General features: G+C 55.8%; 54 protein-coding genes (2 of these 54 running past the window's edge). 23 read left to right on the top strand and 31 right to left on the bottom strand.

Going from position 1 to position 56,964, the window contains the following annotated elements:
- Positions 1 to 205, top strand: the 3' portion of a protein-coding gene (locus QRN24_RS17715) for a FlxA-like family protein (RefSeq protein WP_020883093.1). 137 nt of this gene lie to the left of the window's left edge; the window shows 205 of its 342 coding nt (coding positions 138–342); the start codon falls outside the window, past its left edge; its stop codon occupies positions 203 to 205.
- On the opposite strand, the gene QRN24_RS17710 is transcribed toward QRN24_RS17715, so the two are convergent.
- Positions 202 to 1,137 (bottom strand): LysR family transcriptional regulator, encoded by a 936-nt coding sequence (locus QRN24_RS17710; RefSeq protein ID WP_284942931.1) that lies wholly within the window; start codon positions 1,135 to 1,137, stop codon positions 202 to 204. The genes QRN24_RS17715 and QRN24_RS17710 overlap by 4 nt on opposite strands.
- An 89-nt stretch (positions 1,138 to 1,226) precedes the next feature.
- Between QRN24_RS17710 and QRN24_RS17705 the strand changes: the two genes are divergently transcribed.
- Positions 1,227 to 2,222 carry a bile acid:sodium symporter family protein gene (locus QRN24_RS17705; protein WP_025203501.1) on the top strand — a complete coding sequence of 332 codons (996 nt, stop codon included), beginning with the start codon at positions 1,227 to 1,229 and terminating at the stop codon, positions 2,220 to 2,222.
- On the opposite strand, the gene QRN24_RS17700 is transcribed toward QRN24_RS17705, so the two are convergent.
- The 3 genes from QRN24_RS17700 to zipA all read right to left on the bottom strand — a co-directional run bounded on the left by QRN24_RS17700 (position 2,219) and on the right by zipA (position 5,462).
- Positions 2,219 to 2,434: a DUF3820 family protein gene (locus QRN24_RS17700; RefSeq protein ID WP_014171082.1), complete on the bottom strand. Its 216-nt coding sequence runs from the start codon at positions 2,432 to 2,434 to the stop codon at positions 2,219 to 2,221. The two genes, QRN24_RS17705 and QRN24_RS17700, sit on opposite strands and share 4 nt — an antisense overlap.
- 1 nt (position 2,435) lies before the next feature.
- Entirely contained in the window at positions 2,436 to 4,451 is a 2,016-nt protein-coding gene (gene ligA, locus QRN24_RS17695) for an NAD-dependent DNA ligase LigA (protein ID WP_025203500.1), read from the bottom strand.
- A 69-nt stretch (positions 4,452 to 4,520) separates the two neighbouring features.
- Positions 4,521 to 5,462: a cell division protein ZipA gene (zipA, locus tag QRN24_RS17690; RefSeq protein WP_284942930.1), complete on the bottom strand. Its 942-nt coding sequence runs from the start codon at positions 5,460 to 5,462 to the stop codon at positions 4,521 to 4,523.
- A gap of 230 nt (positions 5,463 to 5,692) precedes the next feature.
- On the opposite strand from zipA, the gene cysZ reads away from it, so the two are divergent.
- The 5 genes from cysZ to crr all read left to right on the top strand — a co-directional run bounded on the left by cysZ (position 5,693) and on the right by crr (position 10,486).
- Positions 5,693 to 6,454 carry a sulfate transporter CysZ gene (cysZ, locus tag QRN24_RS17685; protein ID WP_063214674.1) on the top strand — a complete coding sequence of 254 codons (762 nt, stop codon included), beginning with the start codon at positions 5,693 to 5,695 and terminating at the stop codon, positions 6,452 to 6,454.
- A 163-nt stretch (positions 6,455 to 6,617) separates the two neighbouring features.
- Complete coding sequence (gene cysK, locus QRN24_RS17680; protein WP_020883087.1) at positions 6,618 to 7,589, top strand: cysteine synthase A; 972 nt, start codon at positions 6,618 to 6,620, stop codon at positions 7,587 to 7,589.
- Between the two features lie 317 nt (positions 7,590 to 7,906).
- Positions 7,907 to 8,164 (top strand): phosphocarrier protein Hpr, encoded by a 258-nt coding sequence (ptsH, locus tag QRN24_RS17675; RefSeq protein ID WP_000487600.1) that lies wholly within the window; start codon positions 7,907 to 7,909, stop codon positions 8,162 to 8,164.
- Positions 8,165 to 8,208: 44 nt separating this feature from the next.
- Positions 8,209 to 9,936: a phosphoenolpyruvate-protein phosphotransferase PtsI gene (ptsI, locus tag QRN24_RS17670; protein ID WP_284942929.1), complete on the top strand. Its 1,728-nt coding sequence runs from the start codon at positions 8,209 to 8,211 to the stop codon at positions 9,934 to 9,936.
- A 40-nt stretch (positions 9,937 to 9,976) separates the two neighbouring features.
- Positions 9,977 to 10,486, top strand: a complete 510-nt coding sequence (gene crr / locus QRN24_RS17665) for a PTS glucose transporter subunit IIA (protein WP_003861316.1) — start codon at positions 9,977 to 9,979, stop codon at positions 10,484 to 10,486.
- Positions 10,487 to 10,530: 44 nt separating this feature from the next.
- Here the strand turns inward: crr and pdxK are convergent, their stop codons facing one another.
- From pdxK to QRN24_RS17615, 10 genes are all read right to left on the bottom strand, one after another.
- Positions 10,531 to 11,367, bottom strand: a complete 837-nt coding sequence (pdxK, locus tag QRN24_RS17660) for a pyridoxine/pyridoxal/pyridoxamine kinase (protein ID WP_025203495.1) — start codon at positions 11,365 to 11,367, stop codon at positions 10,531 to 10,533.
- Between the two features lie 5 nt (positions 11,368 to 11,372).
- Positions 11,373 to 12,284: a cysteine synthase CysM gene (gene cysM, locus QRN24_RS17655; RefSeq protein ID WP_014171089.1), complete on the bottom strand. Its 912-nt coding sequence runs from the start codon at positions 12,282 to 12,284 to the stop codon at positions 11,373 to 11,375.
- Between the two features lie 112 nt (positions 12,285 to 12,396).
- Complete coding sequence (gene cysA / locus QRN24_RS17650; protein WP_014171090.1) at positions 12,397 to 13,491, bottom strand: sulfate/thiosulfate ABC transporter ATP-binding protein CysA; 1,095 nt, start codon at positions 13,489 to 13,491, stop codon at positions 12,397 to 12,399.
- Positions 13,481 to 14,356 (bottom strand): sulfate/thiosulfate ABC transporter permease CysW, encoded by an 876-nt coding sequence (gene cysW / locus QRN24_RS17645; RefSeq protein ID WP_284942928.1) that lies wholly within the window; start codon positions 14,354 to 14,356, stop codon positions 13,481 to 13,483. The genes cysA and cysW overlap by 11 nt, the downstream gene beginning before the upstream one ends.
- Positions 14,356 to 15,189, bottom strand: a complete 834-nt coding sequence (gene cysT / locus QRN24_RS17640; protein ID WP_020883084.1) for a sulfate/thiosulfate ABC transporter permease CysT — start codon at positions 15,187 to 15,189, stop codon at positions 14,356 to 14,358. The genes cysW and cysT overlap by 1 nt, the downstream gene beginning before the upstream one ends.
- The gene (cysP, locus tag QRN24_RS17635) at positions 15,189 to 16,202 is read right to left on the bottom strand and encodes a thiosulfate/sulfate ABC transporter substrate-binding protein CysP (protein ID WP_014171093.1); all 1,014 of its coding nucleotides are present in this window, start codon (positions 16,200 to 16,202) and stop codon (positions 15,189 to 15,191) included. Before cysP ends, cysT begins: the two co-directional genes overlap by 1 nt.
- A 175-nt stretch (positions 16,203 to 16,377) precedes the next feature.
- Positions 16,378 to 17,277: a Dyp-type peroxidase gene (locus QRN24_RS17630; protein WP_014171094.1), complete on the bottom strand. Its 900-nt coding sequence runs from the start codon at positions 17,275 to 17,277 to the stop codon at positions 16,378 to 16,380.
- Positions 17,278 to 17,369: 92 nt separating this feature from the next.
- On the bottom strand, positions 17,370 to 17,945 hold the full coding sequence (locus QRN24_RS17625; RefSeq protein WP_284942927.1) for an RpoE-regulated lipoprotein: 576 nt from the start codon (positions 17,943 to 17,945) through the stop codon (positions 17,370 to 17,372).
- A 63-nt stretch (positions 17,946 to 18,008) separates the two neighbouring features.
- On the bottom strand, positions 18,009 to 18,458 hold the full coding sequence (locus QRN24_RS17620) for a DUF2919 domain-containing protein (RefSeq protein ID WP_284942926.1): 450 nt from the start codon (positions 18,456 to 18,458) through the stop codon (positions 18,009 to 18,011).
- Complete coding sequence (locus tag QRN24_RS17615; RefSeq protein WP_020883079.1) at positions 18,445 to 18,870, bottom strand: GNAT family acetyltransferase; 426 nt, start codon at positions 18,868 to 18,870, stop codon at positions 18,445 to 18,447. The genes QRN24_RS17620 and QRN24_RS17615 overlap by 14 nt, the downstream gene beginning before the upstream one ends.
- Positions 18,871 to 19,082: 212 nt before the next feature.
- Between QRN24_RS17615 and amiA the strand changes: the two genes are divergently transcribed.
- Both amiA and hemF read left to right on the top strand, forming a co-directional pair.
- Entirely contained in the window at positions 19,083 to 19,958 is an 876-nt protein-coding gene (amiA, locus tag QRN24_RS17610; protein WP_014171098.1) for an N-acetylmuramoyl-L-alanine amidase AmiA, read from the top strand.
- Complete coding sequence (gene hemF / locus QRN24_RS17605; protein WP_025203494.1) at positions 19,958 to 20,857, top strand: oxygen-dependent coproporphyrinogen oxidase; 900 nt, start codon at positions 19,958 to 19,960, stop codon at positions 20,855 to 20,857. Before amiA ends, hemF begins: the two co-directional genes overlap by 1 nt.
- An 18-nt stretch (positions 20,858 to 20,875) precedes the next feature.
- Here hemF and maeB read toward each other — a convergent pair whose 3' ends face one another.
- Positions 20,876 to 23,155 carry an NADP-dependent oxaloacetate-decarboxylating malate dehydrogenase gene (gene maeB, locus QRN24_RS17600; RefSeq protein WP_014171100.1) on the bottom strand — a complete coding sequence of 760 codons (2,280 nt, stop codon included), beginning with the start codon at positions 23,153 to 23,155 and terminating at the stop codon, positions 20,876 to 20,878.
- A 290-nt stretch (positions 23,156 to 23,445) separates the two neighbouring features.
- On the opposite strand from maeB, the gene tal reads away from it, so the two are divergent.
- Together tal and tkt are read left to right on the top strand one after the other, a co-directional pair.
- Entirely contained in the window at positions 23,446 to 24,396 is a 951-nt protein-coding gene (gene tal / locus QRN24_RS17595; RefSeq protein WP_014171101.1) for a transaldolase, read from the top strand.
- A 19-nt stretch (positions 24,397 to 24,415) separates the two neighbouring features.
- Positions 24,416 to 26,404, top strand: a complete 1,989-nt coding sequence (tkt, locus tag QRN24_RS17590) for a transketolase (RefSeq protein ID WP_284942925.1) — start codon at positions 24,416 to 24,418, stop codon at positions 26,402 to 26,404.
- Here the strand turns inward: tkt and QRN24_RS17585 are convergent.
- The 3 genes from QRN24_RS17585 to aegA all read right to left on the bottom strand — a co-directional run bounded on the left by QRN24_RS17585 (position 26,401) and on the right by aegA (position 30,187).
- Positions 26,401 to 27,444, bottom strand: coding sequence for a DUF1176 domain-containing protein (locus QRN24_RS17585; RefSeq protein WP_020883076.1), 1,044 nt, complete (start codon positions 27,442 to 27,444; stop codon positions 26,401 to 26,403). The genes tkt and QRN24_RS17585 overlap by 4 nt on opposite strands.
- 108 nt (positions 27,445 to 27,552) lie before the next feature.
- Complete coding sequence (gene nudK / locus QRN24_RS17580; protein ID WP_020883075.1) at positions 27,553 to 28,143, bottom strand: GDP-mannose pyrophosphatase NudK; 591 nt, start codon at positions 28,141 to 28,143, stop codon at positions 27,553 to 27,555.
- A gap of 67 nt (positions 28,144 to 28,210) precedes the next feature.
- Complete coding sequence (gene aegA / locus QRN24_RS17575; RefSeq protein ID WP_284942924.1) at positions 28,211 to 30,187, bottom strand: formate-dependent uric acid utilization protein AegA; 1,977 nt, start codon at positions 30,185 to 30,187, stop codon at positions 28,211 to 28,213.
- Between the two features lie 152 nt (positions 30,188 to 30,339).
- Here aegA and narQ point away from each other — a divergent pair, with 152 nt between their 5' ends.
- Together narQ and acrD are read left to right on the top strand one after the other, a co-directional pair.
- Positions 30,340 to 32,034, top strand: coding sequence for a nitrate/nitrite two-component system sensor histidine kinase NarQ (gene narQ / locus QRN24_RS17570; RefSeq protein WP_040018106.1), 1,695 nt, complete (start codon positions 30,340 to 30,342; stop codon positions 32,032 to 32,034).
- A 142-nt stretch (positions 32,035 to 32,176) separates the two neighbouring features.
- A complete protein-coding gene (acrD, locus tag QRN24_RS17565; protein WP_284942923.1) occupies positions 32,177 to 35,290 on the top strand; it encodes a multidrug efflux RND transporter permease AcrD in 3,114 nt (1,037 codons plus the stop codon).
- Between the two features lie 109 nt (positions 35,291 to 35,399).
- Here the strand turns inward: acrD and ypfM are convergent, their stop codons facing one another.
- A complete protein-coding gene (ypfM, locus tag QRN24_RS17560; protein WP_015572204.1) occupies positions 35,400 to 35,459 on the bottom strand; it encodes a protein YpfM in 60 nt (19 codons plus the stop codon).
- A gap of 387 nt (positions 35,460 to 35,846) precedes the next feature.
- On the opposite strand from ypfM, the gene QRN24_RS17555 reads away from it, so the two are divergent.
- Genes QRN24_RS17555 through QRN24_RS17545 form a run of 3 tightly spaced genes read left to right on the top strand, consistent with a single transcriptional unit; the run spans position 35,847 to position 37,557 of the window.
- Positions 35,847 to 36,197, top strand: a complete 351-nt coding sequence (locus QRN24_RS17555) for an ArsC family reductase (RefSeq protein ID WP_014171109.1) — start codon at positions 35,847 to 35,849, stop codon at positions 36,195 to 36,197.
- Between the two features lie 10 nt (positions 36,198 to 36,207).
- A complete protein-coding gene (gene dapE / locus QRN24_RS17550) occupies positions 36,208 to 37,335 on the top strand; it encodes a succinyl-diaminopimelate desuccinylase (RefSeq protein ID WP_284942922.1) in 1,128 nt (375 codons plus the stop codon).
- Positions 37,336 to 37,359: 24 nt separating this feature from the next.
- A complete protein-coding gene (locus tag QRN24_RS17545) occupies positions 37,360 to 37,557 on the top strand; it encodes a YpfN family protein (RefSeq protein WP_014171111.1) in 198 nt (65 codons plus the stop codon).
- A 36-nt stretch (positions 37,558 to 37,593) separates the two neighbouring features.
- On the opposite strand, the gene ypfH is transcribed toward QRN24_RS17545, so the two are convergent.
- The 6 genes from ypfH to dapA all read right to left on the bottom strand — a co-directional run bounded on the left by ypfH (position 37,594) and on the right by dapA (position 44,077).
- Positions 37,594 to 38,289: an esterase gene (gene ypfH, locus QRN24_RS17540; RefSeq protein WP_032680517.1), complete on the bottom strand. Its 696-nt coding sequence runs from the start codon at positions 38,287 to 38,289 to the stop codon at positions 37,594 to 37,596.
- 73 nt (positions 38,290 to 38,362) lie between these two features.
- Positions 38,363 to 40,336 carry a tRNA(Met) cytidine acetyltransferase TmcA gene (locus QRN24_RS17535; RefSeq protein ID WP_284942921.1) on the bottom strand — a complete coding sequence of 658 codons (1,974 nt, stop codon included), beginning with the start codon at positions 40,334 to 40,336 and terminating at the stop codon, positions 38,363 to 38,365.
- The gene (gene ypfJ / locus QRN24_RS17530; protein ID WP_020883068.1) at positions 40,336 to 41,205 is read right to left on the bottom strand and encodes a KPN_02809 family neutral zinc metallopeptidase; all 870 of its coding nucleotides are present in this window, start codon (positions 41,203 to 41,205) and stop codon (positions 40,336 to 40,338) included. Before ypfJ ends, QRN24_RS17535 begins: the two co-directional genes overlap by 1 nt.
- Positions 41,206 to 41,324: 119 nt before the next feature.
- Positions 41,325 to 42,038 carry a phosphoribosylaminoimidazolesuccinocarboxamide synthase gene (gene purC / locus QRN24_RS17525; protein WP_008501631.1) on the bottom strand — a complete coding sequence of 238 codons (714 nt, stop codon included), beginning with the start codon at positions 42,036 to 42,038 and terminating at the stop codon, positions 41,325 to 41,327.
- Between the two features lie 109 nt (positions 42,039 to 42,147).
- On the bottom strand, positions 42,148 to 43,182 hold the full coding sequence (gene bamC, locus QRN24_RS17520; RefSeq protein WP_020883067.1) for an outer membrane protein assembly factor BamC: 1,035 nt from the start codon (positions 43,180 to 43,182) through the stop codon (positions 42,148 to 42,150).
- Between the two features lie 16 nt (positions 43,183 to 43,198).
- Positions 43,199 to 44,077: a 4-hydroxy-tetrahydrodipicolinate synthase gene (dapA, locus tag QRN24_RS17515; RefSeq protein WP_014171117.1), complete on the bottom strand. Its 879-nt coding sequence runs from the start codon at positions 44,075 to 44,077 to the stop codon at positions 43,199 to 43,201.
- A 145-nt stretch (positions 44,078 to 44,222) separates the two neighbouring features.
- Here dapA and QRN24_RS17510 point away from each other — a divergent pair, with 145 nt between their 5' ends.
- Positions 44,223 to 44,792, top strand: a complete 570-nt coding sequence (locus QRN24_RS17510) for a glycine cleavage system transcriptional repressor (protein ID WP_014171118.1) — start codon at positions 44,223 to 44,225, stop codon at positions 44,790 to 44,792.
- A complete protein-coding gene (gene bcp / locus QRN24_RS17505) occupies positions 44,792 to 45,262 on the top strand; it encodes a thioredoxin-dependent thiol peroxidase (RefSeq protein WP_014171119.1) in 471 nt (156 codons plus the stop codon). Before QRN24_RS17510 ends, bcp begins: the two co-directional genes overlap by 1 nt.
- A 121-nt stretch (positions 45,263 to 45,383) precedes the next feature.
- Here the strand turns inward: bcp and QRN24_RS17500 are convergent, their stop codons facing one another.
- Positions 45,384 to 46,448, bottom strand: coding sequence for an AI-2E family transporter (locus QRN24_RS17500; RefSeq protein WP_014171120.1), 1,065 nt, complete (start codon positions 46,446 to 46,448; stop codon positions 45,384 to 45,386).
- Between the two features lie 221 nt (positions 46,449 to 46,669).
- Between QRN24_RS17500 and bepA the strand changes: the two genes are divergently transcribed.
- Together bepA and arsC are read left to right on the top strand one after the other, a co-directional pair.
- Positions 46,670 to 48,133 (top strand): beta-barrel assembly-enhancing protease, encoded by a 1,464-nt coding sequence (gene bepA, locus QRN24_RS17495; protein ID WP_020883065.1) that lies wholly within the window; start codon positions 46,670 to 46,672, stop codon positions 48,131 to 48,133.
- Positions 48,134 to 48,151: 18 nt separating this feature from the next.
- Positions 48,152 to 48,508, top strand: coding sequence for an arsenate reductase (glutaredoxin) (arsC, locus tag QRN24_RS17490; RefSeq protein ID WP_014171122.1), 357 nt, complete (start codon positions 48,152 to 48,154; stop codon positions 48,506 to 48,508).
- Here the strand turns inward: arsC and QRN24_RS17485 are convergent.
- Positions 48,505 to 49,329 (bottom strand): XRE family transcriptional regulator, encoded by an 825-nt coding sequence (locus QRN24_RS17485; protein WP_284942920.1) that lies wholly within the window; start codon positions 49,327 to 49,329, stop codon positions 48,505 to 48,507. The genes arsC and QRN24_RS17485 overlap by 4 nt on opposite strands.
- Positions 49,330 to 49,474: 145 nt before the next feature.
- Here QRN24_RS17485 and celB point away from each other — a divergent pair, with 145 nt between their 5' ends.
- Genes celB through QRN24_RS17470 form a run of 3 tightly spaced genes read left to right on the top strand, consistent with a single transcriptional unit; the run spans position 49,475 to position 53,175 of the window.
- Positions 49,475 to 50,794 carry a PTS cellobiose transporter subunit IIC gene (gene celB, locus QRN24_RS17480; protein ID WP_134180149.1) on the top strand — a complete coding sequence of 440 codons (1,320 nt, stop codon included), beginning with the start codon at positions 49,475 to 49,477 and terminating at the stop codon, positions 50,792 to 50,794.
- Between the two features lie 3 nt (positions 50,795 to 50,797).
- Positions 50,798 to 51,757 (top strand): glycosylasparaginase, encoded by a 960-nt coding sequence (locus QRN24_RS17475; RefSeq protein WP_284942919.1) that lies wholly within the window; start codon positions 50,798 to 50,800, stop codon positions 51,755 to 51,757.
- The gene (locus QRN24_RS17470; RefSeq protein WP_284942918.1) at positions 51,754 to 53,175 is read left to right on the top strand and encodes a leucyl aminopeptidase family protein; all 1,422 of its coding nucleotides are present in this window, start codon (positions 51,754 to 51,756) and stop codon (positions 53,173 to 53,175) included. The genes QRN24_RS17475 and QRN24_RS17470 overlap by 4 nt, the downstream gene beginning before the upstream one ends.
- 56 nt (positions 53,176 to 53,231) lie before the next feature.
- Here the strand turns inward: QRN24_RS17470 and QRN24_RS17465 are convergent, their stop codons facing one another.
- The 4 genes from QRN24_RS17465 to QRN24_RS17450 form a co-directional block, all read right to left on the bottom strand.
- On the bottom strand, positions 53,232 to 53,933 hold the full coding sequence (locus QRN24_RS17465) for a DnaA inactivator Hda (RefSeq protein WP_212479862.1): 702 nt from the start codon (positions 53,931 to 53,933) through the stop codon (positions 53,232 to 53,234).
- 95 nt (positions 53,934 to 54,028) lie between these two features.
- Positions 54,029 to 55,318 (bottom strand): uracil permease, encoded by a 1,290-nt coding sequence (gene uraA / locus QRN24_RS17460; RefSeq protein ID WP_284942917.1) that lies wholly within the window; start codon positions 55,316 to 55,318, stop codon positions 54,029 to 54,031.
- 86 nt (positions 55,319 to 55,404) lie between these two features.
- The gene (upp, locus tag QRN24_RS17455; RefSeq protein WP_020883061.1) at positions 55,405 to 56,031 is read right to left on the bottom strand and encodes a uracil phosphoribosyltransferase; all 627 of its coding nucleotides are present in this window, start codon (positions 56,029 to 56,031) and stop codon (positions 55,405 to 55,407) included.
- Between the two features lie 165 nt (positions 56,032 to 56,196).
- Positions 56,197 to 56,964 carry the 3' portion of a 6-phospho-beta-glucosidase gene (locus QRN24_RS17450; protein ID WP_277491899.1) on the bottom strand. 663 nt of this gene lie beyond the right edge of the window, so 768 of the gene's 1,431 nt are visible here — the last part of the coding sequence; its start codon lies beyond the right edge, outside the window; its stop codon occupies positions 56,197 to 56,199.

Genomic DNA, 56,964 nt, shown 5'->3' with positions numbered 1-56,964 from the left:
GGTTGCGAACGGTTCCGGCAGTGCGGAAGAGAAGAAGAAACAGCAGGAGCTTATCCAGGTGCAAATCAAAGTGCTGCAGGCACAGCTCGCACAGCTGCAGCGCCAGCAGGCGGAAGAAGCTCAGAAGAAACAAGAGCAAAGTCTGGTCAACGTGGAAGGTCCGAAGAACGCATCAGACAACCATCAAATAGACATCTACGTCTAACGCTCTGTTGAGTTAAACAGTGGATCGCGTATACGGGCCTCGGTTAATCGTTGCGCCTGGATACGCACCACTTCCCAGATAGCCTGCGCAGCCCCGGAGAGTGAACGGTTTTTTCGCCGTACCAGCATCAGTTTTCGCTCAATAGCAGGCGTCAGTCGCTTCACGACCAGACGGCTTCCCTGCGGCAAAGGGAGCGCCAGGGCGGGTAATACACTGATCCCTATGCCGGCCTCCACCATGGGAAACAGCGTTGCCGGGTGTCCAATCTCCTGCACAATGGTCGCCTTAACGCCCTGCGTCACCAGCGCAGAATCAATCAGCGGACGGCTGCCCGAGGCATAATCCTGTAATACCAGGTTCGCTCCCTGCAGCGCCTGCCAGTGAACAGACAGCTGCGCGGCTAGCGGATCGTCGTCCCGGCAAAGCAACAGAAATGGCTCAGAAAGCACAATTTCACACTCCAGGTCACTCACCTGACCGGGATCGATAACAATACCAAAATCCACATCACCCTGACGGATGCTCTCCAGCACCCACTGCTGCGGCCTGTCATGCAAAACAAAATCGATATCCGGATAGCGATGATTACCCTCTGCAATACACTGCGGGATAAGGTGCGCGGATATCGTCTGGCTGGCCGCAACCCGCACGGTACCCGACAGCTGCTGTCCCAGTCGACCTACATCTCTGAGCGTACTGTTGAGTTCGTCCAGCAGCCGTTCAAGGCGCTGAGCCAGCTGCTGTCCGGCTTCCGTGAGCACGACTTCACGCGTGGTGCGATCAAGCAGCCGGACACCCGTCTGGCTCTCCAGCTCTTTCACGCTGTGGCTTACTGCGGACTGGCTCAGGCCGATGATCTCCCCTGCCCGGCTGAAGCTACGGGCATGGGCTACGGTGACGAAGATGCGAAGCTGGCGTAAGGAATAATTCATCTGTTTAATTCATGAATGGATGCAATAAATCAATTTTATTTCTCAAACGGAAAAAAGCACAATAGCGATATCTGTTTTCAGGAGTCATTATGAAACTATTTCGTATTCTTGATCCGTTTACGCTTACTCTGGTTGTCACGGTATTACTGGCCTCCTTCTTCCCTGCGCGGGGCGGGTTCGTTCCTTTTTTTGAAGGACTGACGACCGCGGCCATCGCGCTGTTGTTCTTTATGCACGGCGCAAAGCTCTCGCGCGAAGCCATTATTGCGGGGGGGAGCCACTGGCGACTGCACCTGTGGGTGATGTGCAGCACGTTCATCCTCTTCCCTGTACTCGGCGTGCTGTTCGCATGGTGGGCACCGGTGAATGTCGACCCGGCCCTTTATACCGGCTTCCTGTATCTGTGCATTCTGCCGGCCACCGTGCAGTCCGCTATCGCGTTTACCTCTCTGGCGGGCGGTAACGTCGCAGCCGCAGTCTGTTCAGCGTCGGCATCCAGCCTGTTAGGGATTTTCGTTTCGCCGCTGCTGGTGGGTCTGCTGATGAACATGCACGGTGCGGAAGGTAGCCTGGAACAGGTAGGTAAAATCTGTCTGCAGCTGTTGCTGCCGTTTGTGCTGGGCCATCTCTCTCGTCCGTGGACGGGCGCGTTTGTTGCAAAGCACAAAAAATGGATCTCAAAAACCGACCAGTCGTCGATTCTGCTGGTGGTCTATTCAGCCTTCAGTGAAGCGGTTGTGAATGGCATCTGGCACAAGGTGGGCGCAGGCTCGCTGCTGTTTATCGTGGTGGTCAGCCTTGTTCTGCTGGCGATTGTGATTGGCGTAAACGTCTTTGTGGCCCGCAAGTGCGGCTTCAACAAAGCCGATGAAATCACCATTGTCTTCTGTGGCTCGAAGAAGAGCCTGGCGAACGGCATTCCTATGGCAAACATTCTCTTCCCGACCTCAATGATAGGGATGATGGTACTGCCGCTGATGATTTTCCATCAGATCCAGCTGATGGTCTGCGCGGTGCTGGCGCGTCGTTACAAACGCCAGACGGAAAAACAGGCGCAGGAAGAGACCCGCGCCGCGAAAGCTTAAGGACGTTTCAGGGGCTGAACCAACTGCGTCAGCCCCTCGGTTTTAATCAGTAACGTGATAGCCATCAGCTCACCCAGTCGTCCAGCCGGGAACCCATCTTTGCGGGCAAACCACAGCAAATAATCTTCCGGTAAATCAATCAGCCTGCGGCCTTTATATTTACCGAATGGCATCTCCGTGTTGGCGATCTCAACGAGCTGCTCTTTCTCCACGTTACTCTCCTAACAGGCGCATCATTTCCGCTTCGTCGATAACCTCAATGCCCAGCTCCTGAGCTTTAGCAAGCTTCGAACCGGCGGCTTCCCCGGCAATAACCAGGTCGGTTTTCTTCGACACGCTGCCTGCCACTTTTGCGCCCAGCGCAACCAGTCGCGCTTTAGCATCATCACGGGAAAGCTGGCTCAGGCTGCCGGTCAGCACGACCGTTTTGCCGGCAAACGGGCTGTCGATCTCGTCAGCGTTGACCACGACCGGAGCCGGCCATCTGATGCCCTCTTCCAGCAGCTTGCCGATCACCTCGCGGTTGCTCTCTTCGGCAAAGAAGTTAAAGACATGCGTCGCGACGACAATTCCCACGTCCGGGACTCTCTGCAGCTCGTCAATACTCGCTTTTTCCAGAGCTTCCAGCGTACCGAAATACGCCGCCAGCCCCGCCGCCGTGGCTTCGCCCACTTCGCGAATACCGAGCGCATAAAGGAATCGGGCAAAAGTCGTCTCTTTGGCAGCATCCAGGGCATTAACCACATTCTGGGCCGACTTCGGTCCCATGCGATCAAGACCCGTGAGTTTACCCGCGGTCAGTTTGAAGAGATCTGCAGGCGTATGAACATATTCTTTCTCTACCAGCTGATCGATAATTTTGTCACCCATTCCGTCGACGTCCATCGCCCGACGGGAAACGAAGTGCTTCAGTGACTCTTTACGTTGTGCCCCGCAGATTAAGCCCCCCGTACAGCGAGCCACCGCTTCACCTTCAACGCGCTCAACGTCAGATCCGCATACCGGGCAATGCGTCGGGAACACGATAGCGCGCGTATCGTCAGGACGCTCTGACTCAACCACGTTCACCACCTGCGGGATAACATCGCCCGCGCGACGAATCACCACTTTGTCACCAATGCGCAGGCCGAGACGTTCAATTTCATCGGCGTTATGCAGCGTGGCGTTACTCACCAGCACGCCGGCAACCTGCACCGGCTCCAGACGGGCAACCGGGGTAATCGCGCCCGTACGGCCCACCTGGAACTCCACGTCACGGACAAAGGTCATCTGCTCCTGCGCCGGGAATTTAAACGCCACTGCCCAGCGTGGCGCGCGCGCCACAAAGCCTAACTGCTCCTGCAGCGCAAGTGAGTTAACCTTGATAACCACGCCATCAATATCAAAACCAAGCGTCGGGCGGTCTTCTTCCACTTTGTGGTAGAACGCCAGCACGGCTTCCGGGGAGTCGCACAGCTGAACACGGTTACTCACCGGCAGGCCCCACGCTTTAAACTGCAATAAACGTCCGAGATGGGTATCCGGCAGTTCACCGCCTTCCAGAATCCCGACGCCATAGCAGAAGAAAGTAAGCGGTCGCTTCGCGGTGATACGGGGATCAAGCTGGCGCAGGGAGCCTGCCGCCGCATTACGCGGGTTAGCAAACACTTTCCCGCCGGTACGGCGCGCCTCTTCGTTGATTTTCTCAAAGCCCGCCTGCGGGAGGAATACTTCACCGCGCACTTCCAGACGGGCTGGAATATTATCCCCTTGCAGCTTCAGCGGGATCGCACGGATGGTGCGTACGTTGGTGGTAATGTCTTCACCCGTCGTACCATCACCCCGCGTCGCGGCACGCACCAGCACACCGTTTTCATAGAGAAGGCTGACCGCCAGACCATCCAGCTTCAACTCGCAGCACCAGGTCAGGGAGTCGCTGCTTTTGAGGCGATCCTGCACGCGCTTGTTAAACGCGAGGAAGCTCTCTTCATCAAAGACGTTATCCAGAGACAACATTGGGACTTCATGACGTACCTGACTGAAAGCACCCAGCGGCTCCGCACCCACGCGCTGCGTGGGTGAGTCGGGCGTAATCAATTCCGGGTGCTGCGCCTCTAGCTCGCGCAACTCGCGCATCAGACGGTCATACTCCGCATCCGGCACTTCCGGCGCGTCCATAACATGATAGAGGTATTCATGATGGCGAAGCGTGGTTCGCAGTTCAGTGAGTTGTTGTTCGATTGAGTCCATATCACACCATCAATGAGAAAAAACCCCCGACATGCGGGGGTTGAGGAGGAGTCGATGTAAACGCGATGATTACGCGTTGGCTTCCTTAACTTCGCGGATGCGGTCCTGATACTCGCGCAGTTTCTGCGGCGTCATCATACGACGCTGATCGTCGAGCACCACACCACCGACTTCGTCAGCAATGTGCTGTGCGGACTGCAGCATCAGCTTAAAGTTTTGCAGTTCATCACCGTAGGACGGCACCTGCATGAAGATAGTGACACCCGGCGTCACGAAATCACCGGTCATTTCCGGGTCAAAGGTGCCAGGGTTAACCATATTGGCCAGGCTAAACAGCGCCGGACCGCTACCGTCAGGACTCAGGTGACGATGGAAAATATTCATGTCGCCAAACTTGAAACCTGCCTGTTGAATGCTGTTAAGCAGGACATCGCCATTCAGGTGGGTGCCATGATGCGCAGCCACGTTCATGATGATGACCGCTTCTTTACGCTGCGGTTTTTCAACAACCGGTTCTGGCTCAACTACGGGCTCTGGTTCAACGAGCGGGGCCGGCGCAGGCTGAGGTGCAGGCTGTTGTGGCGCGGGTTGCTGCACAGGCTGTTGCTGATCCGGCTGTGGCGCAGCAGGCTGCTGATGGACAGGCTGTTGCGGCGGCTGACGCACCGGCTCTTCTCCAGGCTGCGGCGCCTGCTGGCGCGGCTGTGCAGAAGCATACGGCGGTTGATACTGGTGCTGCGGAGGCTGACGAGGGGCTTCATGCTCCCCATGAGCCGCGCCGGGCGCAGTATTGACCCGATGAACACGAACTTCACCCACGCCGTCGTCGTCGCTTCCGTCGATGTCATTTTCACTGTCATCGTCATCACGACTGGACTTCATGCGCTTCAGTGGGCGATCGCGAAACATAGAGGAACGCTCTTTACGGCTGGTCCAGAAACCATGTACCAGTAAAGCGATTATGGCGATCGCGCCAACAATGATTAATATCAGACGCAAATCCTGCATCATTATATTCTCTGTTGTTCTAACACCTTGCCACCACGGCAAACATTTACTCACTAAGAGTATTTGCCGTTTACGTCAAGTGCAAGTGTGTGCAGAGCATTCACAGCATAAAGATGAACTAAATCGTGCTTTTTGCTGTTTTTTCGAACATTTCCGAACTGGTCATTGGTCCGTAAGTGGATAATATAGGCGGGCAATTCCACTGGTTGTGAAAAAAGGAGTACAGCCTGGTTATGGTTTCAACATCATCTTCTCCCCCGCGCAGCGGCGTCTGGTATTTTTCTCAGGGCTGGAAACTGGTCTCACTGCCGGGGATTCGTCGCTACGTCATTCTGCCGTTGCTGATTAACATTATCCTGATGGGCGGCGCGTTCTGGTGGCTGTTCACCAGACTGGAGAGCTGGATCCCTTCGCTGATGAGCCATGTGCCGGACTGGCTGCAGTGGCTGAACTACCTGCTCTGGCCGGTTGCGGTCATCTCCGTGCTGCTGGTGTTCGGCTACTTCTTCTCGACGATTGCAAACTGGATAGCTGCGCCGTTTAACGGCCTGCTGGCAGAACAGCTGGAAGCACGTCTTACCGGCGCAACGCCGCCGGATACGGGCATGCTGGGGATTATGAAAGATATCCCACGCATCATGAAGCGCGAATGGCAGAAGTTTACCTGGTATCTTCCCCGCGCCATTGTGCTGCTTATCCTTTATTTTGTCCCTGGCGTCGGTCAGACGGTGGCCCCGGTGCTGTGGTTCCTGTTCAGCGCCTGGATGCTGGCAATCCAGTACTGCGATTATCCGTTCGATAACCACAAGGTGCCGTTCAAAACGATGCGCAGCGCCCTGCGCACGCAAAAAGTCGCGAATATGCAATTCGGGGCGCTGACCAGCCTGTTCACCATGATCCCGGTGCTCAACCTGTTCATCATGCCGGTCGCCGTTTGCGGCGCAACGGCGATGTGGGTTGACTGCTACCGTGCTAAGCACGCGTTATGGAAGTAATGCAAAAATGTGTAAAAAGGGGGTGGCTTATGCCGCCCCTTATTCCATACTGATCCCCATTATTTCCTTGCAGTATATAGATATGCGAATTCCTTACTTCCCCCTACCTGTTCAACAGGTATGCTGGGACGGTATCCCAATTTCATACAGTTAAGGACAGGCCATGAGTAAGATTTATGAAGACAACTCGCTGACTATCGGTCATACGCCCCTGGTTCGACTGAACCGTATCGGTAATGGACGCATTCTGGCGAAGGTCGAATCACGTAACCCGAGCTTCAGCGTAAAGTGCCGCATCGGTGCAAATATGATTTGGGATGCTGAAAAACGTGGCGTGCTGAAGCCAGGCGTTGAGCTGGTTGAACCGACCAGCGGTAACACCGGTATCGCACTGGCCTATGTTGCGGCGGCGCGCGGTTATAAACTGACGCTGACCATGCCTGAAACCATGAGCATCGAACGTCGCAAACTGCTGAAAGCGTTGGGTGCGAACCTGGTGCTGACCGAAGGTGCCAAAGGCATGAAGGGTGCGATTCAGAAAGCAGAAGAGATTGTTGCCAGCGATCCGGCGAAATATCTGCTGCTGCAGCAGTTCAGCAACCCAGCGAACCCGGAAATTCACGAAAAGACCACCGGCCCGGAGATTTGGGAAGATACCGACGGTCAGGTTGATGTATTTATCTCCGGTGTAGGCACCGGCGGAACCCTGACTGGCGTGTCGCGCTATATAAAAGGCACAAAAGGTAAAAAAGACCTGATTACCGTTGCCGTGGAACCAACCGACTCACCGGTGATCACCCAGGCGCTGGCGGGCGAAGAGATCAAACCCGGCCCACATAAAATTCAGGGTATCGGTGCCGGCTTCATTCCGGGCAACCTGGATCTGAAGCTTATTGATAAAGTGGTGACCATCACCAACGAAGAAGCTATCTCTACCGCACGTCGTCTGATGGACGAGGAAGGTATTCTGGCGGGCATCTCTTCCGGTGCTGCTGTTGCGGCAGCGCTCAAACTTCAGGAAGATGAGGCCTTTACCAATAAGAATATTGTGGTTATCCTGCCTTCATCGGGTGAGCGTTACTTGAGCACCGCACTGTTTGCCGATCTGTTCACTGAAAAAGAACTGCAACAGTAATGCCAGCATGTTAATAACGCGTAAAAAAGCACCTTTTTGGGTGCTTTTTTGTGGCCTGCTTCAAAGTTTTACCCCTCCTGGCATTGATTCACCCCGTTGGGTCTGGTATTTAAACCAGCAATTATTTTGATGCGTGAAATTAATCAGTGAACGAAATAGCCTTGCTGAATCGATTTTATGATTTGGTTCAAGTCTTGCTTTCGCTGCATAATGTTTAATGACGATCGAAACGTCAGCGCTAACAATACAGGCTAAAGTTAAGTCGCCAGGCTAGACTTTAGTTCCACAACACTAAACCTATAAGTTGGGGAAATACAATGTTCCAGCAAGAAGTTACCATTACCGCTCCGAACGGTCTGCACACCCGCCCTGCTGCTCAGTTTGTTAAAGAAGCGAAAGGCTTCACTTCTGAAATCACTGTGACTTCCAACGGCAAAAGCGCCAGCGCAAAAAGCCTGTTCAAACTGCAGACTCTGGGTCTGACTCAGGGTACCGTTGTCACCATCTCTGCTGAAGGTGAAGACGAGCAGAAAGCAGTTGAGCATCTGGTAAAACTGATGGCTGAGCTCGAGTAAGTTTCCGGGTTCTTTTAAATATCAGTCACAAGTAAGGTAGGGTTATGATTTCAGGCATTTTAGCATCCCCGGGTATCGCTTTCGGCAAAGCACTGCTGCTGAAAGAAGACGAGATCGTCATCGACCGGAAAAAAATTTCTGCCGACAAGGTTGATCAGGAAGTTGAACGTTTTCTGAGCGGTCGTGCCAAGGCATCTGCGCAACTGGAAGCAATCAAGACTAAAGCTGGCGAAACTTTCGGTGAAGAAAAAGAAGCCATCTTCGAAGGGCACATCATGCTGCTCGAAGATGAGGAGCTGGAGCAGGAAATCATAGCCCTGATTAAAGATAAAAGCATGACGGCAGACGCTGCTGCGCATGAAGTTATCGAAGGTCAGGCAACTGCCCTGGAAGAACTGGATGATGAATACCTGAAAGAGCGTGCGGCTGACGTACGTGACATCGGTAAGCGCCTGCTGCGCAACATCCTGGGTCTGGCCATTATCGACCTGAGCGCTATTCAGGATGAAGTCATCCTGGTTGCCGCCGATCTGACCCCGTCTGAAACCGCACAGTTGAACCTGAAAAAGGTCCTCGGTTTCATCACTGACGCGGGCGGCCGTACCTCCCACACCTCTATCATGGCGCGTTCTCTGGAACTGCCTGCCATTGTGGGTACCGGTAGCGTCACCTCTCAGGTTAAAAACGACGATTATCTGATTCTGGATGCCGTAAACAACGTGGTTTACGTCAACCCAACTAACGAAGAGATCGAAAAACTGCGCGCGGTTCAGGAGCAGGTTGCGACTGAGAAAGCGGAACTCGCTAAGCTGAAAGACCTGCCAGCCATCACTCTGGACGGTCATCAGGTTGAAGTGTGCGCAAACATCGGTACCGTACGTGACGTCGATGGCGCTGAGCGCAACGGCGCGGAAGGTGTGGGTCTCTATCGTACTGAATTCCTGTTCATGGACCGTGACGCGCTGCCAACTGAAGAAGAACAGTTTGCTGCGTACAAAGCTGTGGCTGAAGCGTGTGGCTCTCAGGCGGTTATCGTCCGTACCATGGATATCGGTGGCGACAAAGAGCTGCCGTACATGAACTTCCCGAAAGAAGAGAACCCGTTCCTGGGCTGGCGTGCGATTCGTATCGCGATGGATCGTAAAGAGATCCTGCGCGATCAGGTTCGCGCTATCCTGCGTGCGTCTGCTTTCGGTAAACTGCGCATCATGTTCCCGATGATCATCTCTGTTGAAGAAGTGCGTGCACTGAAGAAAGAGATCGAAATCTACAAACAGGAACTGCGCGACGAAGGTAAAGCATTAGACGAGTCAATTGAGATCGGCGTGATGGTGGAAACACCTGCGGCGGCGACCATTGCGCGTCATTTAGCCAAAGAAGTTGATTTCTTTAGTATCGGTACCAATGATTTAACGCAGTACACCCTGGCAGTTGACCGTGGTAATGATATGATTTCACATCTCTACCAGCCAATGTCACCGTCCGTACTGAACTTGATCAAGCAAGTTATTGATGCTTCTCATGCAGAAGGTAAATGGACTGGCATGTGTGGTGAGCTTGCAGGCGACGAACGTGCTACACTTCTGTTGCTGGGTATGGGTCTGGACGAATTCTCTATGAGCGCCATTTCCATCCCGCGCATTAAGAAGATTATCCGTAACACGAACTTCGAAGATGCGAAGGTGTTAGCAGAGCAGGCTCTTGCTCAACCGACAACGGACGAGTTAATGACGCTGGTTAACAAGTTCATTGAAGAAAAAACAATCTGCTAATCCACGAGATGCGGCCCAAATTACTGCTTAGGAGAAGATCATGGGTTTGTTCGATAAACTGAAATCTCTGGTTTCTGATGATAAGAAAGACTCCGGAACTATTGAGATTGTTGCTCCGCTCTCCGGCGAGATCGTCAACATCGAAGACGTGCCGGATGTAGTGTTTGCTGAGAAAATCGTTGGTGATGGCATTGCTATCAAACCAACTGGCAACAAAATGGTTGCTCCAGTTGACGGCACCATCGGTAAAATTTTTGAAACCAACCATGCGTTCTCTATCGAATCTGATAGCGGTATCGAACTGTTCGTTCACTTCGGTATCGACACCGTTGAACTGAAAGGCGAAGGCTTCAAACGTATCGCGGAAGAAGGCCAGCGTGTTAAAGTTGGCGACCCGGTCATTGAATTCGATCTGCCACTGCTGGAAGAAAAAGCCAAGTCTACCCTGACGCCGGTTGTTATCTCCAACATGGACGAAATCAAAGAACTGATCAAACTGTCTGGCAGCGTCACCGTGGGTGAAACCCCGGTTATCCGCATCAAGAAGTAATTCTTGCCGCACAGAAAAATGGCGCCTTCGGGCGCCATTTTTGTTTATGCGGGCAGGATAAGCTCGTCGTAGCCTTTCGACTGCGTATAAATCATCACATCTGTGACGCGGTCTCCTGCCATGCGAATCGCATCGGCAACGGTTTTGCCCTCAACGATCCCGCTCACCAGCTCTGAACAGAAGAGGTCGCCCGTGCCTTTCAGGTCCGTTTCAACACGCGGATGCGCACTGACGGTCACACCGTCTCGGGTAACCAGCACCACGTGAATATTCTCCGGATCGTCCGCCACCGGCGCACTGGTGATGGCCACCCATTTCAGCGTGTCGGAAAGTAACCCCTGCGCTGCCGCTATAGCACTTTCAGGCGTACGACACGGTTTACCGCTTAACACTTCCAGCTCAAAGACGTTAGGCGTGATCCCCTGCGCCAGTGGCAGCAGGTACTCCCGATACGCCTCAGGGATATCAGGTTTCACATACATCCCACTGTCAATATCGCCAATAACGGGGTCAACCAACACCAGCAGGTCAGGATGCTGCGCTTTGATCGTGGTGAGCCACTGCGCCAGGCATTTTATCTGGCTGGCGCTGCCCATGTAGCCCGTGGTAACAGCTTTAAGCTCGCGCAGGATTTCGCGCTCTTCCAGCGCCTTAAGATACCCGCTGAACCATTCATCGGGGATCACGCCGCCGTAAAAGGTATCGTAGTGCGGCGTGTTGCTGAACAGCACGGTCGGCACGGCGGTGACGGTCAGCCGGTGGGTACGAATGTTCGGCACCGCAATGCTGTTCCCCACGCTGCCGTAAACCACCTGCGACTGTACCGCGACAATATCGGTTTGCTGCGCCCGGGTGTTATCCCGGAATAAAATCATCTCCATGACGCTTAAATCCCCGCCCCCTGCGTATAACTCTCTTCACCAAAGACGCCGGTAGAAAGATAGCGATCGCCGCGGTCGCAGATAATCGCCACCACGACAGCCCCGGGATGTGCCTGCGCAACACGCAATGCTCCCGCTACCGCGCCACCCGAGCTGACCCCGCAGAAGATACCTTCACGCACGGCCAGTTCACGCATCGTATTCTCCGCCTCGCGTTGATGAATATCCAGCACCTGATCCACCAACTGGGCGTTATAAATACCCGGCATGTATTCCGCCGGCCAGCGGCGAATACCCGGTATGCTGCTCCCCTCTTCCGGCTGCAGACCCACAATCGTTACCGCCTTTTCCTGCTCGCGCAGAAAACGGGATACGCCGGTAATGGTCCCTGTCGTGCCCATGCTGGAGACGAAGTGAGTGATGCGCCCGTTGGTCTGCTGCCAGATTTCCGGACCGGTAGTGGTGTAGTGAGCGTACGGGTTATCCGGGTTATTAAACTGATCGAGCAGTTTGCCTTCACCGCGTTCGGCCATGGCTAGCGCCAGGTCGCGCGCCCCTTCCATCCCTTCTTCTTTAGAGACCAGAATCAGTTCGGCACCATAGGCACGCATCGCCGCACGGCGCTCCTGGCTCATGTTATCGGGCATCAGCAACGTCATGCGATAGCCTTTCAACGCGGCAATCATCGCCAGCGCAATACCGGTGTTACCGCTGGTGGCTTCAATCAGCACGTCGCCGGGCTGAATTTCACCGCGTTTTTCGGCCTGCACAATCATGGAGAGCGCAGCCCGGTCCTTCACCGAACCGGCAGGGTTATTGCCTTCGAGTTTGACCCAGATTTCGCTGCCGTTGTCCGGCCCCATGCGCTGAAGTTTGACCAGAGGGGTGTTGCCGATGGTGTGTTCTAATGTGTTCAAGATCGCTGTCCAATAAAAAGCCCGGTGGCGCGCAGCGCTCCGGGCATACGGAGATCATATTCCAGACCGGCTAAGCGCAGCGCCTCCGGTCAAACTACGTGTCATTAACCTATCAGGCTGACTCCGCCAGAGCAATATCCTCGCGCGTCTCTATGCGCTCATTGCCATGATAAATACGGGCATGCTGCAGCCCAACAAACAGGCGTTCGCCCCGGTACGGCGGCTCGTCATCACGCATCACCACCGTCAGCGGCTCGGTATACCAGCCCAGCGGTTGTACCACCAATTGGGTGTAGTGCCCTTTAGGGCTAGCTTCCAGCACCTGCACCGGCAGCGGTGAATCCAGACTCGTCCGGCGGCTCACGTCCACTTCCCAGGGACGCAGGAACAGATCGACCGGCCCCTGATGTGCGGAGGTGTATCCCAGCGGCCAGCGGTGTGCGCCCACGTGGAATTGCCCACCGCGGATGGTGCCCTGCAGCCGGTTAACTTCGCCCATAAACTCGAGGACAAATCGGGTCGCCGGTTCACGCCAGAGCTGCTCTGGCTCATCAACCTGCTCGATGTTCCCCTGACTCATCACCACCACGCGGTCCGCGACTTCCATCGCCTCTTCCTGATCGTGGGTGACGAAGACGCTGGTGAACTTCAGCTCTTCATGCAGCTGACGCAGCCAGCGGCGTAACTCTTTACGCACCTGCGCATCCAGCGCGCCAAACGGCTCATCCAGCAGCAGAATTTGCGGCTCAACGGCCAGGGCCCGCGCCAGCGCGACGCGCTGCTTCTGGCCGCCAGAAAGCTGCGCCGGGAAGCGGTCAGCCAGATGCGCAAGCTGTACCATCTCCAGCAGTTTGGTCACTTTCGCTTTGATGGTGGCCGCATCCGGACGCTCGCGGCGAGGCAGCACGGTCAGACCGAAAGCGATGTTATCGAACACGGTCATATGGCGGAACAGCGCGTAATGCTGGAACACAAAGCCCACTTTACGGTCGCGGGCGTGCAAACGGCTTACGTCGGTACCGTGAAAACGAATATGTCCGCTGGTCTGATGCTCAAGCCCGGCGATAATGCGCAGCAGCGTGGTTTTACCCGAGCCAGACGGCCCGAGCAGTGCCACCATTTGTCCGGAAGGGATATCCAGCGAGATATCATTCAGCACCTGGGTGCGACCAAAAGACTTCTTAATATTGGCAATCTCAATGCTCATGATTTCCCTCCTGGTGCTGACGTTTTTCCTGGTTCTCTAAACGCCACTGCACCACACTCTTCAAAAACAGGGTCAAAATCGCCATCAGCGTCAGTAACGCTGCGGCAGTAAAGGAACCGACGGTGTTGTAGTCCTGTTCCAGTAATTCAATCTGTAACGGTAACGACAGCGTTTCGCCGCGGATGGAGCCCGAGACGACCGAAACTGCACCGAACTCGCCAATGGCGCGGGCATTGGTCAGCACGACGCCGTAGAGCAGCGCCCAGCGAATATTCGGCAGCGTCACGCGGCGGAACATCTGCCAGCCGGATGCGCCCAGCAGAATTGCTGCTTCATCTTCGCTGCTGCCCTGGCTTAACATCACCGGGACCAGTTCGCGCACCACAAACGGACAGGTTACAAACACCGTGACCAGCACCATGCCCGGCCAGGCAAACATGACCTGCAGGTTATGCTCATCCAGCCAGCCGCCCAGCGGGCCGTTAGAGCCGTAGAAGAGCAGATAAACCAGACCGGCCACTACCGGCGACACGGCAAACGGGATATCCAGCAGGGTCAGCAGCAGCTGACGTCCCGGGAAGTTAAAGCGCGTTACCAGCCAGGCCAGCAGCGTACCGAACACCAGGTTGACCGGCACCGTGATAAGCGCAATCAGGACGGTCAGCCAGATGGCGTGCAGCATATCCGGGTTCGCCAGGTTTTCCAGCGCGGGCATCAACCCCTTGCTGAACGCCTGAACAAAAATATAAATCGTCGGCACGACGAGAATGAAGGCGGACACCAGCACGCCCGTACCAATCAGAAACCATTTTCCCCAGTTGATACGGGGAGCATCGTATCGCTTCAATTGAGTAACTTCCGCCATCAGTGACCTACCACGCGTCGACCAAAGCGACTTTGCAGAGTGTTAATTGAGTAGAGCAGCAGCAGCGATGCGGCAAGAATGACCGAGGCAATCGCGCTCGCCGCCGGGTAATCAAACTCCTGCAAGCGGATAAAAATCATCAGCGAGGTGACTTCGGTTTTCCACGCAATGTTCCCGGCAATGAAAATAACCGCGCCGAACTCACCGAGGCTACGGGTAAACGACAGCGCGATACCGGCCAGCAGCGCCGGAGAAAGCTCAGGCAGGACGACCTTGCGGAAGCTCTGCCAGCGCGTGGCACCCAGCGTTTCCGCCGCTTCTTCGTATTCAGGGCCTAATTCTTCGAGCACTGGCTGCACGGTGCGTACAACAAAAGGAATGCTGGTAAAGGCCATCGCGACCGCGATACCGAGCCAGGTATAGGTCACTTTGATATCAAGCTTCGCCAGCCACTCACCGTAAAACCCGTTCACGGAAAAGAGCGAGGCGAGGGTTAACCCCGCCACCGCCGTCGGCAGCGCAAACGGCAGGTCCATTAACGCGTCGAGCAGCGTACGGCCCGGGAAACGGTAGCGGGTTAAGATCCACGCCATCAGCAGGCCAAAGGCCCCGTTAAAAATGGACGCCACAAACGCCGACAGCAGCGTCACCTTATAGGCTGCGACGACCTGCGGGTTGGTTATCACTTCCCAGTACTGCGCCCAGCTCATTTGCGCAAGCTGCATCACCAGCGCGCTGAGCGGTAACAATAAGATCAGGCAGACGAACAGCAGGCTGGTCCCGAGGCTTAAGGTAAAGCCCGGCAGCACGCGTCTGGTAGAGACTGCAAACATTACTTACGCCCCGCCGCCAGCAATTTGTCTAACTCACCGCCGCTGGCAAAATGCGTTTTCATGACATCAGGCCAGGAGCCGAAATGGTCTTCCACGCGGAACAGCTCGGTCTGCGGGAATTTATCCTTCAGTTTGTTCATCACATCCGGGTTATTCACGCGGTAGTAGTAATCGGTAATGATCGTCTGCGCCTGTGGGCTGTACAGGTAGTTGAGGTAAGCTTTTGCCGCTTTCTCTGTGCCGTTGGACTGCACGTTTTTATCTACCCACGCTACCGGGAACTCGGCGAGGATATTGGTTTTCGGGATAACGACCTCGAAACCCTGCGCCTCGTACTGTTTGCGGATATTATTCACTTCCGACTCAAAGCTGATCAGCACATCGCCCAGGCCGCGCTCTGCAAAGGTCGTGGTCGCGCCGCGACCGCCGGTATCAAACACCTCGACGTTTTTCAGGAACTGGGTCATGAACTGCTCGGTTTTCGCTTTATCGTTACCGTCAGCTTTGTCCGCCGCGCCCCACGCTGCCAGATAGGTATAGCGCGCGTTACCGGAGGTTTTTGGATTCGGGAAAATCAGCTTCACGTCGGAACGCACCAGGTCATTCCAGTCGTGGATATTTTTCGGGTTGCCCTTACGGACCAGGAAACCCATGGTGGAGTAGAACGGCGAGCTGTTGTTCGGCAAACGACTCTGCCAGTCAGCGGCGATCAGCTTGCCTTTGTCGTGCAGGATCTGCACGTCAGTGACCTGGTTATAGGTCACCACATCCGCTTTCAGCCCCTGGAGAATGGCCAGCGCCTGCTTGGACGACCCTGCGTGTGACTGTTTAATGGTCAGCTTGTCGCCGTTGTTGTCTTTCGCCCACTGCTGTTCAAACGGTGGGTTAAGGGCGGCAAACAGCTCGCGGGAAACATCATACGAACTGTTCAGCAGCTCAGTAGCCTGCGCCTGTGCCACCAGCAGCAAACCTGCCAGTGCCAGCGATCCTTTTTTCAGTACAGTAACGGCCATTGCGCACCCTTATAAATGTGATGACTATCTTATAGTCATAATATTTATAACGAGGACGAAAGGAGTAACGGTTTTATATACCGTTTGGTGATTTACAAGCAGAAAAGAGAATAAGGGTGCAGCCCGTCGTGGTCCGCACCCCAGCCCTCTCCGTGCGGGAGAGGGTGGAAAGCACTTACAGCGCCAGCAGACGCTCGACGGACGGGGCGAAGTAGTAGCCGCCGGTCACCGGTTTGGTGAAGCGCAGCATGGCGTCACGCTTGCCGTCGGTATCGCCAAACATGCTCAGCAGCTGCTGTTCGATGTTATGCAGGCGCGCGCAGTACGCACAGAAGTAAAGACCGTGGGTACCGCTTGCTGTGCCGTATGGCAGGCTCTGGCGAACAATCTTCAGACCTTTCCCGTCTTCCTTGAGGTCAACGCGGCTCAGGTGAGAGGTGACAGGACGGGCATCGCCGTCGATCTCTTCGTTGGCCTCTTTCGTACGGCCAATCATCATCTCCTGGTCATGCACGCTCATGCGATTCAGCTGCTTGAGGTTGTGCTCCCAGCGCTGGACGAACACATAGCTGCCGCCCGCGTCGACGCCGTCTTTGATCACTGCCACTTCACGACGCGTCTCTTCACCCGCCGGGTTTTCAGTTCCGTCAACGAAGCCGCTCAGGTCGCGTTCTTCCACCCAACGGAAACCGTGGATCTCTTCCTGAACGTCAATGCTGTCACCAAAAGCCGCAACCGCCGCCTGGGCAACAGAGAAGTTCACATCATGGCGCAGCGAGAGAATGTGGATCAGCACGTCGAACTGCGTTGCGGGTGCCAGGCCTTTACCGTAAGGGATAAAATCCTTCAGCTCTTCGGCACCTTCGCCACCGCTCAGTTGACGCCAGACGTTATGACCAAAGGCAACGACCGCGCCCAGATGGGCGTCCGGGAATTTGGCCTGGAAGGTGGCCAGCTTATCAACGAACGCTTTACTGGCCGCACGCAGGGCATCCACATCCCCTTTAACATTGGCTTCAATCCAAATCGCCGCGCGGCAATGTTCTGGCAAAATGCCACTCTGAACCTGAGACATCGCTCCTCCTGAAATAAAGATGCCACGTCAGCGTGGCATTGATGGCGGCTATTATACCCGTATTTCAGCGAGACGGTTTGTCCAGGCGCAAATTACTGCTTCCAGATAATTTTGCTCACTTTCCAGCTTTTCAGCGTGTCGTCAGACGGCATTAAACCTTCCGGACCACTCCAGGTACCGGTGAAGAGATAGCTGATGTGCTGGCTGCCCTGCGCTTTACATTCCACCGCCACGCCGTCGTCAGACGGGGCGCTGGTGCAGTTGCCGAAGGCCTGTTTATAGAGTTCGCTAAACGGGGTTCCCACTTTCACACCGCTTTCGGTTGGGATGTCGTCGTCCATCACAGCAATGCGGTTTACCGTGCCTTTATCACCGTTAATCACCAGCGCCAGCGTGTCACCCTTCAGCGCTTCGAAATAACGCACGATATTGCCGTTTTCTGTTTTCATGCCGCTGCGCAGGCGATAACCGCCACCCAGTGCATCGTGAAGGGCGTCCTGATCCAGCGCCGTCGCGGCGGTAATTTTACCCACGCCCTGCTCGGTCACTTCCGTTGAAGAGCCAAACCAGTTCCACGGATAGGCCGCAGACCAGTTAATTGATGAGAGCGTTGAACAGCCGGTTAACGCCAGCGGGAGAGCGCATAAAAGTAAACGCAGCGATTTCATTGAAACGTCCTTACGAGTTAAATCAACGCTTGTTGGAGTGCGGTATCGGCAAAAAGTGCCAGGTTAATCTTCCTGATGCGTAAAACAGGCGCGAAGGCGGGGATTCGTCAGCAGCCACAGCAGCGCCACGATATCCGCCACGAGCAGCGCAATACCGATCCCCGTAAGCGGTTCACCACCCCACCAGAGCACCGGTTGCCAGACGAGCAGCGCAAACTGAGCGAGGATCAGCAGCCAGCGAAGCGCACCCCACAGGCGCGGGATCGTATGCCGTCGCCCGCTGCATAAAAACGCCACCACCGCCGGCACGCCCGGCAGCAAGCCGAGCCAGAAGGCATCGTGATCGGGATAGAAGAGCGTCAGAAGGGTATCGCCCTGCCCGCGCGACGCGGCGGCCATCACAAACAGCACCCAGGTACGGGCCTGCAGCAGCAAAACGCACCAGAACAAAAAGGGCAGCCTGACACGCCCTTGCGCATCATAATCTGCCGGATGGATCTCAGTACTCTTCATCTTCTATCAGGCGCTTACCTAAGCTCAGTACGTCCGCGTGTTCATAACCCAGACGTTCATACATGCCCAGCACCACGTCGTTATCTTCCCGCACCATGATCTGAATCTTCGGGCAGCCGCGGGCAATGAGTTTCTTTTCCAGCCGATTGAGCAGCGCATTGGCGATGCCGCGCGCACGAAATTCCGGGTGCACGCCCAGATAATAGGCCGAGCCGCGATGGCCGTCGTACCCGCCCATCACTGTTCCCACCACCTCGCCGTTGACTTCTGCAACCAGAAACAGACTGACGTCGTGATTCAGCTTACGTTCAATATCCATTTCCGGATCGTTCCACGGACGCAGCAGATCGCAGCGCTCCCAAAGGGTGATCACCTCTTCGAAATCTTCCTGGCGAAAAACGCGTATCTCCATGGTATTAACCGCCTTTTCGGGTTTAAAAACAGTGATTATGGCGTGAACATCGCGTTTAGCCAATAACCGGGGAAAAACTCGCCAAAATTTGGCATAATGTCACTTTGTCACGTATTGAAATGAAAAGTAAAACAATTCTCAATAAGGACTGTCGTAACGCTAATCACGATACGATATAACACCAGGACCCCAATTTTTACAATTCAGGCCGCATGAGCACATTCAAACCATTAAAAGCACTCACATCGCGTCGTCAGGTTCTCAAAGCGGGGCTGGCGGCCTTAACGTTAACGGGCATCGCACAGCAGGCTCAGGCTAAAGAAGAGAGCACGCTCAAAACCAGTAACGGACACAGTAAACCGAAATCGAAAAAGCCGGGCGCGAAGCGTCTGGTCATGCTGGACCCCGGTCACGGCGGAATTGATACCGGCGCTATTGGTAAAAACGGTGCGAAAGAAAAGCATGTCGTGTTAGCGATTGCAAAAAATGTGCGCGCAATTTTACGCAGCAATGGCATTGACGCCCGCCTGACGCGTTCTGGCGACACGTTTATTCCGCTGTACGACCGCGTAGAGATCGCCCACCAGCACGGTGCCGATCTGTTTATGTCGATTCACGCGGACGGTTTTACCAACCCGTCGGCGGCGGGGGCTTCGGTGTTCGCCCTCTCCAACCGTGGGGCGAGTAGCGCCATGGCGAAATATCTCTCCGATCGTGAAAACCGGGCGGATGAGGTTGCGGGGAAAAAAGCCACCGACAAAGATCATCTGTTACAGCAGGTGCTGTTTGACCTCGTTCAGACGGACACCATTAAAAACAGCCTGACGCTCGGCTCGCATATTCTGAAGAAGATTAAACCGGTGCATCGCCTGCACAGCAGGAGCACCGAACAGGCGGCGTTCGTGGTGCTTAAGTCGCCATCAATTCCGTCCGTGCTGGTGGAGACGTCGTTCATCACCAACCCGGAGGAAGAGCGCCTGCTCGGCACCACCGCGTTTCGCCAGAAGATCGCCAACGCCATCGCCTCAGGCATAATCAGTTACTTCAACTGGTTCGATAACCAGAAAGCGCACTCCAGGAAACGTTGATGAAACCCAATGCACAGCTGGTAAAAACATTCCTGCTGCAGCTGCAGGATGAGATTTGCCAGAAACTGGCCGCCGCAGATGGCGGTGAATTTCAGGAAGATAGCTGGCAGCGCGAAGCCGGTGGCGGCGGACGCAGCCGCGTGCTGCGTAACGGCGGCATCTTTGAGCAGGCTGGCGTCAATTTTTCCCACGTCCACGGAGACGCGATGCCCGCTTCCGCCACGGCCCATCGACCAGAACTGGCAGGCCGCAGCTTCGAAGCAATGGGCGTATCGCTGGTGGTTCATCCGCACAACCCGTATGTGCCGACCAGCCATGCCAACGTGCGCTTTTTCATTGCTGAAAAACCCGGGGCCGATCCGGTCTGGTGGTTTGGCGGCGGTTTTGACTTAACGCCCTACTACGGGTTTGAAGAAGATGCCGTGCACTGGCACACCACCGCACGCGATCTCTGTCAGCCGTTTGGGGACGACATCTACCCGAAATTTAAAAAATGGTGTGATGACTATTTTTATCTGAAGCACCGTGATGAGCAGCGCGGCATTGGTGGGCTGTTCTTTGACGATCTCAACACGCCAGATTTTGATACCGCGTTCAGCTTTATGCGGGCGGTAGGTGAAGGGTATACCGGAGCCTATCTGCCGATCGTGGCGCGGCGTAAAGATACCGACTACGGCGTGCGCGAGCGCGAGTTCCAGCTTTACCGCCGCGGGCGCTATGTAGAGTTCAACCTGGTATGGGATCGCGGAACGCTGTTTGGCCTGCAGACCGGCGGGCGCACGGAGTCCATTTTGATGTCGATGCCGCCGCTGGTTCGCTGGGAGTACAGCTACGAGCCAAAAGAAGGCAGCCCGGAGGCTGCCCTGAAAGACTTTATTACGATTCGGGACTGGGTGTAATGCCGGCAGGCGCAGCGCTTACAGCGGCTGCGTCTGCGCTTCAACCACTGCCAGTGCCACCATATTCACGATACGACGCACCGAAGCAATCGGCGTCAACACGTGCACTGGCTTCGCCACGCCCATCAGCACCGGTCCTACGGTGACCCCTTCAGAGCTGGAGACACGCAGCAGGTTGTAACTGATGCGGGCCGCTTCCACGTTCGGCATAATCAACACGTTTGCAGAACCTTTCAGCGGACTGTCCGGCATGCGTTCGTTACGAATGCTCTCCACCAGCGCAGCATCACCGTGCATCTCGCCGTCAATCATCAGTTCCGGCGCACGCTGGCGAACCAGCTCCAGCGTCTGGCGCATTTTGCACGCCGCCGCTGATTTTGACGAACCGAAGTTGGAGTGCGACAGCAGCGCCACCTTCGGTTCAATACCAAAGCGACGCACGGTTTCTGCCGCCATCACGGTGATCTCCGCCAGCTCTTCCGGGCTCGGATCGTCGTTAACGTAGGTGTCGGCAATAAAGGTGTTGCCGCTTGGTAGCAGCAGCGCGTTCATCGCCCCGGCGGTGTGGACCCCTTCGCGATAGCCGAAGATCTCCTGCACCACGCTGAAGTGCTCGTGGTAATCACCGATCGTGCCGCAGATCAACGCATCCGCTTCACCGCGGTGGACCATGATCGCCCCGATCACCGTGGTGTTGCTGATCACGGCCTTTTGCGCCTGCTCCTGGGTGATCCCGCGACGTTTCATGATCGCGTAGTATTCGTTCCAGTACTCTTTAAAGCGCGGATCGGATTCGTTATTAACGATCTCAAAATCCACACCCGCTTTGATCTGCAGCCCCAGCTTCTGAATACGCATCTCGATAACGCTCGGACGACCGATCAGGATTGGCTTCGCCAGACCTAAGGTGATCAGCTCCTGCGTGGCATGCAGAACGCGCGCCTCTTCCCCTTCCGCCAGCACCACGCGTTTCGCGTCGGCACGCGCCTGGGAGAAAATGGGCTTCATAAACAGGTTGGTTTTGTAGACAAACTCGGTGAGCTTATCGACGTAAGCATCGAAATCTTTGATGGGGCGCGTCGCCACGCCGGAGTCCATTGCCGCCTTAGCAACCGCCGGGGCGATTTTGACAATCAGACGCGGGTCGAATGGTTTTGGAATGATGTAGTCCGGGCCAAAGCTCAGATCCTGGTCACCATACGCCGAGGCGACCACTTCGCTCTGCTCGGCGTGCGCCAGTTCCGCAATGGCATGAACGGCCGCGAGCTTCATCTCTTCGTTGATCGCCGTCGCGCCCACGTCCAGCGCCCCGCGGAAGATGAACGGGAAGCAGAGAACGTTGTTCACCTGGTTCGGGTAATCGGAACGACCGGTACAGATAATGGCATCTTCACGCACGGCTTTTGCCAGCGGCGGCAGAATTTCCGGTTCCGGGTTTGCCAGCGCCAGAATCATTGGCGCACGCGCCATTTTCTTCACCATCTCCTGGGTCAGCACTTTCGGGCCTGAACAGCCAAGGAAGATATCCGCGCCGTCAATCACGTCCTCCAGCGTGCGTTTACCGTCATCTTCTACCGCGTAGGCCGCTTTGGTTTCCGCCATGTTCGGCTCACGGTCCTTGTAGATAACGCCTTTGGAGTCGCAGACCACAATGTTGTGCTTCTGCATGCCCAGCGCCACCAGCAGGTTCATACAGGCGATTGCCGCTGCGCCTGCGCCGGAGACCACCATACGGACGTCAGAGAGGTTTTTCTCAACCACACGCAGACCGTTCAGAATGGCCGCGGTGCTGATAATCGCGGTACCGTGCTGGTCATCATGGAACACGGGAATGTTCATACGCTCGCGCAGTTTCTGCTCGATATAGAAACATTCCGGCGCTTTGATGTCTTCGAGGTTGATCCCACCGAAGGTTGGTTCCAGCGCGGCAACCACATTGATGAATTTATCAGGATCGAGCTCATCCACTTCGATATCGAACACGTCAATACCGGCAAATTTCTTGAACAGAACGCCCTTGCCTTCCATCACGGGCTTACCGGCCAGCGCACCAATATTGCCTAATCCCAGCACCGCCGTCCCGTTAGAGATCACGGCGACCAGGTTGCCACGCGCGGTGTATTTATAGGCTGCCAGCGGATCTTTTTCGATTTCGAGGCACGGCGCCGCGACGCCGGGCGAGTAGGCCAGCGCCAGATCGCGCTGAGTCGCCAGCGGTTTTGTCGGGGAGACCTGAATTTTACCTGGGACAGGGAACTCGTGGAAATCGAGAGCACTCTGTTTTAACTGATCATCCATCTTATTTTTCCTTTCACGTATCGGTCAAAAGGGTGACGTTTGCGATCCTGAAGCACACCCTGGTGTGCCGCCTAGTATCGCCGCAGGCAGCCACATAAACTTTGAAGGCTGCCAAACTCTCACCATTGCAGAATAAAAATTGTTATCAATTTATAACAGCCATGTTACTCGTCTCAGAAAGCAATGCCTCCCCCGTCTGCTATGCTTTTTTGTTAAGTCCATCATGATTTTCGCAGAAGTGTGAATTAACGCACTCGAGTAACTCTTTTATTTCCAAGGAGTAATTATTTATGAACCAACTAGACGGCATCAAACAATTCACTACCGTGGTCGCCGACAGCGGTGATATCGAGTCGATTCGCCACTATCAGCCCGAAGATGCGACCACTAACCCTTCGCTGCTGCTCAAAGCGGCCGGTCTTGCTCATTTTAGTCATCTGATTGATGACGCTATCGACTACGGTAAACAGCGCGGTAAAACACAGGAGCAGCAGGTCGCCGAAGCGAGCGACAAGCTGGCCGTTAATTTCGGTGCGGAAATTCTGAAAAGCATCCCGGGACGCGTCTCTACCGAAGTGGACGCCCGCCTCTCCTTCGACCAGGAGAAGAGCATCACGAAAGCCCGCCGCCTGGTTGAGCTCTACCAGGAGCAGGGCATCGATAAATCGCGCATTCTGATTAAGCTGGCCTCAACCTGGGAAGGGATCCGCGCGGCGGAAGTTCTGGAAAAAGAGGGGATCCATTGCAACCTGACGTTGCTGTTCTCCTTTGCGCAGGCGCGCGCCTGTGCCGAAGCCGGCGTCTTCCTGGTGTCTCCGTTCGTCGGGCGAATCTATGACTGGTATCAGGCTAAACAGCCGATGGATCCGTACGTGGTGGATGAGGACCCGGGCGTGAAATCGGTGCGTAATATCTACGACTATTACAAACAGCACCGCTACGAAACCATCGTGATGGGCGCCAGCTTCCGCCGTACCGAGCAGATCCTCGCCCTGGCAGGCTGTGACCGCCTGACCATCTCCCCTAACCTGCTTAAAGAGCTGCAGGACAAAGAGGAGACGGTTATCCGCAAACTGGTGCCCACATCAACCGTTCTCCCCAAACCTAAAGCCATGACCGAAGCGGAATTCCGCTGGGAGCACAATCAGGACGCAATGGCCGTCGAAAAACTGGCGGAAGGCATCCGCCTGTTCGCCGTCGACCAGCGCAAACTTGAAGATCTTCTTGCCGCCAAACTTTAACCTTGCCACGGAGTGAATTATGTCCCGTAAAGAGCTAGCCAATGCCATTCGCGCCCTCAGCATGGATGCCGTGCAGAAAGCCAATTCCGGCCACCCTGGCGCCCCCATGGGCATGGCTGACATTGCCGAAGTGCTGTGGAATGATTTCCTGAAGCACAACCCGAACGACCCCAGCTGGTACGATCGTGACCGTTTTATTCTCTCTAACGGCCACGCCTCCATGCTGCTCTACAGCCTGCTGCACCTTTCCGGCTACGACCTGCCGCTATCCGAGTTAAAAAACTTCCGCCAGCTGCACTCAAAAACGCCGGGCCACCCGGAGATAGACTATACGCCGGGTGTGGAGACTACCACCGGGCCGCTCGGCCAGGGGTTAGCCAACGCGGTCGGGCTGGCGATTGCCGAACGCACGCTGGCGGCGCAGTTTAACCAGCCAGACCACGAGATTGTCGATCACTACACTTATGTGTTTATGGGTGACGGCTGTCTGATGGAGGGGATTTCTCACGAAGTCTGTTCGCTGGCGGGCACGCTGGGGCTGGGCAAGCTGATCGGATTTTACGATCACAACGGTATCTCCATCGACGGGGAGACCAAAGGCTGGTTTACCGACGACACGGCAAAACGGTTTGAGGCCTACCACTGGCACGTAGTGCATGAAATTGACGGCCACGACCCAGAAGCGGTGAAAAAAGCGATTCAGGAAGCGCAAAGCGTGAAGGACAAACCGTCCCTGATCATCTGTCGCACCACCATCGGTTTCGGCTCACCGAACAAAGCGGGTAAAGAGGAAGCCCACGGTGCGGCGCTGGGTGAAGAAGAAGTGGCGCTGACCCGGCAGAAGCTGGGCTGGAAATACCCGCCGTTTGAGATCCCGAAAGAGATCTACCGCGAGTGGGACGCCCGCGAAGAGGGTGAAAAAGCCCAGCACGCGTGGAATGAAAAATTTGCCGCCTATCAAAAAGCCCACCCGGAACTGGCCGCTGAATTCTCGCGCCGCATGAGCGGTGGCCTGCCGGAGGACTGGGATGCGAAAACCCAGGCGCTGATTGAAAATCTGCAGTCTAACCCGGCAAAAATTGCCACCCGTAAGGCCTCGCAAAACACCCTGAACGCCATCGGCCCCCTCCTGCCTGAACTGCTGGGCGGCTCCGCGGATCTGGCTCCAAGTAACCTGACCATCTGGTCTGGCTCAAAATCGCTGAAAGAGGATATTGCCGGGAACTATATCCACTACGGGGTGCGTGAGTTCGGGATGACCGCCATTGCCAACGGCATCGCCCATCACGGCGGGTTTGTGCCCTACACTGCTACCTTCCTGATGTTCGTTGAGTATGCCCGTAACGCGGCGCGTATGGCGGCATTAATGAAAGCGCGGCAGATCATGGTCTACACCCACGATTCGATTGGTCTGGGTGAAGACGGTCCCACGCACCAGGCCGTTGAGCAGCTGGCGAGCCTGCGTTTAACGCCTAACTTCAGCACCTGGCGTCCGTGCGATCAGGTCGAAGCGGCGGTTGGCTGGAAGCTGGCGGTTGAGCGCCACACGGGGCCAACGGCATTAATTCTGTCGCGGCAAAACCTGGCCCAGATTGAACGCACGCCGGAGCAGGTAAAAAATATCGCCCGCGGTGGGTACATCCTGAAAGACAGCGGCGGCAAACCGGATGTCATCCTGATTGCTACCGGTTCTGAGGTGGAAATTACCGTGAAGGCCGCGGAAAAACTGACCGCCGAAGGTCATGCGGTACGCGTGGTATCCCTGCCGTCCACCGACATTTTTGATGCTCAGGATGAGGCCTACCGTGAATCGGTCCTGCCCTCTAACGTCGCAGCCCGTGTGGCCGTCGAGGCGGGTATCGCCGACTACTGGTACAAATATGTCGGGCTGAAGGGTGCCATCGTCGGGATGCGTGGGTACGGCGAGTCGGCGCCTGCCGACAAGCTGTTCCCGTATTTTGGCTTTACCGTTGAGAATGTGGTTGAGAAGGCGCTGAGCGTAATTTAGCGCGTGATCCACAACGTGGGCCAGGCATCTGGCCCATTCCAGTTATCGCAGCTGGGCTCTTCTGCATAACGCACCAGGCGGAAACGCTGGCCGTCAAAACGCCAGCGCGTCTGGACCCCACAATCGCCAATACCGCGACCCAGCGCGAGCGTAGTCAGCTCGCGCGTTTTCTCATCAAAGCGGGCATTCATCAATTCGATTTCACTGCTATCGTCCGCAGGGGTGAAAGGCAGACGCAGCCTTACGCTGCGGGAAGAAAACGGCTTTTTGCGCGATACCAGCCAGGCCAGATCGACCGTGTTATACGCCCCCGCCTCACAGCTAATAATCAGCAATGCTTTCTCATCGGTTAACGCGGTGACGCGCACTTCACGGCGGTTAGGATCGAGCGAGCACTGGCTGTTGTTCATCCGCCAGGTGCCATAATCCAGCAGGTCGTTCAATTCGGCGTGGGAGAGCGGCGTCGGCGTCGGATTGACTACCGCCACCTTTTTTAAGGCGGGTGCAGGCGGCACGCTTAACGGCGGATCGTCACCTTTTTTAATCCAGGCCGTTTCACTCCCGACACGTTTCTGCTGCGCGTCAATAAACAACAGCGCGGCTTTCAGGCCGTTCAGAGAGATAACCTGGTCACCGCCGCGCAAGGTCAGGGCTTTTCCTTCCTGGATATTTTTCAGAAACGCCGTGATGGTGGCGGCATCATCACTTTTCAGATGCCACGGGGTTAACTGCCAGTGCTGCCGATCCAGCTTGAGAGGAACCTTATCCAGCAACAACCGTGGCGCAATATCCGCTTCTTTCACGGCAGGGTCAGCAAGGCCGCCGAGATCGATACGCAGCGTAGCGTCGGTTTTCGCGCCGGCACTGCGGCTGAGCGTCATGACTAGCCCCCGGTGTTCACCGGTATTGCGTGCGAGGCAAAAATTCTGGTTATTGCAGGTCACCTGCCAGTCAGAAAACAATTGCTGGGCAGGCGCAGCCCACACCTGCGAGGAGGTGAGCACGCAAAACAGGCAGAGAAGAGAGACGCAATAGCGCATGAATGGCACAATCCCGGAACGAAAACGCTTAACTGGGCTGTATCTTCGTGTTCCCGCCCGGGTTGCTCAATCGGATTTATCGGATAGATTTATCCGAAATACAATCTATTACCGTTCGAAAGAGGCGTTCATCAGCCCGGTCGTTTGAAGATACTGTAGTAATATCACAGCTTTACCATCCCTGATTTCCCCGGCATGCATCATCTCCAGCGCCCGGGAAAACGGCAACTCCAGCACTTCAATATCTTCATCTTCCACGCCACCGCCGCGGTGAGTACGCTGCGCATCGCTGTATTCCGCGATGAAGAAGTGGACGATTTCCGTCACGCCGCCAGGAGACATAAACAGCTCGAAGACTTTTTTGACCTCTCCCACTTCAAAGCCAGTCTCTTCGACGGCTTCTTTGCGGATGCACACTTCCGGCTCGTCGTCATCAAGCAGGCCCGCACAGGTTTCAATCAACCTTCCGTCAGGGTTGCCATTGACCCATGTTGCTACCCTGAACTGACGGATCAGCACCACACTCTGCTTTTCACGGTTATAGAGCAAAATGGTGGCGCCATTGCCGCGGTCATAGACCTCGCGTTTATGGCGGATCACTTCACCGTTATTACGGGTTAAATCGTAAGTGATGTTACGCAGGACAAAGTAGTTTTCAGAAAGGATTTTGTCTTTGATAACGTCAATTTTCAGGGTCATACGGGCTCCACGACACAATGAGTCTTCCTATAGTACGCCGTGAAACCCGCTTTGTCGCCCGCCTGGTTTAGTGCGTTTTCGGCACACTGACCTCAAGCCAGTCGAGGATCCCCCGCGCCGCATGACGCCCTTCCGCCATCGCCGTCACCACCAGATCAGCGCCGCGCACCGCATCACCGCCGGCGAAAATTTGCGGGTTAGACGTCTGGTAACGATAGCGGCTTTCCACCGAGGCAATGATTCGCCCCCAGTCATCGGTGTTGACGCCCTGACTCTCCAGCCAGGGCATGGCATGTGGGTTAAAACCAAAAGCCATAATCACCGCATCGGCCGGCATGACAAACTCGCTGCCCTCCACCGGGACGGGTCGACGACGCCCCTGCGCATCCGGCTCTCCCATCCGGGTGCGCAGCATCCGGATGCCGTTAACCTTGCCGTCAGCAGCAAGGGTCAATTCAACGGGCTGGACGTTAAATTCAAATGCGGCTCCCTCTTCTTTCGCATTCTTCACCTCTTTTTTCGAGCCCGGCATATTGGCTTCATCCCGGCGATAGGCGCAGGTGACTTTTGCCGCGCCGTGACGTAACGCGGTGCGCACGCAGTCCATTGCGGTATCGCCCCCGCCCAGCACCACCACGTTAAGCCCACGGGTGTCGATAAACGGTTCGTTGGCCGTCGCGTCCAGCCCCATGACGTGGCGCGTGTTCCCCACCAGGAACGGCAGCGCATCGTAGACGCCCGGCGCATCTTCATGGGGGATGCCTGCTTTCATCGAACGATAGGTTCCCACGCCAATGAACAGGGCGTCGTAATCTGTTTGCAACTGAGACAACGACACATCGCTGCCCACGTCGCAGTTCAGCTCGAAGTGAACCCCCATCGCAGTAAAAATCTCTCTGCGTCGTGCGAGCAGGGATTTATCCAGCTTAAAGGCCGGAATGCCGAAGGTCAGCAAGCCGCCGATTTCGGGATGCCTGTCATAGACCGTCACGCTCACTCCGCTGCGCACCAGCACATCCGCGCATGCCAGCCCGGCAGGCCCCGCGCCGATAATCGCGACGCGTTTTCCCACCGAAAAAACGCCAGACATATCCGGTCGCCAGCCCAACGCCAGCGCCTGGTCAGAGATGTAGCGCTCGAGGTTGCCAATGGTCACCGACCCTGACGCATCGCGCACGGTGCAGGCACCTTCACATAACCTGTCCTGCGGGCAGACCCGGCCGGTAATTTCAGGTAAACAGTTGGTCTGATGAGAAAGTTCGACCGCGCCGAGGATGTCACCGGCGTTAATCCGTTCAATCCACTGCGGAATGTGGTTGTGCAGCGGGCAGGTCCATTCACATATGCTGTGCTCCCCGCATTTCAGGCAGCGCGATGCCTCGCGTCTGGCCTGTTCGGTCCGAAACGGCAGGTATATTTCATTGAAATGGCCAACCCGCTCTTCGGCAGCCAGTTTGTCGGACTCGCCGCGTGGCGGTGTGTTGTGCATCTGCTGCAGTTTGGTGGGTGCCGTCTCCTCGCTGACTGCCTCACTGTGCCAGGGCTGCGCCTCCAGCCTGGCGGTGCGCTGACGGCGCGATTTTGCCAGGTTATCCAGCACGTCAGGCGTCGCCAGCGTCAGCACATCTGCCGGGCAATTTTCAATACAGGCCGGGCCCTGCGGGCGGGTCAGGCAGAGATCGCATTTATACGCCGAGGCTTTTGCACTGCCGTTGTCGAGCGGCGTAACGATAATCTCCATTGTGCCGAAGGGACAGGCAACCACGCAGGCTTTACAACCGATGCATTTTTGTTGATTCACCTGTACGCTGTCATCGCGTTTGCTGATGGCGCCGTTCGGGCAACTGAGTGCACACGGGGCATTTTCACAGTGGTGACAGGTGACGGGGCTGTTCTGCGCGCCAGAGTTAAGGACCGTAATACGGGGATGGAAATGGCGTTCGCTCAGGACATGTTGCTCATCATTATGCGCCATTACGCAGGCAACTTCGCAGGCATGGCACCCAATACATTGCTGGCTGTTAGCCATAATAAAACGATTCATAACGACACCTGTTTTTGGTTCAATAACCTTATTCTTTGTATGAATATGGTATTTACTCATCACAGCGTCGTCAGGCAATGTTCAATTGCCCGGAATGCCAAACTATTTCCAGTGAACCTGTGGCAGATCAATTTTATTCAGGAAGCCGTTCTGTGACCGTTAAACGCCCTGTTTCCGCAAGCCTGGCCTGGGCTTTCTTTTCGATGATTGTGTTATCCGTTCTGACCAGCACCGTCGCGCTGCTGACGCTTGCCAGCAGCCAGCGTGACGCCGAAGCCATCAATATTGCGGGTTCACTGCGTATGCAGAGTTACCGGCTGGGCTATGAGATGCAGCGCAACAGCCCTTCCCTGACACAGCATCGCCAACACTGGCAACACACCCTGAGCGCACCTGCACTCCAAAAGCTGAACCGCTGGTACGTGCCGGACGATGTCAAACAGCGCTACCAGCAGCTGCATCTGGCCTGGCAGGAGATGGATACGCACATCGCCCACGGCGATCTCGTGTGGTATCAAACCCATATCGAAGATTTTGTTGGCCGCATTGATGCCTTTGTGCTCGCCCTTCAGCACTATACCGAACATAAAATTCAGACGGTGACCCTGCTCTCTCTGGCCGGTGCGCTGGGGATCCTGCTGCTGACGGTGTTTACCCTGCGAGGCATCCGTCGTCAGGTGGTCTTGCCGCTCAACAATCTGGTCGCCGCAAGCGAACGCGTTGAACGGGGACAATTTGATACCCCGGCACCGGATACCGCTTTGCCGAATGAACTCGGTCAGCTGTCCCGCGCCTTTAACCATATGTCGGCGGAGTTACACACCCTCTATCGCTCGCTTGAAGATTCGGTTGCGGAAAAGACCCGGCACCTGAACGAGGCGCACCAGCAGCTCGAAATGCTGTTCAAATGTTCGCAGGCGCTCAACACCGGACAGATAGACAGCCACTGTTTCCGCCATATATTGCAAATCGTCCATGAATACACCCGGATGAATTATCTGGAGTTACGGACCAGCGACGACTGGCGTCTGTGTGAAGGGAGTGAGGCAGCCGACATGCCGCTGCAAAACCTGCCGGTGCTGATGCAGGACACGCTCTACGGCGAGCTGCGCTGGCAGAGCGAGACGGACAGCGTCCCGCTTCCGCTGATGAGAAGCGTGGCGACAATGCTCGGGCGCGGGCTTTACTTCAACCAGGCGCAAAAGCATTACCAGCAGTTGCTGCTGATGGAAGAGCGCGCGACGATTGCCCGCGAACTGCATGATTCCCTCGCGCAGGTGTTGTCGTATCTGCGGATCCAGCTTGCGCTGCTTAAGCGTGCCGTACCGCAAGAGAATGCCCCCGCGCAGACCATCATCACCGACTTCTCCCGCGAGCTTAACAATGCCTGGCATCAGCTTCGCGAGCTGCTCACCACCTTCCGCCTGACGCTCAACCACGCTAACCTGCCGGCGGCCCTTCAGGAGTCACTCGACGGTCTGCAGAGCCAGACGCAGGCAAAGCTGCATCTTGACTGTCGCCTCTCCTCGCTGGCCCTTGACGCACAAAAGCAGGTGCATCTGCTGCAGATCGTGCGTGAAGCGGTGTTGAACGCAATCAAGCACGCGCAGGCCAGCGAGATCACCGTAAGCTGTATCACCGCCGTGGACGGCACGCACAGCGTGAGCATTCGCGACAATGGCATCGGGATTGGCGAAGCCAGCGAGCCGCCGGGACATTACGGGCTGAATATTATGCGTGAACGCGCGGAACGGCTCGGCGGTATCCTGCACTTTTCGCAGCCACAAAATGGGGGAACACAGGTGAGCGTGACATTCCCTTCGTCGCTGGCGTTAACAGGTAAATAACCGTAAAGGGGGCAGCGCAGAGAAACGCGCATGATAATTTACATTATCTCCTTTATTTCTCCACGTTTGGTCTTCGTCTTGCCGCTAAAGTGGTGCGGGCAATAAACAATAATGACGTGCAGCAAAACGAGGTCAATTTTTCATGGCGAATTTTTTCATCGATCGCCCCATTTTTGCCTGGGTACTTGCCATTCTGTTGTGTCTGACAGGTGTCCTGGCCATTACTTCACTTCCCGTTGAGCAATACCCCGATCTGGCACCTCCTAACGTGCGTGTCACAGCAAACTACCCCGGCGCCTCGGCACTGACGCTGGAAAATACCGTGACGCAGGTTATCGAGCAGAACATGACGGGTCTGGATAACCTGATGTACATGTCCTCACAAAGCAGTGCCACGGGCCAGGCGACGGTGACCCTGAGCTTTACGGCCGGGACTGACCCGGATGAAGCGGTGCAACAGGTACAAAACCAGCTGCAGTCAGCCATGCGAAAACTGCCGCAGGCAGTGCAAAATCAGGGCGTTACCGTACGTAAAACGGGGGATACCAATATTTTGACCATCGCGTTTGTCTCCACCGATGGTTCCATGGATAAGCAGGATATTGCGGACTACGTTGCCAGTAACATTCAGGACCCGCTCAGCCGTATTAACGGCGTAGGGGATATCGACGCCTACGGGTCACAATATTCAATGCGCATCTGGCTCGATCCTGACAAGCTGAACAGCTTCCAGATGACGGCGACTGACGTGACGGACGCCATCAAGTCGCAGAACGCCCAGATTGCCGTAGGGCAGCTGGGAGGAACGCCTTCCGTCGAAAAACAAGCCCTGAATGCCACCATTAACTCGCAATCGCTGCTTCAGACTCCGGAGCAGTTCCGCAACATCACCCTGCGCGTGAATCAGGACGGTTCAGAAGTGCGGCTGGGCGATGTCGCCACGGTGGAAATGGGCGCGGAAAAGTACGACTACCTGAGCCGCTTTAACGGTAATCCCGCCTCCGGCCTGGGGATTAAACTGGCCTCCGGCGCAAATGAAATGGCGACGGCGAAACTGGTGTTAGACCGCCTGGACGAGCTGTCGAACTATTTCCCTCACGGCCTTGAATACAAAGTCGCCTACGAAACCACCTCCTTCGTTAAAGCGTCGATTGAGGATGTGGTGAAGACCCTGCTGGAAGCCATCGCGCTGGTCTTCCTGGTCATGTACCTGTTCCTGCAAAACTTCCGGGCGACGCTGATCCCGACCATAGCCGTCCCCGTGGTCCTGCTGGGCACCTTCGCGGTGCTTTACGCGTTTGGCTACAGCATCAACACGCTGACGATGTTTGCAATGGTGCTGGCAATTGGCCTTCTGGTGGATGACGCCATCGTGGTGGTTGAAAACGTCGAGCGCATCATGAGCGAGGAAGGCCTTTCCCCGCGCCAGGCCACGCGTAAATCGATGGGGCAAATACAGGGCGCGTTAGTCGGCATCGCCATGGTGCTTTCGGCGGTCTTTATCCCGATGGCCTTCTTTGGCGGCACAACCGGCGCCATTTACCGCCAGTTCTCGATAACCATCGTCTCGGCAATGGTACTTTCGGTACTGGTGGCGCTGATCCTGACCCCTGCGCTCTGCTCTACCCTTCTTAAGCCTTTGCACAAAGGCGAGCAGCATGGTCAGAAAGGGTTCTTCGGCTGGTTTAACCGCATGTTTAACCGCAATGCCGCGCGTTATGAATCCGCTGTCGGTAAAGTGTTGCACCGCAGCCTGCGCTGGATGCTGATTTACGTAGTGCTGCTGGGCGGAATGGTCTGGCTATTCCTGCATCTGCCTACCTCGTTTCTGCCAATGGAGGACCGGGGAATGTTCACCACCTCCGTGCAACTTCCGAGCGGCGCGACGCAGCAGCAGACGCTGAAAGTGGTCGAAAAAGTCGAACAGTACTTCTTCACCCAGGAGAAAGATAATGTGGTGTCGGTCTTCTCCACCGTGGGCTCTGGCCCGGGCGGTAACGGGCAGAACGTTGCCCGTATGTTTGTACGCCTGAAGGACTGGGACGAGCGCGACACAAAAACGGGGACCGCGTCGGCCATCATTGAACGCGCAACCCACGCTTTTACGAAGATCAACGAAGCGCGCGTCTTTGCCAGCAGCCCACCGGCCATTAGCGGGCTGGGCAGTTCTGCCGGGTTTGACATGGAGCTGCAGGATCACGCCGGTGCAGGCCACACGGCGCTGATGGCGGCGCGCGATAAGCTGTTAGCGCTGGCGGGCAAAGACGCTGACCTGACCCGCGTTCGTCATAACGGCCTGGATGACAGCCCGCAGCTGCAGGTGGATATTGATCAGCGTAAGGCGCAGGCTCTGGGTGTTTCCATCGACGACATTAACGACACCCTGCAGACGGCCTGGGGCTCAAGCTATGTGAATGACTTTATGGATCGTGGGCGTGTGAAAAAAGTGTATGTCCAGTCCGCCGCGCCGTTCCGTATGTTGCCGAATGATATTAACCGCTGGTTTGTTCGTAATAACGCAGGCGGGATGGTGCCGTTCTCGGCGTTCGCCTCGTCGCACTGGGAGAGTGGTTCGCCGCGTCTGGAACGCTATAACGGCTATTCGGCGGTAGAAATCGTCGGTGAAGCCGCGCCGGGCGTCAGTACCGGTACCGCCATGGACACCATGGAGAAACTGGTGCAACAGCTGCCTGCCGGGTTTGGGCTGGAGTGGACGGCGATGTCTTATCAGGAGCGGCTCTCCGGGGCACAGGCGCCTGCGCTTTACGCGCTTTCCCTGCTGGTGGTCTTCCTCTGTCTTGCCGCGCTGTATGAAAGCTGGTCCGTTCCGTTCTCGGTCATGCTGGTGGTGCCGCTTGGCGTCATCGGTGCGCTGCTGGCGACCTGGATGCGCGGTCTGGAGAATGATGTGTACTTCCAGGTAGGGCTGCTCACCGTGATCGGCCTGTCGGCGAAAAACGCGATCCTGATTGTTGAGTTTGCCAACGAGATGAATGCCAAAGGCCACGAGCTGATGGCGGCCACACTGCATGCCTGCCGTCAGCGCTTGCGTCCGATCTTGATGACGTCGCTGGCATTTGTCTTTGGGGTATTACCGATGGCAACCAGCACCGGTGCGGGCTCCAGCAGCCAGCATGCGGTAGGTACAGGGGTGATGGGAGGCATGATTTCGGCAACTGTCCTGGCCATTTATTTTGTACCGCTGTTCTTTGTGCTGGTGCGTCGCCGCTTCCCGCTGAAGGAACGTCCTGAATAACAGTACGTAATAAAAAAGGCGGCTCTCAGGGCCGCCTTTTAGGGTGTGTGATTAATTCACACTATGGTTATTTTACTTATTTAAGTGCTCTTGCAATTCTTACTGAATGTCATTTACGAAGCATGCCTTCGATAAAATCTTTCCAGTTCCCCAGTTCACGTTCAATCATAACTACCTCTCTTATTATTATGCGCATTCTACGAAAACGTATCATCATTGTGAAGACCGTCTAACCTATCGCTGTGATTGTACCCCGCTACTGTCAGGGATTTATGATAAATATGAACGCAGGGCCTTAAATTTTGTGTGACGCTCAGCAATATTTTGAAATAACCATACAGGCAGGTGAGATTTAAATTACCGCCTGAGTTCATTAGCATTTTCGGTCTTATGGACATCTATGCTTAAATGATGAAAGAATATTCAGCGTACAGTTGTGAGTTGAATTAAGAAGAAGTGTAAATCAAGACAATTCCTGAATGTGTTATATTCCACTTAAGGATATATCTTCGAAATTACTGAACATTTAATCATCATAAGAACAAAAGGATTCACCATGGTTGTGATGTACGGCATTAAAAATTGCGACACCATCAAAAAAGCACGCCGCTGGCTGGAAGCGAACAACGTGGAGTACCGTTTCCATGACTATCGCGTTGACGGGCTTGATGCAGAATTTCTGCATACCGCTATCAAGGAACTGGGTTGGGAGGCGCTGCTGAATACCCGTGGTACCACCTGGCGTAAACTGGATGAAGCCGTCCGGGCTGGCATCAACGACGCCGACAGTGCCGCCAAACTGATGCTCGAAATGCCGGCAATCATCAAACGCCCATTGCTCTGTGCGCCCGGGCAGCCTATGCTGCTGGGTTTCAGTGAAACCCTTTATTCCGACTTTTTTCGTTGAGGTGTAGTTTATGTCATGCCCGGTCATTGAGCTGACTCAGCAGCTTATTCGCCGTCCCTCCCTTAGCCCGGACGACGCAGGTTGTCAGGCATTAATGATTGAGCGCCTGCGTGCCATCGGTTTCACCGTTGAACGCATGGACGTTGGCGACACCCAGAACTTCTGGGCGTGGCGCGGTCAGGGCGAAACGCTGGCCTTTGCCGGACATACCGACGTCGTTCCCGCAGGTGATGCGGATCGCTGGATCAACCCGCCGTTTGAACCGACCATCCGCGATGGCATGTTGTTCGGGCGCGGTGCGGCAGACATGAAAGGCTCGCTGGCGGCGATGGTCGTGGCGGCAGAGCGCTTCGTTGCCCAACATCCGAACCACAGAAACCGCCTCGCGTTTCTGATCACCTCTGACGAAGAAGCCAGCGCCTACAACGGCACCGTGAAGGTCGTTGAGGCGCTGATGGCCCGCAATGAGCGTCTCGACTACTGCCTGGTCGGCGAGCCGTCCAGTACGGAAGTGGTGGGAGACGTCGTCAAAAATGGTCGCCGTGGGTCGCTGACCTGCAATTTGACCCTTCATGGCGTTCAGGGGCACGTTGCCTATCCACACCTGGCCGATAACCCGGTCCATCGCGCGGCACCGATGCTGAACGAACTGGTGACCATCGAGTGGGATAAAGGCAATGAGTTCTTCCCGCCGACCAGCATGCAGATTGCAAACCTGAAGGCCGGTACCGGCAGCAACAACGTGATCCCGGGTGATTTCTTTGTCCAGTTTAACTTCCGCTTCAGCACTGAACTGACCGATGAGATGATCAAAGCGCGCGTTATCGCGCTGCTGGAAAAATATAATCTGCGTTACACCGTGGACTGGTGGCTTTCCGGCCAGCCGTTCCTGACCCAGCGCGGCAAACTGGTGGATGCGGTAGTGAACGCCATCGAGCACTATAATGAAATTAAGCCACAACTGCTGACGACAGGTGGCACCTCAGACGGACGCTTTATTGCCCGGATGGGGGCCCAGGTTGTCGAACTGGGGCCGGTGAACGCAACCATTCATAAAATCAATGAATGTGTGAATGCTGCTGATTTGCAGCTGCTGGCCCGTATGTATCAACGAATTATGGAGCAACTCGTCGCCTGACGAACGCTCTGAGAGGAATAGCGAATGGACTGGCTTTCAAAGTACTGGTGGATTCTGGTGTTAGTGTTTCTGGTCGGCGTGTTACTTAACGTCATTAAAGATCTTAAGCGCGTTGATCACAAAAAGTTTCTCGCCAACAAACCGGATCTTCCACCGCATCGTGATTTTAACGATAAGTGGGACGATGATGACGACTGGCCGAAGAAAGACCAGAAGAAGTGATTCTCTGTCCCCTCTCCTTTGGGAGAGGGGGCTACATCACATAAACTCGACGATATCATCGTCATTTGGCTTGCCGCCGCTGAGCGCTTCATCAAAGTAGTGCTTCGGTACGGTATAACGCAGATGATCGAGCGCAAACTGCATGCTGCGGTCATCAATCGCGTGCCCCAGATCGTCTACAATATCCAGCGTCACATCCCCGCCTTCGCGGATCAGCGCTTCCTGCGCGGCAACCGCATGCGAAAGTTCAATCACGCGGTCTTCACCACCGTGGATCAGATGGATCGTGGTCTGCGTCGTCGCGCGTTGCGGTAACGTCGCAAAGCGACCGTTAAAAGCAATCACACGCGACACCAGGCCTGGCTGCGCTTTTACGCTCTCCAGGGACATGATAGACCCCTGCGAAAAGCCAATCAGCGCGGTCGCATCGGCACCAACGCCGCTCTGCTGCTGCCAGTAACGCACGGTGTCGATAAAGACAGGCATGACGGCGTCAATACGTGCCTGGCGGTTCTCTTCCGTTACGCCCTGAACGGAGAACCACTGCCGTCCGTTCGGACCACACGGCTCCACTCCGCCAATACTGACAATCAGCGCCTGCGGAAATACCGGGGCAAACCAGCTGCCAATCTGGCCCATATTGACGGCGTTATCGCCAACACCATGAAACAGAAGCAGTAACTGTTTAGCCGGTTTATCAGGGCTTTGAACAACAAAATGATCGTGTTTCATGGCGGTCTCCTTATTTGATGGCCTGGATTCTACGCCTCTCAGGAGGAATGACCATGCCACTTTACTGAAGAAGTCATTGAAAAAATTGCCATTGCAAAATGTCGTCTTTCAGCTGCTGACAGCGTGCAGGTTCAAGGCTTTCAAGCGCTTGCGCCGTTTCACTGCGAAGCCTGGCCAGTAACGCTTTTCGCCCCGAAAGAAGCAGTTCAGCGCTGAGCCGGGCGTCATCACTTCTCGCCTCCACTTTCCCGCGCAGGGCGGGCAGCGGCATGTCCACGCTTAGCAGCAACCGTGTTAACGCCGCGACGGAGGTAGAAAATGCGCGGTGGGCAAAGGCAAACCCCGCCAGCTCCAGCCAGTCGTCACTATTAAGGGTAGCCTCCCAGCCATCGTCCACCGGGATCTTTTCACCGTTCAGGACCGATAACACGCGCGCATCGCGGCGCAGTCGCTGATGCGCCTGCTCACACAGCTGTCGCCCCGCGTCGCTGAGCGGCAGCAAGGCCATTGCGGTATAACAGCCGCTGCTGGCTTCGCGATGGCTGCCCATGCGCACCAGCACAAAGCCGCATCGCTGCCAGAAACGCCACAGTTCATCGGTATAGCCAAAGCTCACCGACAGGTAATCCTCGCCGCTTGCTCTGCGGATCAGTGCCTGTCCGATGCCTTCCCGTTGACGACGAGGATGTACCGCTATTCGGGTCACCCGTCGGCCTTTGAGCGTTGCCGCCAGCGGGGAGCCGCCATGCGCGGCAAGGGACTGCGCCACCAGGTTCCCGCGAGGACGGCGGAACCCCGCCCAGACGGCACGGCTGAGCTGCGCCGTTAATCCCCCCTCTTCCACCAGCCAGAGCGCCCCGGCAATGACCGAGTCCGTTTGGGCGACGGCGAAGTGTTGGCCGGGCGCGTCCATCATGCGGCGTAAATCAAGCGGTGAGGTGCGGTAATGTGCCGCACAAAGCAGCTCATACACACTCGCCGCCAGCGCCGGGTTGCTCGTCCAGGCTTCCGGGGCCAGAGAGGTCAACTGTATGGCGCCTGTTGGGCTGCGATCGATAAGCGTATCGTCAAACAGCAGTGCGCTGGCGACGACCCGCTCAAGAGGACATCCTGCAGCCCAGCGTACCGGGGTTGATAAGGTATACCGCTGCAACCCGCTGAACCGGCTACAGAATTTAAGCAGAAAGCCTCTTCCTGTTCCTTCGTAACCCTGCACCGTTGTGGTCAGCAGGACGCGCGGGAAACGGTCGACCAGCTTTTCAAGCAGCGGTCCGGGGATGGCAGCGGCTTCGTCGACAATCAGCCAGTCGGCCTGCTCTTCAGAGGCCAGCAGCGCGTCCGGGGCCATAAAGTGAAAACGTTCGCCGGCAAAACGGGCGATAACCTCCGTCGCACCTTTTGATGGCGCGGTGACAATGGCACTGCCCTGCGTGCGGCTCAACAGCATTCCCGCCAGCGCAGACTTCCCGCGTCCGCGCGGGGCCGTAACGGCCACAACGCCGCGTTTCATGGCCAGGAGTGCTGCCAGGATCTCAGCCTGCTCGCACTGCGGCACACCGCTGGCGGGCTGCCAGTCAGGGGCGTCGGATCGTGCGGGAAGCGATAAAGGCTGGTGCTGAAGCCAGACTATCGCCTCAGGATCCTCGGCAATCGTCCGGCAAAAGTGGTGGATAAAATTTGGCGTGGCGATGGGTTCGGCGCTGTCACTCCAGCGCAGGGAATCGCTGTCAGGTTGTTCCGCCCACACGTCAGGGGGCGGTACCAGCAGCACCAGAAGGCTACCGGCACGCAGCGTCCCGCTCAGGGCCGCAAAGGCTGAGACGTCAAACCCGGCGCGGGCATCAAAAATTGCGTGCCGGAACTCGCGTCCCAGCAGCCCGCTGATGGCTCTGGACGCGTTATCCGCCAGCCACAGCCAGTCTCCGGGCAAGGCATCACGCAGGGCTGATGCCTGCGTGAATGTCCACTGCTCATCGCCGCTGAGCACCACCAGCTGACGATGACCTTTGTGCTCAAGCTCGCGAATCAGATGTTCAAACGCCACCATTACATGGCTTTGCCGAAGGTATTACACTGCGCAGGGTCACCGCTGTCGAAACCGCGTTTGAACCAGCTGTATCGTTGTTGTGACGTGCCGTGAGTAAAGCTGTCCGGCACGACGCGGCCCTGGCTCTGCTGCTGAAGACGATCGTCACCGATAGCCTGCGCGGCATTGAGCGCCTCTTCCAGGTCACCGGATTCCAGTACGCCCTGCTGCTGCATGTTGTGCCCCCAGACGCCCGCGAAGCAGTCCGCCTGCAGTTCCATGCGTACGGAAAGACGGTTTACCTCAGCCTGAGAGGCGTTTTGCTGAAGCTGGCGTACTTTGGGTTCTATCCCCAGCAGTTTTTGCACATGGTGCCCGACTTCATGCGCAATGACGTAGCCCTGGGCAAAATCGCCGTCAGCGCCAAGCTTGCGTTTCATGTCATCATAGAAAGAGAGATCGATATAGACGGTGCTGTCTGCCGGACAGTAGAACGGCCCCATCACCGACTGTCCGGTGCCGCATCCGGTACGGGTGGCGCCACGGTACATCACCAGCTTGGGTTGCTGATAGGTACGCCCCATTTTCTCGAACAGCTGACCCCAGGTTTCTTCTGTGGTGGCGAGAATAACGGAGGTAAATTTGGCCGCTTCATCCTCGTTCGGGCTGATTGAGCGCTCAGAATGCTGCTGTTGCTGCAGAGGCTGGCCGGTCATTAAACCGGTCAGATCGACACCGTAGTACCCCGCGACCAGCACCACAATCAGCAGAATAATACCGCCCTTTCCGCTGGGTAACCGGAAGCCAGGCCCACCCATTGAAGGACCGCCGCCGCTATCGCTGCGCCTGTCTTCTACATTGTCACTTTCACGACGCCCTTGCCAGCGCATAACCACCTCGAACTATTCCATTAATAATAGCTATGATCGTAGGCGGTTAACGGCAAGATTACCATAGGAAACAAGGGTAAGACGCCAAAGGATATACATATCCTTTGGCGATGAGGGTGTTAGTCGAGCTTAACGCCTAAACGGTGAGCAACCGCTTCGTACGCTTCAATCAGGCCACCCAGGCTCTGACGGAAACGGTCTTTGTCCATTTTATCCAGCGTTTCTTTATCCCACAGACGGCTGCCGTCCGGAGAGAACTCATCACCCAGAACCACTTCGCCTTTGAACAGGCCGAACTCCAGCTTGAAGTCGACGAGGATCAGACCCGCGTCATCAAACAGTTTTTTCAGCACGTCGTTGGCTTTGTAGGTCAGTTCTTTCATGCGCGCCAGGTTCTCTTTATTCACCCAGCCGAAGGTTTCGCAGTAAGAGTCATTGACCATCGGATCGTGCATGGCATCGTTTTTCAGGAACAGGTCAAAAAGCGGTGGATTCAGCTCAATACCTTCTTCAATACCAAGACGCTTCACCAGGGAGCCTGCTGCGCGGTTACGAATGACGCACTCAACCGGAACCATATCCAGTTTTTTCACCAGACATTCCGTATCGGACAACAGCGCTTCCATTTGGGTCGGGATACCCGCTTCGGCCAGTTTGGTCATAATGAAGTGGTTGAACTTGTTGTTCACCATGCCTTTACGATCGAACTGCTCAATGCGTGCGCCATCCCCTGCTGACGTATCATTGCGGAACTCGAGCACCAACAGATCCGGGTTTTCCGTGCTGTATACGGTCTTCGCTTTGCCACGATACAACTCAGCTTGCTTCTGCATCTTCATTACTCCTGGTGTGATGATTGGTGTTCAAAACTGGGGATATTATGCCACGCACACGTTTGCGTAGCACGAAAATAAAAAGGGCTGGATTAACCAGCCCTCGTATTTATTTGCTGAATGCAGCCTGGAAGACGGCCACCAGCGCATCGTTCTGCGACTGGGTCAGCGTGTGGCCTTTCGGATCGATAAACTGCAGACTGCTGCGGTTATCGAGATCACCGACCTGAATCTTGTAGTCGCCGGAAGCCAGCTGTGGATCGGTGGCGCCCAGTTCCTGCCATGCACTGTCAGACAGCGGCTTATAGGTTGCCGTCATGCTACCGGTTGAACGGGTGCTGTCGGTCACTTTCATGCCCACTTTTTCCAGCGTCGCTGGCAGGCGCTGCCAGGTCTGGTTAAACGGTGCACGCACAACCAGCATTGGCAGACCGGTGTCATCCGCACCGCTCTGAACGTCAAACGTCGCGCCGTTGCGGCTCTGCGCTGCGTTAGCGGCGTCGCTGGCGTTCTTATCCAGACCCGCGGCAATCACGTTCAGCATTTCAGTGCTGTAACGCTGCATTGATGCGGCATCCGCAACCGGTTTACCCGCCTGCTCCAGGTTCAACAGCTTAACGGTAACCGCCTGCTGATAACCCTGAGGTTTAACGGAGACTTGATAACGCCCACGGTACTGCTGATCTTCGTCCAGACGGTTCCACTCGATCCAGTCGGTGGTTAAGGTCTGGCTGGCATCATCGCGTTTATCGATGGTGTAGTTCTTCGCCTGAATGACGCTCACAACCTGCGGCCACAGGGTGGTACCGCGGGCGCTTTCAACCAGCAGCGACGCCGTATCACCGGTGAACTGGGTACGCGCCCCGCTCACCAGCGCCAGAGGCTGTGCTGGCGGACGAATATCGAGCGCTTTACCGACCAGGCCGCTGCCGTTGGTCACGGGAATATTGTAATCGCCGTTCTGAATCGGCAGGATCATACCAGCCGGTGCGTGAAGTTCAGCAAGCGGGGTCGCATCCAGATAGGATTCATCACCGCTCACCTGGCGCTTGTAGCGCGAGTCTGAACTACAGGCAGCGAGCAGCATAACAAGCGAAACACTCGCAACCTTCGCCAGGCGCGACTTCTGTACTGAATAAGCCATCAAATCTCCCTAAACTCTACAGCAAACCGGCATGCTTCAGCGCTGCTGTGACAATTTCACGACCGTGGTCGGTAATCGGTGTCATTGGCAGACGCAGCGTATCGGTTGCTACAAGTCCCAACTCCTTACACGCCCATTTCACGGGGATCGGATTGGGTTCGACAAATAATTTATTATGCAACGGCATCAGACGCTGATTAATCACGCGAGCTTCATCAAAGTGACCGGCAGCCGCCAGTTTGCACATTTCAGCCATATCGCGGGCCGCAACGTTCGCCGTTACGGAGATCACGCCATGGCCACCAAGCTGCATAAAGTCCAGTGCGGTCGCATCATCGCCGCTCAACAGGATAAAGTCGTCTGAAACCAGCTCTTTGATCTGATGAACGCGGCTTAAGTTCCCTGTCGCCTCTTTAATCCCGATAATATTTTTTACTTTCGAGAGACGACCAACGGTTTCCGGCAGCATATCGCAGCCAGTACGGGACGGCACATTATACAGAATTTGTGGCAAGTCAGTATGTTCTGCGATGGCTTTGAAATGCTGGAACAGACCTTCCTGAGTAGGACGGTTGTAATAAGGGGTCACCGTCAGACAGCCCACGATGCCGCTGTCGTTAAAACGTTTGGTCAAACTGATAGCTTCTGCCGTGGCGTTAGCGCCTGTCCCTGCGATGACCGGGATACGCCCGTCAGCCAGTTCCAGGGTCAGCATCACCACATCGCCGTGCTCTTCGTGGCTTAGCGTTGCAGATTCACCGGTAGTCCCTACCGAAACGATCGCCGAGGTTCCATTGGCGACATGGTAATCAATCAGCTTCTTCATGCTTGACCGGCAGACATTACCTTTTTCATCCATCGGTGTAACAAGCGCGACAATACTTCCCGTGAACATGAGCCATCCTCTGTGCGAACAAGAGCCTCAATGGTACGTTTGGAACTGTAATAAAAGCAAGCGACCTGAGGCCCTCAGGCGGTTGTATGCATGTTTTTTTTATGCTTTCCTTAGGAAGACTTAACCATGCAAAGGAAGAACAGGTTTGACAACCTCATCACAACATTACCTGGTTATCACTGCGCTGGGTGCTGACAGGCCGGGTATTGTGAACACCATCACCCGCCATGTGAGCAGCTGCGGCTGTAATATCGAGGACAGTCGTCTGGCTATGCTGGGCGAAGAGTTCACGTTTATTATGCTGCTGTCCGGGACATGGAATGCCATTACCCTTATCGAATCGACCCTGCCGCTCAAAGGTGCGGAGCTGGATTTGCTGATCGTGATGAAACGCACCACTGCTCGCCCACGTCCGGCCCTGCCCGCGACCGTCTGGGTGCAGGTTGAAGTCCCCGATTCACCCCATCTGATTGAGCGCTTCACCGCGTTATTTGACAGCCATCAGATGAATATTGCCGAACTCGTTTCCCGAACGCAGCCGGGTGACGGCAGCGCCATTCCCACCCTTTTTATTCAGATTACCGCGCACAGCCCTGCCTCGCAGGATGCGTCAAATATCGAGCAAGCGTTCAAAGCCCTCTGTACAGAATTAAACGCGCAAGGCAGTATAAGCGTCGTCAATTATTCGCAGCATGAACAGGATGGAGTTGAGTAATGAACCCACTGAAAGCCGGTGACATCGCACCGAAATTTAGCTTACCTGACCAGGATGGTGAGCAAGTAAATTTGACCGACTTCCAGGGACAGCGTGTTCTGGTCTATTTTTACCCGAAAGCCATGACCCCGGGCTGCACCGTACAGGCCTGCGGCTTACGCGACAACATGGACGAGTTGAAAAAAGTCGGCGTGGAAGTGCTGGGTATCAGCACCGATAAGCCAGAAAAGCTGTCACGATTTGCTGAAAAGGAGCTGCTTAACTTTACGCTGCTTTCTGACGAAGACCACCAGGTATGCGAGCAGTTTGGCGTCTGGGGCGAGAAGACCTTTATGGGCAAAACCTACGACGGCATTCACCGTATCAGCTTCCTGATTGACGCTGACGGTAAAGTTGAACATGTGTTTGATGACTTCAAAACCAGCAACCACCACGACGTGGTGCTGAACTGGCTCAAACAAAGCGCCTGATCGTTGGGCCGCGGCTTCGCCTGACCCGACCTACGCGGTAAATGCAATACGGTAACGCAGGTTACCGTTTTTGATATTTGCCCCTCTCCCCACGGGAGAGGGTATCAGGCCGCACAACTATCTACTTATCCTCAACCGCAGGCACATCCGGCCACGCGTGAACCACTGCTTTGATCAACGTTGCCAGCGGAATGGCAAAGAACACGCCCCAGAATCCCCACAGCCCGCCGAAAATCACCACGGATAAGATAATCACCAGCGGATGCAGGTTCACCGCTTCTGAGAACAGCACCGGCACCAGCAGGTTGCCATCCAGTCCCTGAATGATCAGGTACACCGCGAAGCAGCTCCAGAACTCGGTCCCCAGACCAAACTGGAACAGCGCAACGCCGACAACCGGAATGGTCACCACAAAGGCACCGATGTAGGGAATGAGCACCGACAGCCCCACCAGCACCGCCAGCAGCAGCGAGTAGTTAAGCCCGAAAATTAAAAAACCAATCCAGGTAGCCACACCCACCACAATCATCTCCAGCACTTTGCCGCGAATGTAGTTGGTGATCTGCTGGTTCATCTCTTCCCACACCTGCCCGGCCAGCCCGCGATTACGCGGCAGAATGCGCCGCACCGCGTTCAGCATCTGCTCTTTATCTTTGACGAGGAAGAAAACCATTAACGGAACGAGAACAAGGTAGACGGCCAGCGTGAGCAACCCTACCAGCGACGCCAGGGAATATTTCACCACGGAATCGCCCATTGTCATAATGCGGGCGCGCATGTTTTCGGCCATCGCATCAATGATCCCGGCATCCATCAGGGCGGGATATCGGCGCGGCAGCGTGGCGGCAAAATCGGAAAGCTTATTCAGCATGCCGGGCATATCGCGGATAAGGTAAATCCCCTGTTGCCAGGCCACAGGCATAACGACAAACGACATTAACAGCAGGATGCCGACAAACAGCACCAGGACGATACTGGTCGCCCAGCGACGGGAACAGCCTATATTTTCCAGACGCGCCGTTGGCCACTCCAGCAGGTACGCCAGCACAATCGCGACCAGCAGGGGGGCGAGAAGACCGCTGAAGAAGAACAGAATGCCGAACCCGGCGACGAGAATAACCAACAAAGCAATGGCTTCCGGGTCGCTAAACCGACGGCGGTACCACTGCATTAACATTTCGAGCATACAACCCTTCCCTGAATCGGATGGCGGGAGTGAGAACGTGAATTGTATCTAACTGTCACAAAAAAGACTTTCGCTTTTTGTCTCCCTGCCACGATCCGCAAAACCCTGATGAATGGGATTTTCTTCATGCCTCAACACGGCTACACTCGCAGGGCAGTGGAGATGAACGATATGCCGGTTCATCGGTCAAATTAGCACATCCCAAATACAGGACAGTGGTTATGTTCAGGCAGTTGAGAAAAACACTGGTTGCGACACTGATTGCCGCACTGACGGTCGGTCAGGTGTTGCCAGCTTTCGCTGACTCGTCCGATTCATTGCCGGACATGGGCACTACAGCAGGAAGCACGCTCTCCATTGGGCAGGAAATGCAGATGGGGGATTATTACGTTCGTCAGCTGCGTGGCAGCGCGCCGCTGATTAACGACCCGTTGCTGGTTCAGTACATTAACGGGCTGGGCATGCGCCTGGTCGCGCACGCCAACTCGGTAAAAACCCCCTTCCACTTCTATTTAATCAATAATGACGAAATCAACGCCTTCGCCTTCTTTGGCGGCAACGTGGTGCTGCATTCGGCGTTATTCCGCTACTCTGATAACGAAAGTCAGCTGGCCTCGGTCATGGCGCACGAAATCTCTCACGTCACCCAGCGCCACCTTGCCCGGGCAATGGAAGACCAGAAGCGTAACGCTCCGCTGACCTGGGTTGGCGCATTGGGTTCCATTCTGCTGGCAATGGCCAGCCCGCAGGCCGGGATGGCGGCGTTAACCGGTACGCTGGCGGGAACACGTCAGGGGATGATCAGTTTCACCCAGCAAAATGAACAGGAAGCGGATCGTATTGGCATTCAGGTGCTGCAACGTTCGGGCTTTGACCCGCAGGCCATGCCGAGCTTCCTCGAAAAGCTGCTCGACCAGGCGCGCTACTCCTCCCGTCCGCCGGAAATTTTGCTGACGCACCCCTTACCGGAAAGCCGTCTGTCGGATGCGCGTAACCGTGCCAACCAGATGCGCCCGGTCGTGGTTCAGTCGTCGCAGGATTTCTACATGGCAAAAGTGCGAACGCTTGGAATGTACAATTCCGGGCGTAACCAGCTGACCAGCGACCTGCTGGATGCGCTGGCGAAAGGCAACGTGCGTGAGAAAAACGCGGCTCAGTATGGCCAGGCGTTACAGGCGATGGAAGCCAGCAAATATGACGAAGCGCGTAAAACGCTGCAGCCACTTCTCGCCGCCGATCCGAATAACCCGTGGTATCTCGATCTCGCCACGGATATCGATCTGGGGCAGAAAAAAGCCACCGATGCGATTAATCGCCTGAAAGGGGCAAAAGAGGTGCGGACTAACCCGGTGCTGCAGCTTAACCTGGCGAATGCTTACTTACAGGGTGGTCAGCCTGCTGAAGCGGCGAACATTCTGAACCGCTACACCTTTAACAATAAAGACGATCAGAACGGCTGGGATCTGCTTGCCCAGGCAGAAGCGCAGCTGGGCAACCGCGATCAGGAGCTTGCGGCACGCGCCGAAGGCTTTGCCCTGGTGGGGCGTCTTGATCAGGCGATTTCCCTCCTGAGCAGTGCCAGTTCCCAGGTTAAGCTCGGCAGTCTGCAGCAGGCCCGTTACGATGCGCGTATCGATCAGCTTCGCGGTCTGCAGCAGCGCTTTAAGCCGTACGAGAAGATGTAATAAAGGAGAATTCAGGTCATGACAGACGCGGTAAAAATCTACCACAACCCACGCTGCTCGAAGAGCCGCGACACCCTTAGCCTGCTGAAGTCGAACGGCATTGACCCGGAAGTGGTGCTGTATCTGGAGACACCGCCAGATGCACAGACGCTTCGTCAGCTGCTGCACATGCTGGGAATGGGCAGTGCCAGAGAGCTAATGCGCCAGAAAGAGGACCTGTATACGTCGCTCAATCTGAATGACAGTCGTCTAACCGAGGCTGAGCTGATTCAGGCGATGGTTGAAAATCCGAAACTGATTGAGCGCCCCATTGTGGTCGCAAACGGTCAGGCGCGTATTGGACGCCCGCCGGAAGAAGTGCTCGAGATTCTCTAATCCTTACGCCGCAGCGCTTCCAGAAAGGCCTGCGGCGTGCTCTCTCCCAGCTTTTTCTGCGCTTTGCCCCGATTGTAAAACTCGCACATCTCGATCAACACCTGTCCTAACGGAACAGCATTCACTCGTGGAATGATGTCGCCGAGCGGTACCGCAACCTGCACAGCCTTGTGCCTGGTCGGCTGTACTTTTACGACAGGTTCACACGCGGGTAAGTCGGGTTCAAAACCGAAAGTCTCAACAGATTGGATATCAGCCGGACAGGCGTTCAGCAACTCACACATCCAGTTGTTCAGCAGCTGTGATGAAATTCCCGCATAGAGCCGGGCATAACACCAGCCGCTCACCGGCTCGCGCCCCCACAGCAGATGCTGCTCCCCGCCATCATCCATATGCAGCGATAAAGGCTGGTGATGCACCAGCAGTTTTGTGGGTAAAACGCCTGCCTTTAGCGCTTTTTTCCCGTGAAGTTCAATGCCCTTGCGTTTCGCAGAAGCGGGACGGAGATAACGGTTCAGCGTCGCCCGCGAAACGGAAATCCCCAGCACCGCGTTAACCAGCAGCAGCAGTTCATCCAGCGGTGCGCCCGTGATATCACGCAGGGCATTAACGAGGTCAACCTGCTCTTGTCTCATCGCTTTGTGTATCAATTTTGGGGTCGTATGGTGGTCAGAAACCCGATCGCGATTGCGCCATCGCCGCACGGTCGTCACGGAAATACCCAGCTCCGCAGCCAGTTCTCTGTCGCTTTTATCGGATTGTTGCAGATAGCGACGGACCCGCGGCGTGGTGGTGGCATTGGCGTGCAATTTGATTTCCATCGCTGTAACTCCATAACCAATCTCATGAGATTTATAATATCTTAGCGAGTGCTTTGTGACCTGTTTCACCTTTCAGCCACCGCGCTTCACTGATAATCCACAGACATAACATAACAACACCCCTCAATCTTGTACGGAGTTCACAATGAACAATGTTCTGGGATTTCTTGAAGCAAAACTGATGCCGCTGGCGGCCAAAACCGCGCAACAGCGGCATCTGGGCGCCATACGCGGGGCCTATGTTTCCTTCATGCCGTTTATCATCGTCGGCTCGATTCTGCTGGTCATCTCCTCTTTTCCGAACCAAACCTATCAGCAGTTTATGTCTCAGGCATTTGGTGAAAGCTGGAGTGCCATCATTGAAATTCCGTTCAACGCGGTGTTCTCAACCATGTCGCTGTTTATCAGCTTCCTGGTGGCGTTTCGCCTGGCTGAACACTACGGCGAAGATCGCATCTCCTGCGGTATTCTGGCTCTGGTCGCCTTTTTAATCCTGACACCTTTTATCAAAGTGGCCGAAAACGGCGGTATCACGGTCATGCCGGTGGAGTGGATTGGCAGCAAAGGGCTGTTCGTGGCGATGATTGGCTCTCTGCTGTGGACGGAGCTGTTCTGCTGGCTGAAGCGCAAAAATCTGGTCATCAGAATGCCTGATGGCGTGCCGCCGGCGGTGCAGGAATCGTTCGCCGCGCTGATCCCGGCCCTGCTTGTAATGATTCTGGTGCTTATTATCCGCATCATTTTCGAAAACACCCACTACAACACCATTCACCAGTTTATTTACGAGGTGGTCGCCACGCCGGTTCGCCACTACGGGACCTCCTATTTCGGCGCGCTGATGACGGTGTTCAGCATCACCATTCTGTGGTCTGTGGGCATTAACTCCGGCTCAATGATTAACGGCATCATTCGCCCGCTGTGGATGGAGAACCAGACCGATAACATCGCCGCCATTCAGGCGGGTACGACGCCACCGCACATTATCACCGAACAGTTTTTTGACATGATCTGGATGGGTGGCGCAGGGGCAACGCTCTCGCTGGTGATTGCGATGCTGATTTTTGCCCGCAGCAAAAACATGCGCGAGGTGGCGCGTCTCGGCGCGGGGGCCTCGGTGTTTAACATCAACGAGCCGATTCTGTTTGGCCTGCCGGTCATCATGAACCCCATCATGCTGATCCCGTTCAATCTGGTGCCGCTGGTCCTGGTTACCGTGCAATATGCCGCGATGAAAATTGGTGCCGTCGCTGTGACCACCGGGGTGTTTATCCCCTGGACGTTACCGCCGGTGATCAGCGGGTTTATCGTCACGGGGCATCTCAGCGGCAGCGTGATGCAGCTTATCAACCTGCTGATTGGCGCCATGCTGTATCTGCCTTTCATGCGTATCGTGGATAAACAATACCGCGCCGCGGAGATTGCCACCGTGACGCAAACCGACCCAACCCTTGCAAAACAGGAGTAAAGCATGTGGGGAATTATCGCAACCTGGCGAATGGCGCTTGAAGGGGTCACGGAGTCTGCGTCTGCGCTGGCTGCGGGGAAACCGGTAGCAGAAGCGGTGGTCGATGCCGTTGCTGCCGTCGAGGACTTCCCGTTGTATAAATCCGTCGGCTACGGCGGGCTGCCAACCGAAAATGGCGAAGTCGAACTGGACGCGGCGTATATGGATGGCGATACGCTTGCGTTTGGGGCCGTGGGAGATCTGGTTGATATTGCGAACCCGGTGCGTGTCGCCCATGCGCTAAGCCGCCAGCGCTATAACAGCCTGCTGGTCGGCCAGGGCGCGCGCGAATGGGCGCTGAGTCAGGGGTTTGCCAACAAAACCATGCTTACCGACCGCGCGATGCAGCATTACCGTAAGCGCTGCCGGGAGACGCTGGACAAAGGCTTAAGCCCGTACGATGGGCATGACACCGTCGGGATTATTGGCCTCGACAAAATGGGGTCGATGAGCGTGGCGACCTCCACCAGCGGTCTGTTTATGAAAAAGCGCGGCCGTATTGGCGACTCGCCGATTATCGGCTCCGGCTTTTACTGCGACAGTGAAACCGGTGCCGCCACCGCCACCGGCGTGGGGGAAGACCTGATGAAAGGCTGCACCAGCTACGAGATTGTTCGCCGCATGGCACAGGGCATGTCACCGCAGCAGGCGGCGGACTCGGTGGTCTTCGAACTGGAAGACAAACTGATGTCACGCTTTGGCCGCGCGGGCGATCTCTCGGTGGTGTGCATAAATAATAAAGGCGAATTCGGCGCCGCAACCAACATCAAAACCTTCTCATTTGTGGTGGCAACGGCCCGCCAGCCTCTCACCGTATTTCGCGCCGAGCGCCTGCGGGAAAAAACGCACTATCAGCCCGTGGATGAGGAATGGATGCAGGCCTATGCCGCGCGGATCCGCGCGCCAGTTGAGGAGTCACAATGATTACCTTTAAGCTTATCACCGCCCTTGCAGACGCAAAGCCCCGGAGTCATCTTATTGCCCGGGCCGCCTGCGCGTTACTGCCGGACACCGCACTCATCGCTGAAATGCGTGAACAAAACGCCGTCGCAGATACCCGCTTTGGCTGTGCTCCGTTTGCCAGAATCACGCTGCTGCCGGATGCGCTCTGGCAGGACAGTCTGACAGAAGGGTTACTCGCCGCCCTCCGTCCACTGCTGGCAGCCCCGGTCAGCGCCGATGTGGTACTGGATGTCACGGATATTGACGAGGTGGTGCTGACGCAGGTTCTGCGTTTTCTCTTTAACCAGGCGTATGACCTTCGCGATCTGCAGCTTAAGAAAGCCGATGGCAAAAGCGTTCGCCTTCGCCATGTCACCGCCCTGTGTCATCCGCAACAGCGTGAAAGGCTGGACGCTCTCTTCCAGCAACAGCAGGCCATTGCCCGAGGAATGGTCGCCGCGCGACGTCTGGCGGATATGCCGTCCGATCGCTGTACGCCGCAGTATGTCGTCGACGAAGCGCAAAAGCTGTGCGCCGCCTTCCCCGCCCTGCGGTGTGAAGTGCTTGATGAGAAGCAAATTATTGAACAGGGTCTGGGGCTTCTGCATGCCGTCGGTAAAGGCGCGACCTGTCCACCGCGGCTGCTGGCCATTCACTATAACGGCATCGCTGATGGCCCGGTACGCTGTTACGTGGGCAAAGGCATAACGTTTGATACCGGTGGCCTGTGGCTGAAGGAAGGCGCGGGTATGTACACCATGAAATATGACATGTGCGGAGCAGCGAACGTGCTCGGGTTGATGCTGAGCGTGGCAGAACTCGGCCTGCCGGTTCGTATTATGGGCGTACTGGCGCTGGCGGAAAACGCCATAGGACCGGATGCGATGCAGCCGGGCACGGTGGCCAGCGCCTGCAACGGTATCACGGTTGAAATCAACAATACCGATGCCGAAGGCCGGCTGGTACTGGCGGATGCGATCGCCTGGGCCAGCCAGCGTCATCCGCAGGCTCGCTATATTATTGATATGGCGACCTTAACCGGTGCCGTCGTGAAAGCGCTGGGGTACGAGCTGAGTGGGTTAATGACGCAGGACGAAGCGCTGCGTCAGGCGCTCACCCACGCGGGGAAACGGAGCGGTGATGAGGTGTGGTCCCTGCCGCTGGATGCACGGCTAAAAAAACAGACCGACAGCGCCATCGCCGACCTGTGCAATACCCCACCCAATAATGCGGCGATCAGCGCATCGGCGGCCTGGCTGTTACACCATTTTTGCCCGCCGACCATTCCATGGGCCCATCTGGATATTAGCGGCACGGCGCTGTGGCGTGAGAACGGAAAAAGCGTGGCCTCGGGCAGACCCATTCCACTTCTGGTTGAGCATTTGCTGGAAGACAGGTGAGTTTTAGCCGGCGGCGCTGGTTCTCCCTCTGCGCCAGGCAGAGGGAGAAAAGCGCATCACAGCTTCAGAATATCTTTCACAAAAGGAATGGTCAGCTTGCGCTGCGCGGTAATCGAAGCGCGATCGAGCTGATCGAGCGTATCAAAGAGCGTACGCATTTCCCGGTCCAGGCGCTTGAGCAGGAAACGCCCCACGTCTTCCGGGAGTTCAAAGCCGCGCAATCTTGCGCGCAGCTGTAACGCCTGAAGTTTGTCTTCATCCGACAGCGGCTGCAGCTTATAGATTTGCCCCCAGTCCAGACGGGAAGCCAGATCCGGCAGCCCCAGATTCAACTGGCGCGGCGGACGATCGCCGGTGATCAGCAGCCGGGTTTTCCCCGACTCCAGAATGCGGTTATAGAGGTTAAAGATCGCCATTTCCCACGGCTCATCCCCCGCCACACATTCGATATTATCGATGCAGACCAGTGAGAGATGTTCCATTCCCTCCATGACTTCAGGCACAAACCAGGTACGTTTATCCAGCGGCACATAGCCTACCGCATCACCCCGCGCGGAAAGCTCCGCACAGGCGGCATGCAACAGGTGGCTGCGCCCCGCGCCTTCGCGTGACCAGATATAGATGTATCCGCTGTGTTCCTGACGCAGCACGTTTTGCAGTGCAGCCAGTAAAGAGGGGTTATCACCCGGCCAGAAACTCGCAAAAGTTTCGTCGTCAGGGAGATAGAGTGGCAGAGAGAGCTGTGCCGGTCCGTTCAGAAGTACCTCAACCAGATCTTACATAAAATCGGCGGTGAGTTTAGCACGGAACGTGCAAGGAGAGAACCGGGCGGATCGTCCGCCCGGTTTTACGATCAATGTGACGCTTTTTCGCTGTCTTCGGCATCCAGCACCACTTCTTCCGGGCGCAGGACGGAGATCAGTTTGAAGATCAGGCTCAGGCCCACACCCACGATGGTCGCCAGCGCCATGCCTTTCAGTTCAGCCGCACCGATGTGCACCTTCGCGCCGCTCACGCCGATGATCAGGATCACGGAGGTGAGGATCAGGTTTTGCGCTTTGCTGTAGTCCACTTTCGATTCAATCAGCACGCGAATACCGGACGCGCCGATCACACCGTACAGCAGCAGAGAGACGCCTCCCATTACCGGTACCGGAATGATCTGGATAGCCGCCGCCAGTTTGCCCACGCAGGAGAGCAGGATGGCGATGATTGCCGCGCCGCCAATGACCCAGGTACTGTAGACACGGGTAATCGCCATCACGCCGATGTTCTCACCGTAGGTGGTGTTAGGCGTAGAACCAAAGAAACCGGAGATAATGGTAGAGAGGCCGTTGGCAAACATCGAGCGGTGCAGACCCGGGTCGCGGATCAGGTCACGTTTAACGATGTTTGCCGTCACCACCAGGTGACCTACGTGCTCAGCAATAACCACCAGCGCCGCGGGCAGGATCGTGAAAATGGCAAACCATTCAAAGCGCGGGGTATAGAAGGTTGGCAGTGCGAACCAGTGCGCTTCAGCAATAGGCGTGGTATCAACAACGCCCATCACGAAGGAGATCGCGTACCCCGCCAGCACACCGATCAGGATCGGAATAATCGCCATAAAACCGCGGAACAGCACGGAACCAAATACCGTTACGCCCAGTGTCACCATCGAGATGATGATGGTTTTGGAATCCGGTGACTGCCCGTCAGCAGGCAGCAGGCCAGCCATATTGGCCGCCACGCCCGCCAGCTCCAGACCGATGACGGCGACAATGGCCCCCATTGCGGCAGGCGGGAACATAACGTCCAGCCAGCCGGTACCGGCCTTCTTCACAATGAAAGAGACCAGGCAGAACAGGACGCCACACATAATGAAGCCGCCCAGCGCCACTTCATACCCCAGCGGCAGCAACAGCAGAACCGGTGAAATAAAGGCGAAGCTTGAGCCGAGATAGGCAGGGATTTTGCCTTTACAGATAAAGAGGTAAAGCAGCGTACCCACACCGTTGAACAACAGCACGGTAGCCGGGTTAATGTGAAACAGGATTGGCACCAGCACGGTTGCGCCAAACATGGCGAACAGGTGCTGCAGACTAAGCGGGATTGTCTGTAAAAGCGGCGGTCTTTCACTCACCCCGATAGCACGGCGCGTCATAGTGTTTTCCTCTGAGTAGTATTGTTGTTGGCGTTTTATTCAAAAAAAAGCCGACTATCAAAGTCGGCTTCATTATCGTTATTCGATTATTTAGTACCAAAAATCTTATCGCCGGCATCGCCAAGCCCCGGGATGATGTACCCGTGCTCATTCAGCCCCTGGTCGATAGACGCGGTATAGAGTTCGATGTCCGGGTGCGCTTTTTCCAGCGCCGCGATACCTTCTGGTGCAGCAACCAGCACCAGCACTTTGATGCTGCTGCAACCGGCTTTTTTCAGCAGGTCGATGGTGGCAATCATTGAACCGCCGGTCGCCAGCATCGGGTCAACCACCAGGGCCATACGCTCGTCGATGTTAGACACCAGCTTCTGGAAGTACGGTACCGGCTCCAGGGTCTCTTCGTCGCGGTAGACCCCGACCACGCTGATGCGCGCGCTTGGCACGTGCTCCAGCACGCCTTCCATCATGCCGAGGCCGGCACGCAGGATGGGCACAACGGTAATTTTCTTACCTTTGATCTGCTCAACCTGAACCGGGCCGTTCCAGCCCTCGATGGTCACTTTTTCCGTTTCCAGGTCAGAGGTCGCTTCATAGGTCAGCAGGCTGCCGACTTCAGAAGCCAGTTCGCGAAAACGCTTCGTGCTGATGTCATGCTCACGCATCAGGCCCAGCTTGTGTTTAACGAGTGGGTGCTTCACTTCCACAATCTTCATTCTCTTTCTCCTCTGAGGGGGCAACCGCAAAAAAATCGCGGGATTATACCGCTTTTTTCGGATTGCACCATACCCAACTTGCTTGACGTACATCAAGCAAAGTGTTTTAGAGGCAAAAAAGCCGGAGGGCAAGCTCCGGCTTTTTGCGTTTTTACTCTGCTGGAATTAAAGAGTGTCGCCGTTACTGGCTATCACCTGCTTATACCAGTCAAACGACTTCTTCTTACCGCGGTTCAGGGTACCGTTACCTTCATTGTCTTTGTCGACAAAAATAAAGCCGTAGCGTTTTTTCATTTCACCCGTTCCGGCAGACACCAGGTCGATACAGCCCCACGGGGTATACCCCATCAGATCAACGCCATCTTCGACCACCGCTTTTTTCATTTCGCGGATGTGCGCGGCAAGGTAATCAATACGGTACTGGTCATTCACCGAACCGTCGCTCTCCTGCACGTCAATGGCGCCAAAGCCGTTCTCCACGATGAACAGGGGCAGCTGATAGTGGTCCCAGAACCAGTTCAGGGAGTAACGCAGGCCCACCGGATCAATCTGCCAGCCCCAGTCAGATTTCTGCACGTACGGGTTGGAGACCAGGCTCTTACTTTCATCGTAATCCAGCTCCGGGTTATCCGCCGTCGCTTTGGTGGCGAAAGACATGTAATAGCTAAAGCCAATGTAATCGATACACCCCTGCGTCAGCGCCGCGTTATCTTCTTCTGTGATATCCAGCGTGAAACCGCGACGAGCAAAGTAGTTAAGCAGATGCTGCGGGTACTTGCCGCGCACGTGGACATCGGTGAACCAGTAGCGACGGTGCATGGCGTTCATCGCCATCATCATATCGTCCGGGGCACAGGTCAGCGGATAGATTGGACACATGGCAATCATGCAGCCGATCCGCAGCGACGGGTTAATGTCGCGCCCGGCCTTCAC

The organism is Enterobacter sp. MEB024 (assembly GCF_030209635.1).
GTDB lineage: Bacteria > Pseudomonadota > Gammaproteobacteria > Enterobacterales > Enterobacteriaceae > Enterobacter > Enterobacter ludwigii.
The sequence above is the reverse complement of the archived record's forward strand: the minus strand, read 5'-3'. Positions and strand labels throughout refer to the sequence as shown.

Excerpts from the sequence above, each read along its gene's own strand:
- nudK (WP_020883075.1), bottom strand. The coding sequence starts at position 28,143 with ATGACCCTGAAAATTGACGTTATCAAAGACAAAATCCTTTCTGAAAAC.
- cysA (WP_014171090.1), bottom strand. The coding sequence starts at position 13,491 with ATGAGCATTGAGATTGCCAATATTAAGAAGTCTTTTGGTCGCACCCAG.
- QRN24_RS17630 (WP_014171094.1), bottom strand. The coding sequence starts at position 17,277 with ATGTCTCAGGTTCAGAGTGGCATTTTGCCAGAACATTGCCGCGCGGCG.
- QRN24_RS17485 (WP_284942920.1), bottom strand. The coding sequence starts at position 49,329 with ATGGAAATCAAATTGCACGCCAATGCCACCACCACGCCGCGGGTCCGT.
- dapE (WP_284942922.1), top strand. The coding sequence starts at position 36,208 with ATGTCATGCCCGGTCATTGAGCTGACTCAGCAGCTTATTCGCCGTCCC.
- ypfH (WP_032680517.1), bottom strand. The coding sequence starts at position 38,289 with ATGAAACACGATCATTTTGTTGTTCAAAGCCCTGATAAACCGGCTAAA.
- QRN24_RS17545 (WP_014171111.1), top strand. The coding sequence starts at position 37,360 with ATGGACTGGCTTTCAAAGTACTGGTGGATTCTGGTGTTAGTGTTTCTG.
- amiA (WP_014171098.1), top strand. The coding sequence starts at position 19,083 with ATGAGCACATTCAAACCATTAAAAGCACTCACATCGCGTCGTCAGGTT.
- upp (WP_020883061.1), bottom strand. The coding sequence starts at position 56,031 with ATGAAGATTGTGGAAGTGAAGCACCCACTCGTTAAACACAAGCTGGGC.
- pdxK (WP_025203495.1), bottom strand. The coding sequence starts at position 11,367 with ATGGAGATGATTTTATTCCGGGATAACACCCGGGCGCAGCAAACCGAT.
- QRN24_RS17470 (WP_284942918.1), top strand. The coding sequence starts at position 51,754 with ATGATTACCTTTAAGCTTATCACCGCCCTTGCAGACGCAAAGCCCCGG.
- bepA (WP_020883065.1), top strand. The coding sequence starts at position 46,670 with ATGTTCAGGCAGTTGAGAAAAACACTGGTTGCGACACTGATTGCCGCA.
- ypfJ (WP_020883068.1), bottom strand. The coding sequence starts at position 41,205 with ATGCGCTGGCAAGGGCGTCGTGAAAGTGACAATGTAGAAGACAGGCGC.
- purC (WP_008501631.1), bottom strand. The coding sequence starts at position 42,038 with ATGCAGAAGCAAGCTGAGTTGTATCGTGGCAAAGCGAAGACCGTATAC.
- celB (WP_134180149.1), top strand. The coding sequence starts at position 49,475 with ATGAACAATGTTCTGGGATTTCTTGAAGCAAAACTGATGCCGCTGGCG.
- bcp (WP_014171119.1), top strand. The coding sequence starts at position 44,792 with ATGAACCCACTGAAAGCCGGTGACATCGCACCGAAATTTAGCTTACCT.
- acrD (WP_284942923.1), top strand. The coding sequence starts at position 32,177 with ATGGCGAATTTTTTCATCGATCGCCCCATTTTTGCCTGGGTACTTGCC.
- cysP (WP_014171093.1), bottom strand. The coding sequence starts at position 16,202 with ATGGCCGTTACTGTACTGAAAAAAGGATCGCTGGCACTGGCAGGTTTG.
- ptsI (WP_284942929.1), top strand. The coding sequence starts at position 8,209 with ATGATTTCAGGCATTTTAGCATCCCCGGGTATCGCTTTCGGCAAAGCA.
- QRN24_RS17615 (WP_020883079.1), bottom strand. The coding sequence starts at position 18,870 with ATGGAGATACGCGTTTTTCGCCAGGAAGATTTCGAAGAGGTGATCACC.
- ligA (WP_025203500.1), bottom strand. The coding sequence starts at position 4,451 with ATGGACTCAATCGAACAACAACTCACTGAACTGCGAACCACGCTTCGC.
- QRN24_RS17625 (WP_284942927.1), bottom strand. The coding sequence starts at position 17,945 with ATGAAATCGCTGCGTTTACTTTTATGCGCTCTCCCGCTGGCGTTAACC.
- zipA (WP_284942930.1), bottom strand. The coding sequence starts at position 5,462 with ATGATGCAGGATTTGCGTCTGATATTAATCATTGTTGGCGCGATCGCC.
- cysT (WP_020883084.1), bottom strand. The coding sequence starts at position 15,189 with ATGTTTGCAGTCTCTACCAGACGCGTGCTGCCGGGCTTTACCTTAAGC.
- cysW (WP_284942928.1), bottom strand. The coding sequence starts at position 14,356 with ATGGCGGAAGTTACTCAATTGAAGCGATACGATGCTCCCCGTATCAAC.
- QRN24_RS17710 (WP_284942931.1), bottom strand. The coding sequence starts at position 1,137 with ATGAATTATTCCTTACGCCAGCTTCGCATCTTCGTCACCGTAGCCCAT.
- QRN24_RS17585 (WP_020883076.1), bottom strand. The coding sequence starts at position 27,444 with ATGCGCTATTGCGTCTCTCTTCTCTGCCTGTTTTGCGTGCTCACCTCC.
- dapA (WP_014171117.1), bottom strand. The coding sequence starts at position 44,077 with ATGTTCACGGGAAGTATTGTCGCGCTTGTTACACCGATGGATGAAAAA.
- arsC (WP_014171122.1), top strand. The coding sequence starts at position 48,152 with ATGACAGACGCGGTAAAAATCTACCACAACCCACGCTGCTCGAAGAGC.
- crr (WP_003861316.1), top strand. The coding sequence starts at position 9,977 with ATGGGTTTGTTCGATAAACTGAAATCTCTGGTTTCTGATGATAAGAAA.
- QRN24_RS17705 (WP_025203501.1), top strand. The coding sequence starts at position 1,227 with ATGAAACTATTTCGTATTCTTGATCCGTTTACGCTTACTCTGGTTGTC.
- ptsH (WP_000487600.1), top strand. The coding sequence starts at position 7,907 with ATGTTCCAGCAAGAAGTTACCATTACCGCTCCGAACGGTCTGCACACC.
- tkt (WP_284942925.1), top strand. The coding sequence starts at position 24,416 with ATGTCCCGTAAAGAGCTAGCCAATGCCATTCGCGCCCTCAGCATGGAT.
- cysK (WP_020883087.1), top strand. The coding sequence starts at position 6,618 with ATGAGTAAGATTTATGAAGACAACTCGCTGACTATCGGTCATACGCCC.
- QRN24_RS17500 (WP_014171120.1), bottom strand. The coding sequence starts at position 46,448 with ATGCTCGAAATGTTAATGCAGTGGTACCGCCGTCGGTTTAGCGACCCG.
- tal (WP_014171101.1), top strand. The coding sequence starts at position 23,446 with ATGAACCAACTAGACGGCATCAAACAATTCACTACCGTGGTCGCCGAC.
- hemF (WP_025203494.1), top strand. The coding sequence starts at position 19,958 with ATGAAACCCAATGCACAGCTGGTAAAAACATTCCTGCTGCAGCTGCAG.
- aegA (WP_284942924.1), bottom strand. The coding sequence starts at position 30,187 with ATGAATCGTTTTATTATGGCTAACAGCCAGCAATGTATTGGGTGCCAT.
- QRN24_RS17475 (WP_284942919.1), top strand. The coding sequence starts at position 50,798 with ATGTGGGGAATTATCGCAACCTGGCGAATGGCGCTTGAAGGGGTCACG.
- maeB (WP_014171100.1), bottom strand. The coding sequence starts at position 23,155 with ATGGATGATCAGTTAAAACAGAGTGCTCTCGATTTCCACGAGTTCCCT.
- QRN24_RS17555 (WP_014171109.1), top strand. The coding sequence starts at position 35,847 with ATGGTTGTGATGTACGGCATTAAAAATTGCGACACCATCAAAAAAGCA.
- QRN24_RS17535 (WP_284942921.1), bottom strand. The coding sequence starts at position 40,336 with ATGGTGGCGTTTGAACATCTGATTCGCGAGCTTGAGCACAAAGGTCAT.
- QRN24_RS17620 (WP_284942926.1), bottom strand. The coding sequence starts at position 18,458 with ATGAAGAGTACTGAGATCCATCCGGCAGATTATGATGCGCAAGGGCGT.
- cysZ (WP_063214674.1), top strand. The coding sequence starts at position 5,693 with ATGGTTTCAACATCATCTTCTCCCCCGCGCAGCGGCGTCTGGTATTTT.
- uraA (WP_284942917.1), bottom strand. The coding sequence starts at position 55,318 with ATGACGCGCCGTGCTATCGGGGTGAGTGAAAGACCGCCGCTTTTACAG.
- bamC (WP_020883067.1), bottom strand. The coding sequence starts at position 43,182 with ATGGCTTATTCAGTACAGAAGTCGCGCCTGGCGAAGGTTGCGAGTGTT.